Annotated in this window: 52 protein-coding genes (2 of these 52 only partly in view); 35 read left to right on the top strand and 17 right to left on the bottom strand. The window is 68.1% G+C overall.

What is annotated here, in order from left to right; all coding sequences use genetic code 11:
• On the top strand, nt 1–109 hold the 3' end of the coding sequence (locus P0Y60_17485) for an FCD domain-containing protein (GenBank protein WEK61072.1). 575 nt of this gene lie to the left of the window's left edge; the window shows 109 of its 684 coding nt (coding positions 576–684); the start codon falls outside the window, past its left edge; the stop codon is at nt 107–109.
• Between the two features lie 99 nt (nt 110–208).
• On the opposite strand, the gene P0Y60_17480 is transcribed toward P0Y60_17485, so the two are convergent.
• From P0Y60_17480 to P0Y60_17460, 5 genes are all read right to left on the bottom strand, one after another.
• The gene (locus tag P0Y60_17480; GenBank protein WEK61071.1) at nt 209–724 is read right to left on the bottom strand and encodes an amino acid-binding ACT protein; all 516 of its coding nucleotides are present in this window, start codon (nt 722–724) and stop codon (nt 209–211) included.
• Nucleotides 725–847: 123 nt separating this feature from the next.
• Nucleotides 848–1,906 (bottom strand): PLP-dependent cysteine synthase family protein, encoded by a 1,059-nt coding sequence (locus tag P0Y60_17475; GenBank protein WEK61070.1) that lies wholly within the window; start codon nt 1,904–1,906, stop codon nt 848–850.
• Between the two features lie 49 nt (nt 1,907–1,955).
• Nucleotides 1,956–2,807: a GntR family transcriptional regulator gene (locus P0Y60_17470; protein WEK61069.1), complete on the bottom strand. Its 852-nt coding sequence runs from the start codon at nt 2,805–2,807 to the stop codon at nt 1,956–1,958.
• Nucleotide 2,808: 1 nt separating this feature from the next.
• A complete protein-coding gene (rbsD, locus tag P0Y60_17465) occupies nt 2,809–3,213 on the bottom strand; it encodes a D-ribose pyranase (protein ID WEK61068.1) in 405 nt (134 codons plus the stop codon).
• 31 nt (nt 3,214–3,244) lie between these two features.
• A complete protein-coding gene (locus tag P0Y60_17460) occupies nt 3,245–4,207 on the bottom strand; it encodes a ribokinase (protein ID WEK61067.1) in 963 nt (320 codons plus the stop codon).
• A gap of 123 nt (nt 4,208–4,330) precedes the next feature.
• On the opposite strand from P0Y60_17460, the gene P0Y60_17455 reads away from it, so the two are divergent.
• A complete protein-coding gene (locus P0Y60_17455; protein ID WEK61066.1) occupies nt 4,331–4,993 on the top strand; it encodes a transaldolase family protein in 663 nt (220 codons plus the stop codon).
• Nucleotides 4,994–5,141: 148 nt separating this feature from the next.
• Here P0Y60_17455 and P0Y60_17450 read toward each other — a convergent pair whose 3' ends face one another.
• Entirely contained in the window at nt 5,142–5,819 is a 678-nt protein-coding gene (locus P0Y60_17450; protein ID WEK61065.1) for a FadR/GntR family transcriptional regulator, read from the bottom strand.
• Nucleotides 5,820–5,865: 46 nt separating this feature from the next.
• On the opposite strand from P0Y60_17450, the gene P0Y60_17445 reads away from it, so the two are divergent.
• Nucleotides 5,866–6,834 (top strand): amidohydrolase family protein, encoded by a 969-nt coding sequence (locus P0Y60_17445; GenBank protein WEK61064.1) that lies wholly within the window; start codon nt 5,866–5,868, stop codon nt 6,832–6,834.
• Between the two features lie 147 nt (nt 6,835–6,981).
• On the opposite strand, the gene P0Y60_17440 is transcribed toward P0Y60_17445, so the two are convergent.
• Both P0Y60_17440 and P0Y60_17435 read right to left on the bottom strand, forming a co-directional pair.
• On the bottom strand, nt 6,982–7,734 hold the full coding sequence (locus P0Y60_17440) for an SDR family NAD(P)-dependent oxidoreductase (protein WEK61063.1): 753 nt from the start codon (nt 7,732–7,734) through the stop codon (nt 6,982–6,984).
• Nucleotides 7,731–8,591, bottom strand: coding sequence for a fumarylacetoacetate hydrolase family protein (locus P0Y60_17435; GenBank protein WEK61062.1), 861 nt, complete (start codon nt 8,589–8,591; stop codon nt 7,731–7,733). Before P0Y60_17435 ends, P0Y60_17440 begins: the two co-directional genes overlap by 4 nt.
• Nucleotides 8,592–8,712: 121 nt before the next feature.
• Between P0Y60_17435 and P0Y60_17430 the strand changes: the two genes are divergently transcribed.
• The 3 genes from P0Y60_17430 to P0Y60_17420 are packed head-to-tail and all read left to right on the top strand — an operon-like array spanning nt 8,713 to nt 11,429.
• The gene (locus P0Y60_17430) at nt 8,713–10,008 is read left to right on the top strand and encodes an L-fuconate dehydratase (protein ID WEK61061.1); all 1,296 of its coding nucleotides are present in this window, start codon (nt 8,713–8,715) and stop codon (nt 10,006–10,008) included.
• Nucleotides 9,995–10,978 carry an aldo/keto reductase gene (locus tag P0Y60_17425; protein WEK61060.1) on the top strand — a complete coding sequence of 328 codons (984 nt, stop codon included), beginning with the start codon at nt 9,995–9,997 and terminating at the stop codon, nt 10,976–10,978. Before P0Y60_17430 ends, P0Y60_17425 begins: the two co-directional genes overlap by 14 nt.
• Before the next feature lie 31 nt (nt 10,979–11,009).
• Nucleotides 11,010–11,429 carry an RbsD/FucU domain-containing protein gene (locus P0Y60_17420; GenBank protein ID WEK61059.1) on the top strand — a complete coding sequence of 140 codons (420 nt, stop codon included), beginning with the start codon at nt 11,010–11,012 and terminating at the stop codon, nt 11,427–11,429.
• A gap of 149 nt (nt 11,430–11,578) precedes the next feature.
• Here the strand turns inward: P0Y60_17420 and P0Y60_17415 are convergent, their stop codons facing one another.
• On the bottom strand, nt 11,579–12,574 hold the full coding sequence (locus P0Y60_17415; protein WEK61058.1) for a LacI family DNA-binding transcriptional regulator: 996 nt from the start codon (nt 12,572–12,574) through the stop codon (nt 11,579–11,581).
• Between the two features lie 191 nt (nt 12,575–12,765).
• Between P0Y60_17415 and P0Y60_17410 the strand changes: the two genes are divergently transcribed.
• From P0Y60_17410 to P0Y60_17395, 4 genes are all read left to right on the top strand, one after another.
• A complete protein-coding gene (locus tag P0Y60_17410; GenBank protein ID WEK61057.1) occupies nt 12,766–13,635 on the top strand; it encodes a sugar phosphate isomerase/epimerase in 870 nt (289 codons plus the stop codon).
• A gap of 188 nt (nt 13,636–13,823) precedes the next feature.
• The gene (locus P0Y60_17405; GenBank protein WEK61056.1) at nt 13,824–15,326 is read left to right on the top strand and encodes a sugar ABC transporter ATP-binding protein; all 1,503 of its coding nucleotides are present in this window, start codon (nt 13,824–13,826) and stop codon (nt 15,324–15,326) included.
• A complete protein-coding gene (locus P0Y60_17400; GenBank protein WEK61055.1) occupies nt 15,326–16,360 on the top strand; it encodes an ABC transporter permease in 1,035 nt (344 codons plus the stop codon). The genes P0Y60_17405 and P0Y60_17400 overlap by 1 nt, the downstream gene beginning before the upstream one ends.
• 152 nt (nt 16,361–16,512) lie before the next feature.
• Nucleotides 16,513–17,508, top strand: a complete 996-nt coding sequence (locus P0Y60_17395) for an ABC transporter substrate-binding protein (protein ID WEK61054.1) — start codon at nt 16,513–16,515, stop codon at nt 17,506–17,508.
• Between the two features lie 422 nt (nt 17,509–17,930).
• Here the strand turns inward: P0Y60_17395 and P0Y60_17390 are convergent, their stop codons facing one another.
• Genes P0Y60_17390 through P0Y60_17365 form a run of 6 tightly spaced genes read right to left on the bottom strand, consistent with a single transcriptional unit; the run spans nt 17,931 to nt 23,261 of the window.
• On the bottom strand, nt 17,931–18,227 hold the full coding sequence (locus P0Y60_17390; GenBank protein WEK61053.1) for a putative quinol monooxygenase: 297 nt from the start codon (nt 18,225–18,227) through the stop codon (nt 17,931–17,933).
• 42 nt (nt 18,228–18,269) lie between these two features.
• A complete protein-coding gene (locus P0Y60_17385) occupies nt 18,270–19,217 on the bottom strand; it encodes an aryldialkylphosphatase (protein WEK61052.1) in 948 nt (315 codons plus the stop codon).
• Nucleotides 19,214–20,179: a shikimate dehydrogenase gene (locus P0Y60_17380; GenBank protein ID WEK61051.1), complete on the bottom strand. Its 966-nt coding sequence runs from the start codon at nt 20,177–20,179 to the stop codon at nt 19,214–19,216. The genes P0Y60_17385 and P0Y60_17380 overlap by 4 nt, the downstream gene beginning before the upstream one ends.
• 8 nt (nt 20,180–20,187) lie before the next feature.
• On the bottom strand, nt 20,188–21,141 hold the full coding sequence (locus tag P0Y60_17375; GenBank protein WEK61050.1) for a phosphoglycerate dehydrogenase: 954 nt from the start codon (nt 21,139–21,141) through the stop codon (nt 20,188–20,190).
• Nucleotides 21,141–22,661 (bottom strand): xylulokinase, encoded by a 1,521-nt coding sequence (xylB, locus tag P0Y60_17370; protein ID WEK61049.1) that lies wholly within the window; start codon nt 22,659–22,661, stop codon nt 21,141–21,143. The genes P0Y60_17375 and xylB overlap by 1 nt, the downstream gene beginning before the upstream one ends.
• A 9-nt stretch (nt 22,662–22,670) precedes the next feature.
• Nucleotides 22,671–23,261 carry a glucose-6-phosphate isomerase family protein gene (locus tag P0Y60_17365; protein ID WEK61048.1) on the bottom strand — a complete coding sequence of 197 codons (591 nt, stop codon included), beginning with the start codon at nt 23,259–23,261 and terminating at the stop codon, nt 22,671–22,673.
• 216 nt (nt 23,262–23,477) lie between these two features.
• Here P0Y60_17365 and P0Y60_17360 point away from each other — a divergent pair, with 216 nt between their 5' ends.
• Nucleotides 23,478–23,843, top strand: a complete 366-nt coding sequence (locus P0Y60_17360; GenBank protein WEK61047.1) for a VOC family protein — start codon at nt 23,478–23,480, stop codon at nt 23,841–23,843.
• Between the two features lie 8 nt (nt 23,844–23,851).
• On the opposite strand, the gene P0Y60_17355 is transcribed toward P0Y60_17360, so the two are convergent.
• Entirely contained in the window at nt 23,852–24,388 is a 537-nt protein-coding gene (locus P0Y60_17355) for a CGNR zinc finger domain-containing protein (GenBank protein ID WEK61046.1), read from the bottom strand.
• A 39-nt stretch (nt 24,389–24,427) separates the two neighbouring features.
• Here P0Y60_17355 and P0Y60_17350 point away from each other — a divergent pair, with 39 nt between their 5' ends.
• From P0Y60_17350 to P0Y60_17320, 7 genes are all read left to right on the top strand, one after another.
• Nucleotides 24,428–25,405 (top strand): EamA family transporter, encoded by a 978-nt coding sequence (locus P0Y60_17350; protein ID WEK61045.1) that lies wholly within the window; start codon nt 24,428–24,430, stop codon nt 25,403–25,405.
• Between the two features lie 68 nt (nt 25,406–25,473).
• Complete coding sequence (locus tag P0Y60_17345) at nt 25,474–26,145, top strand: GntR family transcriptional regulator (GenBank protein ID WEK61044.1); 672 nt, start codon at nt 25,474–25,476, stop codon at nt 26,143–26,145.
• Entirely contained in the window at nt 26,142–27,668 is a 1,527-nt protein-coding gene (locus tag P0Y60_17340; protein ID WEK61043.1) for an MmgE/PrpD family protein, read from the top strand. Before P0Y60_17345 ends, P0Y60_17340 begins: the two co-directional genes overlap by 4 nt.
• Before the next feature lie 157 nt (nt 27,669–27,825).
• Nucleotides 27,826–28,728, top strand: a complete 903-nt coding sequence (gene prpB, locus P0Y60_17335) for a methylisocitrate lyase (protein ID WEK61042.1) — start codon at nt 27,826–27,828, stop codon at nt 28,726–28,728.
• Between the two features lie 2 nt (nt 28,729–28,730).
• Nucleotides 28,731–29,921: a bifunctional 2-methylcitrate synthase/citrate synthase gene (locus P0Y60_17330; protein WEK61041.1), complete on the top strand. Its 1,191-nt coding sequence runs from the start codon at nt 28,731–28,733 to the stop codon at nt 29,919–29,921.
• A gap of 287 nt (nt 29,922–30,208) precedes the next feature.
• Nucleotides 30,209–32,926 carry an alpha/beta hydrolase-fold protein gene (locus tag P0Y60_17325; protein ID WEK61040.1) on the top strand — a complete coding sequence of 906 codons (2,718 nt, stop codon included), beginning with the start codon at nt 30,209–30,211 and terminating at the stop codon, nt 32,924–32,926.
• A 66-nt stretch (nt 32,927–32,992) separates the two neighbouring features.
• Nucleotides 32,993–34,132 carry a hypothetical protein gene (locus P0Y60_17320; GenBank protein ID WEK61039.1) on the top strand — a complete coding sequence of 380 codons (1,140 nt, stop codon included), beginning with the start codon at nt 32,993–32,995 and terminating at the stop codon, nt 34,130–34,132.
• Nucleotides 34,133–34,188: 56 nt separating this feature from the next.
• On the opposite strand, the gene P0Y60_17315 is transcribed toward P0Y60_17320, so the two are convergent.
• Nucleotides 34,189–35,259, bottom strand: coding sequence for a LacI family DNA-binding transcriptional regulator (locus P0Y60_17315; protein WEK61038.1), 1,071 nt, complete (start codon nt 35,257–35,259; stop codon nt 34,189–34,191).
• Nucleotides 35,260–35,347: 88 nt separating this feature from the next.
• Between P0Y60_17315 and P0Y60_17310 the strand changes: the two genes are divergently transcribed.
• From P0Y60_17310 to P0Y60_17230, 17 genes are all read left to right on the top strand, one after another.
• A complete protein-coding gene (locus P0Y60_17310; GenBank protein ID WEK61037.1) occupies nt 35,348–36,043 on the top strand; it encodes a GntR family transcriptional regulator in 696 nt (231 codons plus the stop codon).
• A gap of 194 nt (nt 36,044–36,237) precedes the next feature.
• Nucleotides 36,238–37,218: a sugar phosphate isomerase/epimerase gene (locus P0Y60_17305; GenBank protein ID WEK62939.1), complete on the top strand. Its 981-nt coding sequence runs from the start codon at nt 36,238–36,240 to the stop codon at nt 37,216–37,218.
• Nucleotides 37,215–38,966 carry a dihydroxyacetone kinase family protein gene (locus tag P0Y60_17300; protein WEK61036.1) on the top strand — a complete coding sequence of 584 codons (1,752 nt, stop codon included), beginning with the start codon at nt 37,215–37,217 and terminating at the stop codon, nt 38,964–38,966. Before P0Y60_17305 ends, P0Y60_17300 begins: the two co-directional genes overlap by 4 nt.
• Complete coding sequence (locus tag P0Y60_17295; protein WEK61035.1) at nt 38,963–39,430, top strand: ribose-5-phosphate isomerase; 468 nt, start codon at nt 38,963–38,965, stop codon at nt 39,428–39,430. Before P0Y60_17300 ends, P0Y60_17295 begins: the two co-directional genes overlap by 4 nt.
• Nucleotides 39,427–40,380, top strand: coding sequence for a 3-hydroxyacyl-CoA dehydrogenase family protein (locus tag P0Y60_17290; protein WEK61034.1), 954 nt, complete (start codon nt 39,427–39,429; stop codon nt 40,378–40,380). Before P0Y60_17295 ends, P0Y60_17290 begins: the two co-directional genes overlap by 4 nt.
• Before the next feature lie 161 nt (nt 40,381–40,541).
• Nucleotides 40,542–41,894 (top strand): extracellular solute-binding protein, encoded by a 1,353-nt coding sequence (locus tag P0Y60_17285; protein ID WEK61033.1) that lies wholly within the window; start codon nt 40,542–40,544, stop codon nt 41,892–41,894.
• A 77-nt stretch (nt 41,895–41,971) separates the two neighbouring features.
• Nucleotides 41,972–42,913 (top strand): sugar ABC transporter permease, encoded by a 942-nt coding sequence (locus P0Y60_17280; GenBank protein ID WEK61032.1) that lies wholly within the window; start codon nt 41,972–41,974, stop codon nt 42,911–42,913.
• Nucleotides 42,910–43,788, top strand: coding sequence for a carbohydrate ABC transporter permease (locus P0Y60_17275; GenBank protein WEK61031.1), 879 nt, complete (start codon nt 42,910–42,912; stop codon nt 43,786–43,788). The genes P0Y60_17280 and P0Y60_17275 overlap by 4 nt, the downstream gene beginning before the upstream one ends.
• 58 nt (nt 43,789–43,846) lie before the next feature.
• The gene (locus P0Y60_17270) at nt 43,847–45,358 is read left to right on the top strand and encodes an alpha-N-arabinofuranosidase (GenBank protein ID WEK61030.1); all 1,512 of its coding nucleotides are present in this window, start codon (nt 43,847–43,849) and stop codon (nt 45,356–45,358) included.
• A 20-nt stretch (nt 45,359–45,378) separates the two neighbouring features.
• Nucleotides 45,379–46,755, top strand: coding sequence for a cellulase family glycosylhydrolase (locus tag P0Y60_17265; GenBank protein ID WEK61029.1), 1,377 nt, complete (start codon nt 45,379–45,381; stop codon nt 46,753–46,755).
• Between the two features lie 53 nt (nt 46,756–46,808).
• The gene (locus tag P0Y60_17260; protein WEK61028.1) at nt 46,809–48,065 is read left to right on the top strand and encodes an FAD-binding protein; all 1,257 of its coding nucleotides are present in this window, start codon (nt 46,809–46,811) and stop codon (nt 48,063–48,065) included.
• A gap of 687 nt (nt 48,066–48,752) precedes the next feature.
• Nucleotides 48,753–51,854 (top strand): carbohydrate binding domain-containing protein, encoded by a 3,102-nt coding sequence (locus P0Y60_17255; protein ID WEK61027.1) that lies wholly within the window; start codon nt 48,753–48,755, stop codon nt 51,852–51,854.
• Between the two features lie 191 nt (nt 51,855–52,045).
• The gene (locus P0Y60_17250; protein ID WEK61026.1) at nt 52,046–53,089 is read left to right on the top strand and encodes a LacI family DNA-binding transcriptional regulator; all 1,044 of its coding nucleotides are present in this window, start codon (nt 52,046–52,048) and stop codon (nt 53,087–53,089) included.
• Nucleotides 53,090–53,156: 67 nt separating this feature from the next.
• Entirely contained in the window at nt 53,157–54,176 is a 1,020-nt protein-coding gene (locus P0Y60_17245) for a LacI family DNA-binding transcriptional regulator (protein ID WEK61025.1), read from the top strand.
• A complete protein-coding gene (locus P0Y60_17240; GenBank protein WEK61024.1) occupies nt 54,176–55,717 on the top strand; it encodes a sugar ABC transporter ATP-binding protein in 1,542 nt (513 codons plus the stop codon). The genes P0Y60_17245 and P0Y60_17240 overlap by 1 nt, the downstream gene beginning before the upstream one ends.
• Before the next feature lie 182 nt (nt 55,718–55,899).
• Complete coding sequence (locus P0Y60_17235) at nt 55,900–56,901, top strand: substrate-binding domain-containing protein (protein WEK61023.1); 1,002 nt, start codon at nt 55,900–55,902, stop codon at nt 56,899–56,901.
• A 72-nt stretch (nt 56,902–56,973) separates the two neighbouring features.
• Nucleotides 56,974–57,671: the beginning of a sugar ABC transporter ATP-binding protein gene (locus P0Y60_17230; GenBank protein WEK61022.1), read on the top strand. Its footprint extends 937 nt past the window's final position; 698 of the gene's 1,635 nt are visible here — the first part of the coding sequence; its start codon is at nt 56,974–56,976; the stop codon falls past the right edge of the window.

Below are 57,671 nucleotides of genomic sequence, written 5' to 3'. Positions count from 1 at the left end.
CCTGCGCGGACTCGCCGCGGCCGATCCGGTCGCGGCATCCGCTGCCGCCTCGTCGCACGTCGCCTACACCGAGTACTGGGTGCGGCAGTACACCGACGTCGAGGACTGAGTCGGGCGAAAAACCAGACGAGCTGCGATGTGTGCGGCGCGTCATCGGTCGGCGCGCCGGGCGGACGGCGAACTGTCTCCGTTTTGCGCCCGGGAAGCGTCAGCCGAGGGTGATGTCGACCTGGATCTCGGCGGCCAGGCGCTCGAGGTCGTCGCGCAGGGCGTCGAGGTCGACGGATGTCGGCACGCGAGCGGTGACGGATGCCTCGAACAGGCGGCCTCCGGCCATCGCGGCATCGCGGGTCTCGGTCGCCAGCTCCTCGATGCTGAGGGCATGGGCGCTCAGCACGCCGGAGATCTCGCGCACGATGCCGGGGCGGTCGTTGCCCAATACCTGGATGCCGAGCAGCTGCTCGTCGTCGGTCGCGGCGTCGGCGGTGCCGGTGAGCACCGCGAGGGTCAGGAGGCCCTGTCCCTGCAGTCCCCGCAGCGCGGATTGCAGCTCGTCGGCGCGCTCGGCCGGAACCGAAACCTCGATCACTCCGGCGAACGTGCCCGCGAGTTCGGCCAGCGAGCTGTTCTCCCAGTTTCCGCCGTGCGCATCGACGACATCGGCGACCGCGGCGACCAGGCCGGGTCGGTCTGCACCCGCGACAGTGAGGATCAGAGTAGTCATGCGGCCAGCGTAGCCCGGCGTCTCGGTTCACAACTCCTCAAGAAGCGAGGTGCGGACACCGCATCGGCTCTGATTCGGCGGGATCTGCTGGGTTTTTGAGGAGTTGTGAACGACGGTCGCGGGTCACTCGGCCCAGACGCCGGACTCCAGGAACGCATCGAGGCGCGCGCGGTGCGGGGCGAGGTCCCAGCCCTGGCCCGCGACCCACTCGTCGTTGAAGTAGGTGCCGGCGTAGCGGATGCCGCTGTCGCAGATGAGCGTCACGACGCTGCCCGTCTCGTCGGCCGCCCGCATGCGCGCGATCAGCTGGAACGCGCCGTAGAGGTTGGTGCCGGTCGAGCCCCCGGCCCAGTGCAGCGTGCGCTCGCGCAGCATCCGGATCGCCGCGATGGATCCGGCATCGGGCACCTGGATCATCTCGTCGATCACACTCGGCACGAACGAGGCCTCGACGCGCGGGCGGCCGATGCCCTCGATGCGGCTCGGGCGTCCGGGCGGGGCGTCGGGCGTGCCCGCCCACCCGTCGTAGAACGCGGAGCCCTCGGGGTCGACCACGGCGATCTGCGTCTCATGCCGTCGGTACTTCACATACCGGCCGAAGGTCGCGCTCGTGCCGCCGGTGCCGGCGCCCACGACGATCCAGCGGGGGATCGGATGCCGCTCCTGCGCCAGCTGGCTGAACACGCTCTCGGCGATGTTGTTGTTGCCGCGCCAGTCGGTCGCGCGCTCGGCGAACGTGAACTGGTCGAGGTAGTGTCCGTGACAGTCGGATGCCAGGCGCTGGGCCTCCGGCGACATGTCCTCTGCGCGGTCGACGAAGTGGCAGCGACCACCGTAGAACTCGATGAGGTCGATCTTCTCCTGGCTCGTCGAACGCGGCACGACCGTCACGAACGGCAGGCCCAGCATCCGCGCGAAGTACGCCTCGGACACCGCGGTGGAACCGCTCGACGACTCCACCAGCGTCGTGTCCTCGCGGATGCGCCCGTTCACCAGGCCGTAGAGCAGCAGCGAGCGGGCGAGCCGGTGCTTGAGGGAACCGGTCGGGTGCACCGACTCATCCTTCAGGTACAGGTCGATGCCCCACTCAGGCGGCAACGGGAACAGGTGCAGGTGCGTGTCGGCGCTGCGGTTGGCGTCGGCCTCCAGCAGGGCGATCGCGGTGCTGGTCCAGGAGGTCATGAATTCGAGGGTACCCGGCGGCACACGCTCGCGCCGGGCTGACAGCCGCTCAGCTCACGGTGCCGGCGCGGGAGGCGCCGCCGTCGCCGTCGATGTGCAGGAGAGAGGCCTGCGACTGCTCCTGCTGCAGCTGGAACTCGAAGCGCGAGCGATCGCCGCGGTGGTACGCCACGAAGTACTCGATCGGTGCACCGTCCTCGCCGCGGCTGACGCTGCGCAGGCGCAGCAGGGCCGAGCCGGCACTGACGCCGAGGTGCTGCGCCTGTTCGTGCGTCGCCACCGTTGCCTCCGCAGAACGGACGCCGCTCGTGGCGACGATGCCGTTGTCGGCGAGCAACCGGTACAGCGACGCCTCGGACAGGTCGGCATCCAGTGTCACGGCACCGACGGCCTCCGGCATCCAGGTCGTGGAGAGCGACCACGGCTCGCCGTCGACGTGACGCAGACGCTCCAGCACGACCACGGGGGACCCGACCGGCACGTCGAGCGCCAGGGCGATCTCCTCGTCGGCGCTCGTGCGCTCGTGCTGCAGCACATCACTGTGCACATGGCCGCCGCGACGTTCGACGTCGTCGTAGAGTCCGACCAGCGTGTGCACCAGGCTCTCGCTCGTGCGCGGGCGGGACACGAAGGTGCCCTTGCCCTTGACGCGCTCGACGAGTCCTTCGTGCTCGAGCTGGGCGAGGGCCTGACGCACGACCGTACGCGAGATGCCATAGCGCTCGCACAGGCGGTGCTCGCCGGGCAGCGGATCTCCCGGCTGCAGGCCATCGCGGGAGATGCCGTCGATGATCAGCTGTCGCAGCTGGTCGTACATCGGAGCCGCCGAGTGGCGGTCGATCTGGTCGGCGCCCGCCGAGTCGGAGGCGGTGCCGGTGGCGTCGAGCACGGTGTCGGTCATCTCAGTAGGCCACACCGGCGTGGAGGATCACATTCGCGTACGGCGTGAACTCGCCCGAACGCACGAACGCGCGGGCGCCGTGGGTGAGCTTCTTGAACTCGACGTGCGGGATCAGCTCGATCTCGAACCCCATGCCGTCGAAGCGCTCGCGCAGCGCTTCGAGCACCTCGGGGCTCTTCTCTGCGACCTCGGCCGACACCGTCGCGCCCTCGACCACGAGTTCGGCGAGCACGGTGTCGAGCACGTCGAGGAAGGCGGGCGCGCCCGGACGGTAGGCGAGGTCGATCCGCTCCGATCCCGGGGGGATGGGGAGTCCGGCATCCGTCACGACCAGCAGATCGGTGTGTCCGGTCTCGCTGATCACCCGGGAGAGTGCAGGGTTGATCGTGGTTGCTGTCTTGCGCATCGGATGCTCCTCGGTTCGGTGCGGGTGCGTGTCAGTTCGCCACGGGCGCGGTCTCGCGCTCCGCGAGGAAGGCGTCGACCTCGGCCCGCAGCGGCAGGCTGGGTGAGGCGCCCTGTTTGGTCACGGTCAGGGCGCCGGCGGCGGTCGCGAGGCGCACGGCGTCGGTGAGCGTGCTGCCGTTCGCCAGCGCCGCGCCGAGATAGCCCGCATAGGCATCGCCGGCGGCGGTCGTGTCGACGGCCTCCACCGGGAACGGCGCAACGACGGTCGCTCCCTCGGCCGTGACGACGCAGGAGCCCTGCCCGGCGAGGGTGATGACCGCGGCGCCGACGCCCTGTGCGAGGAACCAGCGGCCTGCGCGCTCGGCGGACGCGGCATCCGTCACCTCGATCCCACTGATGAGTGTGGCCTCGGTCTCGTTCGGTGTGACGATGTCGATGCTGGCCCACACCTCGGCGGGGAGGGTCGCTGCCGGAGCGGGGTCGAGGATCACGGTCATGCCGTGCTCGCGTCCGCGGGCGGTGATGTGGGCGGTCAGCGCCGACGGGGTCTCGAGCTGGGTGAGCAGCACCGAGGTGGTCGAGGCGAGGGCGGCGAGGGCCGCGTCGATCTGCTCGGTGCTCAGTGCGGCGTTCGCGAGCGGCACCATCACGATGTCGTTCTGCGCGGAGGAGTCGACGCGGATGTGGGCGATGCCGGTCGGGCCGGTCACGGTGCGCAGGTGCGCGAGGTCGACTCCGGCATCCGCGAGTCCGTTCACGACGAGGTCATGGAACAGGTCGTCTCCCACGCAGCCGACGAAGCTCGTGCGGGCACCGGAGCGCCCGGCGGCGACGGCCTGATTCGCGCCCTTTCCGCCGAGCATCAGGGTGAACTCATCGCCCAGGATGGTCTCTCCGCGGGCCGGGAGCCGCTGCGAGAACGTGGTCACATCAGCGGTGACGCTTCCGACGATGACGACGCCGGAACGGTCAGCGGGGTGTGCGAGGGACATGTCGCTCCTGATCTTCTTCGACAGCATGCGTGCGCGCCATCGGTGTCTTTGACATCGTCGGCGGCTGTCATTACATTAGCCGAAGCCGAACCTGTAACGACAGGTTGCCTGCAAGGAGACCCGATGCCTGCGATCGCACCCCGCCTCTACGTCGACAGCGCCGACCTGGATCGCGTCTCGCGACTGCTCGCCGCCGGCGTGGTGCACGGCGTGACCACGAACCCCACGATCCTCGAACGGGGAGGTCGCACGGCGGCCGAGATCCCCGACCTCTATGCGCGGTGGGAAGCGGAAGGCGCGGAGGAGATCTTCTTCCAGACCTGGGGAGGAGGCACGGCATCCTTCCTGCGCAACGCCGAGGGCATCCGCGCGCTCGGCGACCGGGTGGCGGTGAAGGTGCCGGCGACGGCCGACGGCTTCGCGGCGGCATCCGCTCTGGTCCGCGACGGCGCGACCGTGCTCGTCACCGCCGTGTACTCGATCGCGCAGGCGCTGGCGTGCGCCTCGATCGGTGCCCAGTACATCGCGCCGTACCTCGGACGGATGCGGGATGCGGGGATCGACGGCGACCACGTGATCGCGCGCATGCAGGAGGTGTGCGCCGGCAGCGGATCGAACGTGCTTGCGGCATCGCTGCGCTCTGCGGATGACATCACCGGGCTGCGCCTGGCCGGAGTTCCGTACTTCACCGCAGCGCCCGACGTGATCGAGCAGGTGCTGTTCCACGACGTCAGCGACAGCTCGGCGGCCGAGTTCGACGCCGCGATGGTGCGCCTCGGGGCCTGAGCGCTGCGACTCTCGCGTCGCGTGCGTTCATAACTCCTCAACGGTCGCGCACGCCTCCGGGAGAGGTGGCGTGATTCCGCGGCTCTGTGCGGCCGGGGTGAGCCCCGGGGCAAACTCTTGAGGAGTTATGAACCGCGGACGCGCCTGCCTAGGCGGACGCCGCCTGCCGCAGCCACCGCTCGACCCCGGCGATGTGCGCCGTGGCGAGCGAGGTCGCGAGCGCCGAGTCGTGCTGGGCGATCGCATCGGCGATGGCGTGATGCTCCGAGAGGGTGCGCTCGACCGCGCCGCCCTCGGTGAGTCCGCGCCACACACGGGCGCGGACGGTCTGACTGCTGAGGTTCTCGATCAGGCTCGCGAGGTATGCGTTGCCCGCCATGCGCACGATCTCGCGGTGGAAGCGGATGTCGTGATCGACCAGTTCGTCGAGGCTCACCGCGGCGTCGATGCCGGCGACCTCTCCGACGAGTTCCGCGATCTCGTCGTCGGTGCCGAGCGTCGCAGCGAGTCCGGTCGCCTGCGACTCCAGCATCCGGCGAACCGCGAAGATCTCGAGCAGCGAGTCGTCGTCGTGCATGTCGACCACGAAGGAGATCGCCTCGAGCAGCAGGTGCGGCTCCAGGCTGGTGACATAGGTGCCGTCGCCCCGTCGCACGTCGAGCACGCGGATGACCTCGAGCGCCTTCACGGCCTCGCGCATGGAGTTGCGGGAGAGCCCGAGACGCTCGGAGAGTTCCTTCTCGGGCGGGAGTCGATCGCCGGGTGCGAGCTCGCCCGACACGATCATCGCCTTGATCTTCTCGATCGCCTCGTCAGTCACAGCCATGGCGTCATCCTAGCCATTGATCGGATGTCTGAGGCAGGATGGTCGCATGCGCGTTCTCGATTCACACCTGCATCTCTGGGATCCGGAGGTCCTCCGGTACACGTGGCTCGAGGGTGCCCTCGCCTGGCGCTTCGCCGACACCGAGCTGGCGCACGCCCGTGTGGAGCGCGCCTCGGTCGAGAAGTGCGTGTTCGTGCAGGCGGAGACGGTCGAGGACGACTTCCTCGATGAGGTGCGATGGGTGGCCGGAATGGCCGAACAGCTGGGCGTCGTGGGCATCGTCGCCGGCGTGCGCCTCGACCGCGGCACCGACACGACCGCCCACCTGGAGGGGCTCGCCGCCGAGCCGCTCGTCACCGGAGTGCGGCACAACCTGCAAGGCGAACCCGACGGGACGGCGGTGTCGGCCGCGTTCGTCACCGGGGCGCGTGAGGTCGCGGCGCACGGCTGGACCTTCGACGCGTGCGTGCGGGCGGAGCAGTTGCCCGAGCTCGCGCGTCTGGCCGGAGCGATCCCGGAGCTGCGGATCGTGCTCGACCACCTCGGCAAACCCGAGGTCGGCACGGCGGATGCTCCGGTGGCGCCCGCGACGGCGTGGCTGCGTGATCTCGACGAGCTGGCGCGGCATCCCGAGGTCTTCTGCAAGCTCTCGGGGCTTCCGGGTGAGGCCGGTGGCGACTGGACGACCGAGCAGTTCGAGCCGTTCCTGGATGCCGCGGCCGACGCGTTCGGCGCGGAGCGGCTCCTGTGGGGCAGCGACTGGCCGGTGTCGGTGATCGGTCCCGCGGAGGACGGCGACCCGCACGCTCCGGCCGACGGATCTGCCACGTACCAGCCGAACGGGCGCACGCGGTGGGCGGATGCCGTGATCGGCTGGGCGCAGTCTCGCGACCTCGACGTCGATGCGATCCTGTGGGGCAACGCTGAGAGCTTCTACCGGACCGACGCGCGCCCGTCGGTGTTCACCGATCCGGCGCCGCGCCGCCGCGGCATCCTGGGGTGGTTGCGCGGCTGAGGCGTGTGGCGACAACAGGCGCCAACTGCGTCGGGTGAGTGCAGGTGGATGTGACACCTGTTGTCGTTGTGGCGTGCTCAGAGCGACAACAGGTGCCAAATCCGTCGGGTCGGGCGAAGCCGCGGGCGTGCGACGGGGCGTCGCGGGCTACTCGGGACGCAGGCGCAGACGGGCCATGCCGCCGTCGACCTCGAGGAAGGTGCCGGTGGTCGAGCCGGATGCCGGCGACACCAGGTAGGCGACGGCGCCGGCGACCTCGTCCGGGCTGACCAGACGGCCATGCGGCTGACGGGCGGCCAGCGCGGCACGTTCGGCGGCGGGGTCGGATGCCGTGTCCAGCAGTCGTCCGACCCACGGGGTGTCGGCGGTGCCGGGGTTCACGGCGTTGACGCGGATGCCCTCGCGCAGGTGATCGGTGGCCATCGCGCGGGTGAGCGCCGACACGGCCCCCTTCGACGCACTGTAGAGCGCGCGCAGCGGCAGCCCGGTGGTGGAGGCGATGGATGCCGTGTTGCAGATCGCCGCGGAGGGCGACTCGCGCAGCCACGGCAGTGCCGCCGCGGTCACGCGGGCGATGCCGGTGACGTTGATCGACAGCACACGCGCCCACTCGTCGTCGTCGTTCGCGGCGATGTCGCCCTGCGCGCCGATGCCCGCATTGTTCACGACGATGTCGATGCGGCCGAACCTCTCGGCTACGGCGGCGACGGCGGCATCCACACTCGCGCGGTCCGAGACGTCGGCCGTGAATGCGGCGAACTTCTCGTCGGCGTGGGTGGTGTCGCGGTCGAGCACGGCGATCTGCGCGCCGTCGGCATGCAGCCTCTGGGCGATCGCGGCGCCGAGCCCGGAGGCTCCGCCCGTGACGATCGCGACGAGTCCGTCCAGTGCTGCGGTCATCGCTGTGCCTCCCACGCCACGAAGTCCTGGCGCTGACGGCCGAGGCCGTCGATCTCGATCTCGACCACATCGCCGGCGGCGAGGTAGGGGTACTTGCCCGACAGTGCGACACCCTGCGGCGTGCCGGTGAGGATGAGGTCACCCGGCTCCAGGGTCACGTACTGCGACAGGTGATGCACGATGTGCTCGACCGTGAAGATCATGTCGCTCGTGTTCGAGTCCTGACGCGGCTCGCCGTTGACGAAACTGCGCAGGCCGAGTGCCTGATGCTCGACCTCGTCGGGGGTGACCAGCCAGGGACCTGTCGGGTTGAAGCCGGGGGCGATCTTGCCCTTCGACCACTGGCCGCCCGACACCTCCATCTGGAAGGCGCGCTCGGAGACGTCGTTCGCGGCGACGAAACCGGCGACGTGGGCGAGCGACTCCTCGGGGGAGTCGAGGTACGCAGCGCGGGCGCCGATGACGATGCCGAGCTCGACCTCCCAGTCGGTCTTCTCGCTGCCGCGGGGGATCGTGACCGCGTCATTCGGGCCGACCACGGTATTCGGGGTCTTGAGGAAGATGATCGGGATGGTCGGCGGCTCGGAGCCGGACTCGGCGGCGTGTGCGGCGTAGTTCATGCCGATGCAGATCACGGCGCTCGGCCGGGAGATCGGTGCGCCGATGCGGAGGGATGCGGCATCCTCGAGCTCGGGAAGCTCGTCGGCGGCCAGCGCTGCGGCGACGCGAGCACGGAAGTCGCCGGCCAGGAAATCGCCGTTCACATCGGATGTCAGGGAGCGGAGGTCGAGGTAGCGGTCGCCCTCGAGGAGGACGGGGATCTCGGTCCCTGGGTCGCCAAGCCGCGCGAACTTCATGTTTCTCCTGATTCGTCGGGGGACCGCTCGGAGGCGGCCTGTCTCGTTGACAGTATAGACATCGGATGTTTACACTCCAAGAGATCTGCGTGAGATTTCGATCGCGCAGGAGAGGACCCCCGTGAGCCGTATCGTCGCACTCGACACCACCGACATCCGCTTCCCCACGTCGCTCAGTCTCGACGGCTCGGATGCGATGAACCCCGACCCCGACTACTCCGCGGCCTACGTGATCGTGCGCACCGATGCGGATGACGGTATCGAGGGCCACGCGTTCGTGTTCACGATCGGCCGCGGCAACGACGTGCAGGTCGCCGCGATCGACGCGCTCGCCGGACACCTGGTCGGGCGCGAGATCGAACCGCTGCTGGACGACATGGGCGGCACGTTCCGCGACATCATCGGCGACTCGCAGCTGCGCTGGCTGGGGCCCGAGAAGGGCGTCATGCACATGGCGATCGGCGCGGTCATCAACGCGCTGTGGGACATCAAGGCCAAGCGTGCCGGGCTGCCGCTGTGGCAGCTGCTCGCCCGCATGACGCCGGAGGAGCTGGTCGGCCTGGTCGACTTCCGCTACCTCACCAACGCGCTGACCCCGGAGGAGGCGCTGGAGATCCTGCGCTCCGCCGAGCCTGGCCGCGCCGAGCGCGAGCGCGAACTGATCGCCACCGGCTACCCCGGCTACACCACCAGCCCCGGGTGGCTGGGCTACTCCGACGAGAAGCTCGAACGCCTCGCCCGCGAGGCCATGGCCGACGGCTTCACACAGATCAAGCTCAAGGTCGGCGCCGACCTCGACGACGACATCCGCCGCTTCCGCAAGGCGCGCGAGGTGTGCGGTCCCGACTTCCCGATCGCGATCGACGCGAACCAGCGCTGGGAGGTGTCGGAGGCGATCGAGTGGGTCAACGCGCTCGCCGAGTTCCACCCCGCCTGGATCGAGGAGCCCACGAGCCCCGACGATGTGCTCGGCCACGCCGAGATCGCCCGCGGCATCGCGCCCATCCGTGTCGCCACCGGTGAGCACGCCCAGAACCGCGTCATCTTCAAGCAGCTGCTGCAGGCCGAGGCCATCTCGGTCATGCAGATCGACGCCGTGCGCGTGGCCGGGGTGAACGAGAACATCGCCAACCTGCTGCTCGCCGCCAAGTTCGGTGTGCCGGTCTGCCCGCACGCCGGCGGCGTCGGACTGTGTGAGGCCGTGCAGCACCTGTCGATGTTCGACTTCGTCGCGGTCACCGGCACGCGTGAAGGTCGCATGATCGAGTTCGTCGACCACCTGCATGAGCACTTCGTCGGGCCCACCGACATTCAGGGCGGCTCGTACATGGCGCCGACCGCGCCGGGCACGAGCATGGAGATGAAGGCCGACAGCATCGCCGCATACACGTGGACGGGCGCGCATGTCGTCGCCTGAACCCCGCGCGCCCCGCCTCGACGTGCCTACGCTCGGATACGGGGCCGCGAACGTCGGCAACCTGTTCCGGCCGCTCAGTGACGACGAGGCCTGGGCCGTGCTGGACGCGGCGTGGGAGAGCGGCATCCGCTTCTACGACACCGCCCCGCACTATGGCCTCGGGCTGTCGGAGCGCCGGCTCGGCGCCTTCCTGCAGACCAAGCCCCGTGACGAGTTCGTGCTGTCGACCAAGGCCGGCCGACTTCTGCGGCCGAACCCGGACCACGAGGGCGGCCTCGACACCGCGAACGACTTCCACGTTCCCGACGACCTGCAGCGCATGTGGGACTTCTCGGCCGACGGCATCCGTCGCAGCGTCGAGGAATCGCGCGAGCGGCTGGGCATCGAGCGCATCGACCTGCTCTACCTGCACGACCCCGAGCGGCACGACCTCGACCTCGCGCTCGCCGAGGCCCTGCCCGCGATGCAGCAACTCCGCGACGAGGGGGGCGTGACCGCGATCGGCATCGGCTCGATGGTGTCGGAGGCGCTCGCCGCTTCCGTGCGTTCGGCGGATCTCGACCTGATCATGGTCGCCGGTCGGTACACCCTGCTCGAACAGCCGGCCGCGGTCGACGTGCTGCCCGCGTGCCGGGAGACCGGGACCGGGATCGTCGCCGCATCCGTGTTCAACTCCGGACTGCTGGCCTCCAACGAGCCGCGACGTGACGGACGCTACGAGTATGGGCAGTTGCCGGACGACCTGTGGGAGCGACTCGTGCGGATCGCCGCGGTGTGCGCCGATCACGACGTGCCGCTGCCCGCCGCGGCGATCCAGTTCCCGCTGCAGGCCGCCGAAGTGCGGTCGGTCGTGGTCGGCGGCAGCCGCCCGGCACAGCTTGTGCAGAACGCGGAGTACGCGGCGCTCGAGATCCCCGCGGCACTGTGGCAGAACCTGGCCGCCGAAGGGCTCATCCCCGCGGGCGCGTGACCGCCCGCACGCTGAAACGAGAGGAGCCGTCGTGCTCGAAGGAATCAACCCGCTGCTCACCGGCGAGCTGCTGCTGCACCTCGACCGGATGGGGCACTCCGACTCGGTCGTGATCGCCGACGCGCACTTCCCCGCCTGGGGCCTGGGCGCGCGGGTGGTCGATCTGCCCGGTACGTCGACCCCGGACGTCGTGGCCGCGATCCGCAGCGTACTTCCGCTGGATGACGCGCCGGGAATCGACCTGATGACCTCGGCCGACGGGGACGTGCTCGACGTGCAGCACGAGCTCATGGCGGCCGCCGGGACCACGGTCGACACCACCCGTTTCGTCGAGCGCTTCGCCTATTACGAGGTCGCGAAGAGTGCGTACCTCCTGGTGCGCACGGGCGAGACCCGCAAATACGGCAACGCGCTGCTGCGGAAGGGCGTCGTGGGGCACGCTTCGGCATAGGTGCGGGCGGCGGGCTGTTCACAACTCCTCAAAACTCGGGACCGCCCGGGCGAGGTGACGCGAGATTCCGCGGTGACGGCGAGGTTCCCTGCCACTGTCGAGCGTTCGTTGAGGAGTTGTGAACGCGCGGCGGGAGAGACCCGGCCCGGTCAGCGCCCGACGGTCGACTCGCGTACGACAAGCTCGGCCGAGAACGGCGTCGGTGCGGGCGGCGGCGCACCCGGGTCGGCGAGCTGTTGCAGCAGTGCGGCACCGGCGGCCCGGCCGATCGCGTACCCCGGTTGACGCACGCTCGTCAGCGGAACGACGCTCTGATGGGCTTGGTCGACATCATCGAATCCGACCAGCGCGATGTCTTCGGGCACGCGGATGCCGTGGCGCAACAGCGCGGTGAGCACGCCGAGTGCCACCATGTCGTTCGCCGCGAAGACGGCATCGGGGCGCTCCTCCGGCGTCATCGCGAGGATCTGCTCCCCGGCGCGCAGCCCGTCCTCGGTGACGAGGTTCTGCACGTCGAGCACCGAGACGGATGCCGCCGAGCCGGCGGCGCGCAGCCCGCGCAGTCGGTCGTTCGACTGACTCACGGTGGGGCTGCCGATGAACAGGATCCGTCGGCGTCCGATCGACAGCAGGTGTTCGCCCGCCAGGCGACCGCCGCCGACGTCGTCGAACAGAACCGACGCCACCTTCGTCGAGGGGGCGATCGGGCCGACCACCACCGAGCGGATGCCGCGATCGGCGAGTCGTTCGAGCTGCGGCACCACGTCGTCGAGCGGATAGATCACGATGCCCTGCACGCGGTGCGCTTCGAACATCTCGATGTTGCGGCGCTCCTGTTCGCCGTCGCGGTTGCTGTTGCTGAAGAAGAGCGACCACCCGCCCTCGCGCGTGACGTCTTCGACCCCGCGCGAGAGATCGTGGAAGTACGGCAGCCAGGCGTCGAGCAGGATGAGCGCAAGCGCCTTGCTGGAGCCGGCGCGCAGCTGTCGCGCCGACTCGTTGGGCACGTAGCCCAGCTCGTCGATGGCGGCGCGCACGCGCTCCCGGCTGGCCTCGCCGAGCACGTGCGGGTGGTTCAGGTAGTTCGAGACGGTCGAGGAGGAGACCCCGGCGAGCGCGGCGACGTCTTTCACGCTGGCGGGCATCCTTACTCCTTCTGCTCAGTTGCGCGCAGGTGGACGCGCGACCGAGCATCAGAGTATCCCACCGATTGGCACGTGCCAAGAAAGTTCTTGACAAGCTCGGGAGGGCCGACGTAGCGTGTCCCGCAGATCAACTTGGCACGTGCCAATTCGGTCGAGGCGACGGTGCCGCACACCCGCCTCCGAGGGATCGCATGAACATCGGATGCCATGGGCTCGTCTGGACCGGGAACTTCGATGCCGACGGCATCCGCCTCTCGGTGGAGAAGACCAAGGAGGCCGGCTTCGACCTCATCGAGTTCCCGCTGATGGATCCGTTCGCCTTCGACGTCGAGGCTGCGAAGAGCGCGCTGGAAGAACACGGTCTCGCCGTGAGCGCCTCGCTCGGACTCTCCGAGGCGACCGATGTCACCAGCTCCGACCCGGCCGTCGTGGCCGCGGGCGAGGCGCTGCTGTTGCGCGCGGTCGACGTGCTCGCGGACCTCGGCGGACAGCACTTCTGCGGCGTGATCTACAGCGCCATGAAGAAGTACATGGAGCCGGTCACGCCCCAGGGGCTCGAGAGCAGCCGCCGTGCGATCGCCAAGGTCGCCGACCACGCCGCCGAGCGCGGGGTGTCCGTGGCGCTCGAGGTCGTGAACCGCTACGAGACCAATGTGCTCAACACGGCGCGGCAGGCGATCGAGTTCCTGGCGGAGGTCGATCGTCCGAACCTCGGCATCCACCTCGACACGTACCACATGAACATCGAGGAGTCGGATATGTTCGCGCCGGTCCTGGATGCCGAGCCCAGCCTGCAGTACGTGCACATCGGCGAGAGCCACCGCGGTTACCTCGGCACCGGAACGGTCGACTTCGACACCTTCTTCAAGGCGCTCGGCCGTATCGGCTACGACGGCCCGATCGTCTTCGAGTCGTTCTCGTCGCAGGTCGTCGCCCCCGACCTGAGCCGCATGCTCGGGATCTGGCGCAACCTCTGGACAGACAACACCGAACTCGGCGCGCACGCGAACGCGTTCATCCGCGACAAGCTCGTCGCGGTGGACTCGATCCGTCTGCACTGACGTCATCCGATGGGCCGGATCGGAACCTGTGGCCAAGATGTTATTACAGGTCTTCCTATCCGGCCCAACGTTAGATACATTTAGATACAACTTGCGCAGGACGCGGCGTGAGTACAGAATTGATCCGATGTTTGCGGCCCGAACCGCAGGCGCAGGAAAACGGGACCTCCAAGGAAGCAGGTGAGCACATGAGCGATCCCATTCTCAGAGTCGAGGGAATCAGCAAGGGTTTCCCCGGTGTGCAGGCGCTGAAGGATGTGCACCTCGAGGTGCGCGCCGGTGAGGTGCTCGTACTCGTGGGGGAGAACGGCGCCGGCAAGTCGACGCTCATGAAGATCCTTTCCGGGATCTACACCAAGGACGAGGGCACGATCACGTTCGAGGGCCAGGAGGTCGAGCTCACCAGCCCGCTCCAGGCTCAGGAGCTCGGCGTCACGATCATCCACCAGGAACTCAACCTGATGCCGGATCTCACCGTGGCGCAGAACATCTTCGTAGGCCGCGAGCCGAAGACGGGCCCGTTCCTGTCGGAGCGCAAGCTCAACGCGCAGACCGCGGAACTGCTCACGCGACTCGACATCCACCTGAACCCCCGCCAGCCGGTCGGGGAGCTCACGGTCGCCGAGCAGCAGATGGTCGAGATCGCCAAGGCCCTGTCGTTCAACGCCAAGGTCCTGATCATGGACGAGCCGACCTCCGCCCTCACCGACTCCGAGGTCGAGACGCTGTTCGTGCTGATCGAACAGCTCAAGGCGCGGGGCACCGGCATCGTCTACATCTCGCACCGCATGGACGAGCTGCGTCGCCTCGCCGACCGGGTCACCGTGCTGCGCGACGGCACATACATCGGATCACTCGACAAGTCCGAGGTCAGCATCCCCAAGATCATCGAGATGATGGTCGGCCGTCCGATCGACGAGGGAACGCGTCCGCAGGCTCGTGAGCACGCGAACGACCCGATCGTGCTGAAGGTCGAAGGGCTCTCGACCAAGACGCTCCTCAAGGACGTCTCCTTCGAGCTGCACCAGGGCGAGATCCTCGGCTTCGCCGGACTCATGGGAGCCGGCCGCACCGAGACCGCCCGGGCCGTGATCGGCGCCGACCCCAGTGACGGCGGCACCGTCACGATCGGCGGGCGTCAGATCAAGATCGGACAGCCCGCGGATGCCGTCAAGCACGGCGTCGGCTACCTCTCCGAGGACCGCAAGCTGCTCGGGCTCATGCTCGAGCAGGACGTGACGTTCAACACGGTGCTCGCCTCGCTCGGCTCCTACGCCAACGCCATCGGCTGGATGGGCGACAGCAAGGCCAAGAACCGCACCAAGGAGTACGTCCAGCAGCTGCGGGTCAAGACGCCCTCGGTCAACCAGGTCGTCAAGCTGCTCTCGGGTGGCAACCAGCAGAAGGTCGTCATCGCCCGCTGGCTGATGCGCGACTGCGACGTGCTCATCTTCGACGAGCCGACCCGAGGAATCGACGTCGGCGCCAAGGAAGAGATCTACCGCCTCATGCAGCTGCTCGCCGAGCAGGGCAAATCCATCATCGTCATCTCGTCGGAGCTGCCGGAGATCCTTCGGGTGGCGAACCGCATCGCGGTGTTCGCCAACGGCCGGATCACCGGAACCCTCCGCAACGAGGAAGCAAGCCAGGAGAAGATCATGCAACTCGCAGCCCACGGGGAGGAAGACTGATGAGCGCTCCACAGCAGCCCGGATCGTCGACGACGACGATCATCCAGACGGCGGTGTCGGAGAACACCGACAAGCGCGACATCGTCGGGTTCCTCAAGAAGCAGGCGCAGCAGTCGCTCGCCTTCGGCACGCTCGTCGTGCTGGTGGTGTTCTTCGCGATCGCCAGCCCCAGCTTCTTCACGGTCAGCAACATCACCACCGTGCTGCTGTCGACCGCGGTGATCGCGATCCTCGCGCTCGGCACGACCTTCGTGATCATCACCGGCGGCATCGACCTCTCGCTCGGCACCGGTATGGCGCTGGCCGCCGTGATGACCGGTGTGTTCGTCACCAAGCTCGGGCTTCCCGTGTGGGTCGGCGTGATCGGCGGCATCCTCACCGGTGTGCTCATGGGCCTGATCAACGGCGTCAACATCACGTTCCTCCGGCTTCCCCCGTTCATCGCGACACTCGCGATGATGATGATCGCCGGTGGACTCGCCCTCGTGATCTCCGGCGTGGCGCCGATCTACTTCGACGCGGCCAACGGATTCCAGCAGGCCTTCGCGATCGGCACGCTGATCCCCGGTCTCCCGAACGCCGTGCTCATCACCGGCATCCTGGCGGTCATCGCCTGGCTCGTGCTGTCGAAGACGCTGCTCGGCCGCTACACCTTCGCGATCGGCTCCAACGAAGAGGCGACCCGTCTCTCCGGTGTGAACACGCGCCGCTGGACGATCCTCGTCTACATGTTCGCCGGTGCCTTCACGGGCATCGCCGGCGTCGTGATCGCCGCCCGCCTCGGATCGGCCCAGCCGCAGATCGGCACCGGCTACGAGCTGCAGGCGATCGCGGCCGTCATCATCGGCGGCACCTCGTTGCTCGGCGGGCGTGGATCGATCCTCGGCACCGTGATCGGTGCGCTGATCATGAGCGTGCTCGTCAACGGCCTGCGCATCCTGTCGATCCAGCCGGAATGGCAGAACATCGTGATCGGTGTCGTCGTGCTGATCGCCGTCTTCTTCGACTCGCTGCGCAACCGCTCCCGCACCTGACGCACTGACGCAGACCACGGAGAGCGGCACTCGTGCCCGCTGCTCTCCGATCGGCTCAAGCCGACCCCGCGGAACCCTCCGCACGGCACACAGCACCAGGAATGTCCACATCCCCGGCTCCGGCCGGAACCCACATAAACAATGGAGTTTCCATGAAGTTCGGCAAGAAGACCGCATTTGCGGCACTCGTCGCCTCGGCGGCACTCGTCATGGCCGGATGCGCGGGCGACACAGGCGGCGGCGACGCCGGCAGTGGCGACGGCGGCAGCGGCGACAAGATGTACATCGCGATGGTCTCGAAGGGCTTCCAGCACCAGTTCTGGCAGGCCGTCAAGAAGGGTGCCGAAGAGCGCGCCGCCGAGCTCGGCGTCGACATCACCTTCGAAGGCCCCGCTGCCGAGACCGAGATCGACGCCCAGCTGCAGATGCTGCAGACCGCGATCGACAAGGGACCGGATGCGATCGCCTACGCCGCCCTCGACCCCGAGGCATGCGTGACCCCGCTGCAGCAGGCCAAGGACAAGGACATCCCCGTGGTGTACTTCGACGCACCCTGCGACGGCGACGTGGGCCTGAGCCTCTCCGCCACCGACAGCAAGGTCGCCGGCGCACTGGCCGCAGAGCACATGGCCGACCTGATCGGCGGCGAGGGCGAGGTCGCCATCGTCGGCCACTCGCAGATCAACTCGACCGGTGTCGAGCGTCGTGACGGCTTCGTCGAGAAGATCGAGTCGGACTACCCCGACATCGATATCGTCGACATCCAGTACGGCGACGGAGACCACCTGAAGTCGGCTGACATCGCCAAGGCCATGATCGCGGCGCACCCCGACCTCAAGGGCATCTACGGCACCAACGAGGGCTCCGCCATCGGCGTCGTGAACGCGGTCAACGAGCTCGGCCTCGAGAAGGGCAAGCTCACGATCGTCGGCTTCGACTCCGGAGCAGCGCAGATCAACGCCATCAAGGACGGCACGATGGCCGGCGCCATCACGCAGGACCCGATCGGCATCGGCGCACAGGTCGTTCAGGCCGCATACGACGCGGCCAACGGCAAGGACGTCGACGAGTTCTACGACACCGGTTCGTACTGGTACGACAAGACCAACATCGAGGACCCGAAGATCGCTGCGGTTCTCTACGAGTGATCTGAGTTCGTGAAGAGGCCCCTCGCCTTCAGGTGGGGGGCCTTCTTTTGTGTGGGTGTGGGGTCTTGCGGGGTGCGGCGCGCTGATTGCAGGGTGATGTGTGGGATGCAGGGCGGATGCTGGTGATGCTCCCTGCATCCTGCTTTTCTCCCTGCAACGCGTGCGGGTCTGTGCGTGGAGAGTGCGCGGCGGCCTGACCGGGCGAACTCATTGGCGCCAGGTGTCGGAATAGCCGCGAGATGGCGACAAGAGGTGTCAACTTCGTGCGCAGGCGCCCCGTGTTGTTGGCGCCTAGTGTCGGAATGGGCGCGCGATTACGACAAAAGGTGTCAACTTCGGGCGACGGCGGGCCGGGGAGACAGGACTCCGCGCGGGGAGACAGGACTTCGCGCGGCGGACAGGATGCCGCGGGGCGCGGGGGCTCAGATGCGGCGGAGGAAGGTGAGCTGCGACGAGGGCTCCGCGATCAGCTCCTGCAGTGCGGCGTTGAAGGGCACACCCGCGGGCGACGCGAGGTGCGCCTGGAAGGCCTCGTCGTCGCGATAGACCTCGTACACGAAGAAGCGGTCGGAGTCGTCGGCGAGGCGTGTGGCGTCGAAGACGACGTTCCCCTCCTCGGCACGTACGCCCTCGGCGAAGTCGCGCAGCAACGCGGCGACGGCGTCACCGGACCCCGGACGTGCCGTGAACGTGGCGTGCAGGATGGTCGGCTCGGACATGCGTTCTCCTCGTTGCGTGATGGGTCTCGGAAGGATGCAGGGTCAGGACAGAGCAAGAAGCCGCGCGGGAGTGGCGACGAGCATCCGCTCCACGGCTGCATCGCCGATCAGCGCACGCAACCGCGGGACGTACCGCTCGCCGAGGTAGGCGAGGCCGGGCATGCCGCCGTAAGCGCTGTACCGGCTGCGTCGGGCGACGTCGCCGCCGAGCACGATCCGATCACCGCCGCCGGCAGCGACCACGGCGGCCGTGAGAGCGAGCAGCTCCGCATCCGACCGGGTGCGCGGGCGAGCGAACCCGTCGTAGCCGAGGAAGGCACCGCGCTCGGCCAGCGACACGTGCAGACCCGGGTCGGGGTCGCGGTCGGCGTGGGCGAGCACGACACGCTCGGATGCCACACCCTCGGCGGCGAGCAGGTCGAGCACCTCGTGGGCGGCCGTACAGAACTCCAGGTGCACCATGATCGCGGCGCCGGTCGCCCGGTGCGCGGCGGCGAGGGCGTCGAGCGTGGTGCGCTCGAAGTCGCTGATGTGCCAGTAGTCGATGCCGCCCTTGAGGATCCCCGCGCGCACAGGCGAGCCGTCGGGAGCCTGGGCGCGGGGGCCGTCGGGTGCGGCATCCGCCTGCGGCATCCCCTCGGTGATCTCGGTGATGAACCGGGCTGCGAGCCGGCCGGCATCCCACGTCCGCGTCGGGTCGGTGGGGAGATAGTGCGCCTCGCGGTGGCGTCCGGTCGTCGCGACCACGTGCAGGCCGGTCGCGACGCTGATGCGCGCGACCGCCTCCGGGTCGCGGCCGAGACCGATCGGGGTCGCATCGACCATCGCGGCGAATCCACTGTCGCGCAGCAGCCCCGCCTCGGCGGTCGACCTCGGCTCGTCGTCGAGCTCGTCGCCCGGCAGCAGCGGCGTGATCTGGAACAGGTGCTCGTGATAGTTCGTCGCCCCGAGCAGCGCCGGGTCGATGTCGCCGAGGACCGTGCGGATCATCGGCGTGCGAACTCCGCGGCCTCGGCGAGCTGTTCGACGATCTCAGGGGTGAGCTCGAGCTCGAACACGTCGGCGACCACCTGCGACCAGCCGTGGATGAAGTAGCGCCAGCCGTCGACGACTTGCAGGGAACGGGCGGCCTCCTGCGCGCGCGCCTGATGCAGGAACTCGAGTGAGCCGCGGTAGTTGAACTCCCACACGACCGCGTTCTCGGGGAACACGACGTCATCCGGCAGCGGCGAGCCGGGGCGGTCCTTGCCGAGTCCTGTGGCGTTGACGATCAGCGAGCCGGCCGGAGTGCCAGCGATGAGTGCCGCTGCCTCCTCCGGGGTGTCAGTGCGGACATATGTGATCAGACCGTCGGGCGTGCCGTGCTGCGCATGCACGGCCCGCAGATGGGCGAGCTTCTCGTCGTCGCGGGCCGTGACGGTGACCTTCGACGGCGCATCCGCCCGCTCCGCGAGAGCCCAGCTCAGCGCGGTGCCCGAGCCACCGGCGCCGAGGATCACGACCTCCGCGCCGGTGCGGGCGAAGTGGTCGGACGGCAGGAAGTCGTTGAGGGCAAGGTCGACAGTGAGCGGGTCCTTGGCACGGCCGATCAGGCGGTCGCCGCGCTTGGAGATGCTGGAGATCTCGCTGCACGACACGGCGAACGGGTCGAGCTCGGCGAACAGGTCGGAGGCTGCGGCGTACACGTTCATCTTGTGCGTGGTGACGAGGGCGCCACGGTGATTCGGGTCGTCGCGGATCTGCTCGACCATCGCGATGTACTGCGCGGGCGTGGCATCCATCGGCAGATCGTGTCCCACGAGTTCACGGGTGGGGAGCCCCAGCACGTCGGCCCAGCGGGGGAACACCTGCATGATCGACGAGGATGCCGTGCTGACGCCGACGAAGCCCATGTATCCGGCGGTCGCGGCAGCCTGTGCCGGGGCGGCAGCGGTGGTGAGGGAAGAGGACATCGGTTCTCCTAGCGAGCGATCACGGGGTGGGCGGGCTCTGCGCCCTTGAGCACGGCGATGACGTCGTCGAGCGAGAGGGAGCCCATGTTGTCGACCGCCTGGGTCGTCTGGGCGCCGAGATGAGGGGTCACGATCACGCGGTCTGCGAGGTCGGTGGCCAGCAACGGGCTCGCGCTCGCCGCCGTGTCGCCGTACAGGGTGTCGGCGGCGAAACCGGCAAGGGTCCCGGCTCGAAGTGCGTCGGCGAGTGCGGCTTCGTCGACCAGGTCGCCGCGAGCGGTGTTCACCAGCACACTGCCGCGGCGCATGCCGGCCAGCCGCGCGGCGTCGACGAGCAGCTGACCACCGGGGGCGTGCAGCGTGATGAGGTCGGCCTCGCGGAACAGTTCGTCGAGCTCGACCGGCTCGGCGCCGTTCGCACGCACGAGATCGGCGGGCAGGTACGGGTCGGCCGCGACGATGCGCGAGCCGAAGCCGCTCAGCCGCTTCGCGACGCCCTGGCCGATGCGGCCGAAACCGACGATGCCGACCGTCGCGGCACCCAGCTCCCGTCCACGCCGCACACCCCAGTCGCCATCGCGCACCCGGCGGTCACCGTCGGGGATGAAGCGCAGCATCGCGAGCATCAGGCCCACGGCGTGGTCGGCGACGGCATCCGCGTTCGCGCCGGGGGTGTTGGTGACCGGGATGCCGCGGCGTCCGGCGGCGTCGAGGTCGACCGCCTCGGTGCCCACGCCGTAGCGCGCGATCACCTTGAGCTTCGGAGCTGCGGCGAGGTGCGCCTCGGTCACCTCTCCCGTGCCGGCGATCCAGGCGTCGGCGCCGTGGAGCAGGGAGCGGAGCTCGTCGAGGTCGTGGTGGGCGGGCCCGCGCAGGATGCGATGGCCGGCGCGGCTCGCACGCTCGACCAGGTCGAGGTCGCCGTCGGAGAACGAGCGGCTGGTGACGAGGATGACGCCCATCAGCGCGACCCTCCGACGAGGGGTTCTCCGGCGAACGGCTTCCCCGCGAACCAGGGAGCCAGCGCCGTGTACGCGTCGCTGAAGCGGGCGTGACGTTCGGCGTAGACCGCGTGGCGCCCGGCATCCGGGGTGAACTCGTCGGTGACCTCGCTGAGTGCGCGGGCCGCCGAGAACTCGGCGAGACCCAACCCGACGGCTCCCGTCACGGCCGCGCCGAGGCTGTTGGCCTCTTCGACGATCGTGCGGCGGCGAACGGGAACTCCCCAGACATCGGCGAGCACCGACAGGTACACGTCGCTCTGTGCGCCGCCGCCGACGGCATCGATGCGGTCGATCGTCGCACCGGACGCGCGGAACGCCTGGATGCAGGTGAGCAGGTTGAACGCCGTGCCCTCGAGCACCGCACGCACGAGGTGCTCCCTGCGGTGGTGGCGCGCGAGGCCCACGAAGGCGCCGCGGGCATCGGGATCCCACAGCGGTGAGCGCTCGCCGAGCAGGTAGGGGAGGAAGTACAGGCCCTCGGTGTCGACGTCGGCCGAGGCCTCGGCGGTGAGGCGACCCGTCTCGGGGTGGGCGGGATCGAGGGACAGGGCCTCGGCGATCCACTGCACGGATGCTCCGCCGGCCTGCATCGTGGCGGTCGGCACGAACGACCCCGGCACCACGTTGTCGAACGTGAAGGTGCGCATCGCGGGGTCGTGCAGCGGCTGGTCGGCCGCGAACGAGATCCATGACGAGGTGCCCAGGCACACGTAGGCGCCGTCCTCGGGGGCGACCACACCAGAGCCCACCGCGGCGATCGGACCGTCGCCGCCGCCCATCACCACGCGCACACCCGTGTGCAGGCCCAGGGCGGCAGCCGCGGCATCCGTCAGCGTCCCGGCGACCGTGGTCGACTCCAGCACCTCGGGGAACAGTGCGGGGTCGAGGCGTGCGGCCTGCAGCACCTTGTCCGACCAGGTGCCGGTGCGCTGGTCGTAGGCGTTGGTGCCGGAGGCGTCGGAGCGATCGGTCGCCAGGCGCCCGGTGAGCCGCAGCACGATGAAGTCCTTCGCGACGCAGACGCGACGCACGCGCGACCAGATTTCGGGCTCGTTGTCGCGCACCCACATGATCTTCTCGACCGAGTAGGTGGGGTTCAGTCGGTGGCCGAGGATGCCGTACGCATGCTCGGCGCCGAGGGCGGCCTCGAGCTCGCGCTGCTGGGCGCCCGCGCGGGTGTCGGCCCAGATGATCGCCGGCCGCGCGGGCTCGCCGTCGGCGTCGAGCAGCACGGCGCCCATCATCTGTCCGCTCACGACGAGTCCGGCGACCGCGCTCGGCGCCGTCTCGGTGCGGGCGAGCAGGTCGCGGGTGGCGGTGACCACAGCCTCCCACCAGTCGGTCGGGTTCTGCTCGGCGATGCCCCCGGCCGCGAAATGCGCGGGGTAGGGAACCGTGACCGAGGCGATCAGACGGCCGTCGTCGTGGTGCAGCGAAGCCTTGTTCCCGGTGGTGCCGAGGTCGTGCGCGATGATCATGCTCGGAGACTATTCCGTGGGCGCAGAGGCGTAGGGGCGCAGGTCGACGGCGCCGTCGGCGCCGCGATAGGCGCGCGATCCCATGCCGTGCTCCAGCACCCAGCCGTAGTCGTGACCCGCGCCGCCCGGGTAGACCGCGAGGAAGGCGTAGGGCTCGACGCCGGTGTTGACCGAGCGGTGCGCCCAGCCCGGCGGGATGTAGCCGATGGTGCCCGGCAGCATGTCGAGCCATTCGGTGCGCTCGCCGTCGAACATGAGCAGCCCGCCGCGTCCCTGCAGTGCGAGATAGATCTCACCCTGGTGGTTCGGGTGCTGGTGTCCCTTGGTCATCCACAGCTCGCCGGACGTGTCGCCCGGCATGATCGTGGTGATCGACTGCGGCAGCTCGCGGTCGATCTCGGGCACGGGAGAGCTGACGACCGTGTAGACGACGGGGTTGTCGTCGGCGGATGCGGCGGCCCAGGCATCGGCGTCGAGGAAGAGCCCTTCGAGATCCGACATGCGGCGCGTGAGCGTAGGGCCCGCGGGGGAGAGCGTCAGGTTCTCAGCATCGAAGGCGATCGCCATCGGAGAGATCGGCGGGGTGTGGAACTCGGGCATTCGGGGCTCCTCGTGAGCGTGGGCGTCATTGCTCGGCTGCGTGCGACAACCTGTAATAACAAGTGAGCATACCTGTTATGACAGGTGCAGTCCAGGCCGGGATGCGCATTCGCGGGGGTCGTGTGCGCGAGTGCGCGGGAATCGTGAGGACGTCGGGGTTCCGCGTGTCGGAGGGGCGGCGCATACTGGCTGCGTCCACTCGGCGAAAGGGAGATCATGGCGCACGGAGACATCACCCATATCGACATTCCGGTCGGAGACCTGGATGCGGCGAAGGCGTTCTACGCCGGGCTGTTCGGCTGGAGCATCTCCGAGCCGCCGGGGTTCGAGGGGTACCCGATGTGGCGGGGGCCGAACCAGTTGTCGGGTGGCGGACTCGCGCCGCGCAGTGACGGCTTCACCCAGCCGCGGTCGTACGTCGAGGTCGACTCGATCGATGACACGATCGTGAAGGCGCTCGCCGCAGGAGGCTCGGTGGCGATGGAGAAGCAGCCCATCACCGAGACCAGCGCCTGGGCCGTGATCGTCGATCCCGACGGCAACCACATCGGCCTGTTCGACGGCGTGGTGGAGATGGACTGAGCTGCGGGCTACGCCTCCGCGCGACGGGCGCGGTAGGCGGCGACCGCGTTGCGGTTCGCGCACACGGTCGAGCAGTAGCGCTTGGAGCGATTGCGTGAGAGGTCGAGGGCGAGCGACTCGCAGGTGTCGTCGTCGCAGACCGAGATGCGGGATCCCTCGTCGACACGGATCACGTCGATCAGCGCCATCGAGGTCTCGATCAGCACGCGTTCGGCGAGAGGGCGATCGTCGGCGATGGAGTGCAGGTGCCAGTCCATGTCCCCATGGCGCACCAGGCGCGGCGCGACGCGGGATGCGGCGAGGGCGGCGTTCACGTGCTCGGCCATCTCGTCGCGCGGCGCGAGCAGCATGGTGCGCAGGGGCGCCCGCAGTGCGCGGAGGGATGCGACCTCCGCCTCGTCGCGGTCGAGGCGTCCCGTGTAGGGGAACTCGTCGAAGAACGCGCGTTCCTCGGCGACATCCGTGAGCGTGTCGGGATCCTCTGCGGAGTTCACGAGCCAGACGGCTGCGCGCAGAGCATCCTCCGTGTCATCGGTGAAGATCATGTTGACACCTTACATCCGTGCCGAGTAGCGTCACATCTCATGAGCACCGTGAACAATGACACTGTCGTGTCGCAGGGAGTGCGCCTCGGGCTCCCGCTCGCGATCGGCGCCGCCTTCGCCTTCGGGATGTCGGGCGGATGGGCGCGCGGACTCATCGATGCGGGATGGACGCCGGGCGCCGCGGTCACGGCGCGCATCTGGGTCGCGGCGCTGGTGCTGCTGATCCCTGCGATCCTGTCGCTGCGCGGGCGCTGGGGTGTGTTGCGCCGCAATGTCGGGATGATCGCCGCCTACGGGCTGCTCGCGGTAGCGGCCACACAGCTCTGCTACTTCCAGGCGGTCGCGGTGATGGACGTCGGCATCGCGCTGCTGATCGAGTACACGGCCCCGATCGCCGTCGTGCTGTGGCTGTGGGTGCGCCGAGGCGAACGGCCGAGTCGGCGCAGCATCCTCGGAGCGGTCGTCGCGTTCGTCGGCCTCGTGTTGATGCTCGACATCCTCACCGGTGCGACAGTGAACGGCGCGGGCATACTGTGGGCCCTCGGCGCGATGGTCGGGGCGGCGACCTACTTCATCCTCTCCGCGAAGGCCGACACCGGTCTGCCGCCGATCGCTCTCGCCGGCGGCGGACTGCTGCTCGGCGCGATCGGCCTCGCCGTCGCGGGGCTCATCGGTGTGCTGCCGATCGCATGGACCACGAACGACATCGAGTATCGCTTCGGCAGTGTGCCGTGGTTCGTGCCGGTGCTCGCCATCGGCCTCATCGCCACCGCGCTCGCGTACATGCTGGGGATCGTCTCGACTCGGATGCTCGGCTCGCGTCTCGCCTCCTTCATCGCTCTGGCGGAGGTCGTCGCTGCGCTGCTGTTCGGCTGGCTGCTGCTCGGTCAGCTGCCCGATCTGCTGCAGATGTTCGGTGGGGTGCTCGTGCTCGCCGGGGTCGTGGTCGTCAAGCTCGGCGAGCCCGCCCCGGCGGCCGCGGAGTTCGTCGAGCCGCTGCCGACGAAGACGACCTAATGTATACGAATTATGGCTGACGGCGAGATTCACGTCACCGGCCGCCCCTTTGTGTATACACTGAGGGCATGACCCTGCCTGCGGAGCGCACCACGGCGGGCGACCGCGCGTATGCGGCACTGCTCGACGGCATCCAGTCCGGAGCGCTCGCCGCCGGCGTCGTGCTGGGCGAGGTCGAGCAGGCCGATCGGCTCGGCGTCAGCCGCACGCCGATGCGCGAGGCGCTGCGCCGGCTCGCCGCCGACGGACTGGTCGTGCAGCAGTCCCCGCGGGTCACCGTCGTGGCGGATCTGGATGCCGACGACATCCGCGCGCTGTTCGAGATCCGCCGCGCGCTGGAGGAGACGTCCGCCCGCCTCGCCGCCACCCGTGGGGACGCCACGCACTTCGCCGCGCTCGCCGCCGAGTTCGCCCACGTCGACCTCACAGCTGCCGAGGGACGCGACGCCTATTACGCGCTGATCGCCCGGTTCGACGTCGCACTCGACGCCGCGGTGGCCAACGACTACATCGCCTCTGCCCTGCGCACCGTGCGCACGCACCTCGTCCGCGTCCGGCGCATGGCGCGAGACAAGCCCGATCGGCTGGCGGCATCCGCCTCAGAGCACCGCACGATCGCCCAGGCCCTCGCCGCCCGCGACGGCGACCTCGCCGCCCACGCCACGCACGTGCACCTGCACAACGCGCTGACCGGCATCCTCGACTCCCTCCCCGATTCCGCGACCGAAGGAAGACCATGACCGTCACCCACCACGTCCGCGTGCACCGCAGCGACGAGAACCTCGCACGCGAAGACCAGCTCGCCTGGAAGATCGCCGAGGTCGCCGCCGACCAGGTCGAGGTCGAGCAGCCCGTCGTCGACATGATCATCAACCGCATCATCGACAACGCGTCGGTCGCCGCGGCATCCCTCACCCGTGCGCCGATCAACGCCGCCCGCGCGCAGGCGTTCAGCCACCCGGTCTCGACCGGCGGCGCGGGCTCGAACCTGTTCGGCGCGGCGCTCGATCACCGCACCAGCCCGGAGTGGGCGGCCTGGGCGAACGGCGTGGCCGTGCGCGAACTCGACTACCACGACACGTTCCTGGCCGCGGAGTACTCGCACCCGGGTGACAACATCCCGCCGATCCTCGCGGTCGCCCAGCACGCCGGCAAGGACGGACGCGCGCTCGTGCGCGGCATCGCGACCGGGTACGAGATCCAGATGGACCTGGTGCGTGCGATCTGCCTGCACAAGCACAAGATCGACCACGTCGCGCACCTCGGGCCGTCGGCCGCGGCCGGTATCGGAACCCTGCTCGGACTCGACGTCGAGACGATCTACCAGGCGGTCGGCCAGGGCCTGCACACCACGACAGCCACACGCCAGAGCCGCAAGGGCGAGATCTCGACCTGGAAGGCGCACGCTCCGGCCTTCGCCGGGAAGATGGCCGTCGAGGCGGTCGACCGGGCGATGCGCGGACAGACCAGCCCGGCGCCCATCTACGAGGGCGAAGACGGTGTGATCGCCTGGATGCTCGACGGCAAGGATGCCGCCTACGAGGTGCCGCTGCCTGCTGCCGGAGAGCCGAAGCGCGCGATCCTCGACTCGTACACGAAGGAGCACTCGGCCGAGTACCAGGCGCAGGCGTGGATCGACCTCGCCCGCAAGCTCGGCACCGAGAACCCGGCGCTGCGCGACCCCGCGAACATCGCCTCGATCGTGCTGCACACCAGCCACCACACGCACTACGTGATCGGTTCGGGAGCGAACGACCCCCAGAAGTATGACCCGACGGCATCCCGCGAGACGCTCGACCACTCCATCCCGTACATCTTCGCGGTCGCGCTGCAGGACGGCGGATGGCACCACGTCGACTCCTACGCCCCGTCGCGGGCCGGTCGCGAGGACACGGTCGCGCTGTGGCGCAAGATCACCACGGCCGAGGATGCCGAGTGGACGCGCCGCTACCACTCCGAGGATCCCGATGTGAAGGCGTTCGGCGGTCGGGTGGAGTTCCTCCTCACCGACGGCTCGACCGTGGTCGATGAGATCTCGGTCGCCGACGCGCATCCGCTCGGCGCCCGGCCGTTCGCCCGCGACGACTACATCGCGAAGTTCCGTCTGCTCGCGGAGCCCGTGTTGGAGCCGGCCGAGATCGAGCGCTTCCTCGCCCTGGTGCAGCGGCTTCCCGAGCTCACGGCCGCAGAGGTCACAGAGCTGTCGATCGTCGCGAAGCCGGGCCTGCTCGAGGCCGCCCCCGCCCCGGCCGGACTGTTCTGATGCTGGGTCAGCACGCGGCGTCGTTCACAACTCCTCAAGAATCTGGCGCCGCGACCGGTATGTCGACGGGAGCGCCGCGGAATCACGGCGTGGCGGGCCGCAGGGCTCGGAGTATTTGCGGAGTTGTGAACGCTGACCGCATGAGAGGAAGCATCTGATGCTGTACTCCACCACCACCCCGGCCGAGAAGCGCCGCCTGTTCCGCGAACGGCTCGCGAGCGGCGAGCTGCTGCGGTTCCCCGGGGCGTTCAACCCACTGAGCGCACGGCTCATCGCCGAGAAGGGGTTCGACGGCGTCTACATCTCGGGCGCCGTGCTCGCCGCTGACCTCGGGCTGCCCGACATCGGCCTCACCACGCTCACCGAGGTCGCGGGGCGCGCGAAGCAGATCGCCCGCATGACCGACCTGCCCGCGATCGTCGATGCCGACACCGGCTTCGGCGAGCCGATGAACGTCGCCCGCACGATCCAGGAGCTCGAGGATGCGGGACTCGCCGGCGCGCACATCGAGGATCAGGTCAACCCCAAGCGCTGCGGCCACCTCGACGGCAAGAGCGTGGTCGATGAGAACACGGCGATCAAGCGCATCCGTGCCGCCGCCGACGCGCGCCGCGATGAGAACTTCCTGATCATGGCGCGCACCGACATCCGCGCCGTGGAGGGACTGGATGCCGCGATCGACCGCGCCAAGGCGCTGGTGGATGCCGGGGCGGATGCGATCTTCCCCGAGGCGATGCGCACGCTGGCCGAGTTCGAGGCCATGGCGAGTGCGCTGGACGTGCCGATCCTGGCGAACATGACCGAGTTCGGCAAGAGCGAGCTGTTCTCCGCCGCGCAGCTGCAGAGCGCCGGGGTGAGCATCGTCATCTGGCCGGTGTCGCTGTTGCGCATCGCGATGGGCGCGGCGGGCCGTGCGCTCGATACTCTGAACGACGAGGGGCATCTGACCTCGAAGCTCGGCGAGATGCAGCACCGCGCCGATCTCTACGACCTCATCGACTACGAGTCGTACAACCACTTCGACTCCGGGGTCTTCAACTTCACCATCACGAAGGAGTGACCATGACCGAGCCGGACATCAAGAAGGGCCTCGCGGGCGTCGTCGTCGACACGACGGCGATCTCGAAGGTCAACCCCGAGACGAACAGCCTGCTCTACCGCGGGTACCCCGTGCAGGAACTGGCGGCGACGCAGCCGTTCGAGGCCGTCGCCTATCTGCTGTGGAACGGCGAGCTGCCCACGCCGGAGGAGCTCGCGGCCTTCCGCGCGACCGAGCGCAGGCACCGCGCGCTCTCGCCGGCAGTCAAGGACGCGATCGATCGCCTGCCGCTCGACGCGCATCCGATGGACGAGGTGCGCACCGCGGTGAGCGTCATCGGCGCGATCGAGACCGCGGGCATCAGCAATGTGCTGGATGCCGTCGGCACTCCCGAGGAGAACCTCGAGCGCAGCCTCACCCTGTTCGCCGCACTCCCCGCGATCGTGTCGTACGGGCAGCGCCGGCGTCGGGGGCTCGACCTGATCGAGTCGCGTGACGACCTCGACTACGCTGCGAACTTCCTCTGGCTGACGTTCGGCGAAGAGCCCGACGATGTGGTGGTCGACGCGTTCAATCGCTCGATGATCCTGTACGCCGAGCACTCGTTCAACGCGTCGACCTTCACGGCGCGCGTGATCACCTCGACCCTGAGCGATTTGTACTCCGCGGTCGTCGGGGCGATCGGCGCCCTCAAGGGGCCGCTGCACGGCGGGGCGAACGAGGCCGTCATGCACATCTTCGACGAGATCGGCACGGCCGACCAGGTCGAGGGCTGGCTCGACGCCGCGCTCGCCGAGAAGCGCAAGATCATGGGCTTCGGGCATCGTGTCTACAAGCGCGGGGACTCGCGGGTGCCGACGATGAAGGCAGCGCTCGACACGCTCGTCGCGCACTACGACAAGCCCGCCGTCGGCGAGCTGTACGACACGCTCGAGAGCGAGTTCGTCGCCCGCAAGGGCATCTACCCGAACCTCGACTATCCCTCGGGCCCGGCGTACAACCTCATCGGGTTCGACACGCTCACGTTCACGCCGCTCTTCGTCGCCGCGCGCATCACCGGGTGGACCGCGCACATCATCGAGCAGCAGTCGGCGAACGCGCTGATCCGTCCGCTGTCGCTGTACAACGGGCCCGACGAGCGGCACATCGACGCCTACGTGCCCGATACGGCCGCGGTCGACGTGCAGGAGCGCCCGGAGGAAGCCGCCGGCTGAGCATCCTCGCCAGCGTCACCTCCTGCTCCGGTCGCGATATGCCAGCCTAATTCGCTGATTCGGCTGACATATCGCGACCGGAATTCTCTGTGCCAGATTTACAACGTCGTAATTGTGCCTTGACACCAGAATATTGGCGCGACATGCTGTCAGGCAGCGGTATTACGACGTTGTAAATCTGCTCTATCCACGCGCCGGCGTGATCCCGCTGAGGACTCTGCTCGAAAGAGCGTGCTCCGAGCCGCGTGCGGTCTTGTGCGCGGATGACACGAGAGGAATCAAAGGTGATGAGAACTCGAACAAGTGCTTCTTCCCGCGGCAGTCGCAGCCGCTGGGTCGCACTACTGGCGGCGACCGCTGTGGGGGCCGGCTCGCTGCTGGCCGTCGCACCCGCGGCAGCAGCCGAGGCCACCCCCGCGGACCCCTGGATATCCCAGCCCGCAGACGGGCTCTACCGGTTCACGGTGCCGGACTCGGTCGTGCGCAGCCAGGTCGGTAGCGCACCGGCCTCGCTCGCGGTCGAGGGCAACTTCGGTCCGGGCAACAGCTGGTCCCAGCTCAACCTCGGCCTCAGCGGAGGCTCGTGGACCGCCACGATCGGACCGCTCGAGCCCGGTCAGTACTACTTCCAGTACAAGGCCACGGTCGCCGGCACTGAGAAGCTGATCACGTTCCGCAACCCGGCGGCGGAACAGGCCGTCACTGCCAAGCCCTCGTACAGCACGTTCTTCATAGGCGGGGCTTCGGCTGCCTGGCAGGCGGATGTCCCTGCGGGAGGAGAGTTGCACACGCTGAGCTACGACAGCGCCACCGCCGGGGAGGAGCGCTCCGCGCAGGTGTGGACACCGCCCAGCTACGACGCCAACCGCGCCGAAGAGTACCCGGTGCTCTACCTCCTGCAGGATGCCGGTCAGGCGCACAGCGAGTGGACCGAACTCGGTCGCGCGGCGCAGATCCTCGACAACCTCGCGGTCGAGGGGAAGATCGAGCCCATGGTCGTCGTGATGGGCGACGGCAACTCGACGGATGTCCGCTCCGAGGTCCTCGACAATCTGCTCCCCGCAGCGCGTGGCGAGTTCCACATCTCGGATGACGCGGCCGACCAAGCCATCGCCGGTATCGGTCGGGGTGCCTCCCAGGCGCTGAACCTCATGGTCACGGATCCGGGAGAGTTCTCGAAGGTGGGCTCGTTCTCGGGCAGTCTCGTGAGCAGCATCAACGCGGCAAAGGCGACGCAGATCAACGACGGCACCGACCTCATCCGGCTCTACGTCGGCAACACCACGGACCGGTCGTACAACCAGAACGTCGCACTGACCGCGAAGCTCGACGCCGCCGGTGTCGAGTACGAGTTCGATGGCGTGAACCCGAGCTACGGCGGAATCTGGGAGACCTGGCAGGACTCGCTCCATGATTTCGCTTCGCGGCTGTTCCAGGATGTCGACGACCACGGGATGAGTGCAGGGCACCGAGCTCTGAACGGTGCGCACTCTGTTCCCGCGACCGGTACCACTCCGACGCCGTGGGTCGATGAACACGGTGTCGTGACCTTCGAGACCGGAACCGAGTTCAGTTCCGCGAAGAACGTCACGATCTGGGCGAACTGGGCGCCAGCCGGTAGCTGGCTGCGGATCCCGATGGAGAAGGTCGGCGACCGCTGGCGTCTCACGCTCGGACCGCTCGAGGGTGGCTCGTACTACTACAAGTTCGTCGTGGATCGGGTCGATCACAAGGATGCCGGCAACCCGACGACCGTGACCTCCGAGGCCAACTGGAGTACGTTCTTCGTGGCCGGCGACGGCATCCGCGGTGCGTTCACCGCAGATGTGGCGCCGGAGCAGCGCGGCGCGGTCGAGACCATGAACTACCCGACGCTCGCCGGCGCGCAGGACCGCTCCGCGTACGTCTGGACGCCGCCGGGGTACGACTCCGACCGTGAAGAGCCGTACCCGGTCTTCTTCCTCCAGCATGGAGGCGGACAGACGTGGAGCGACTGGATCCAGGTCGGTCGTGCCGCGCAGATCCTCGACAACCACTATGCGAACGGAACGATCCGTCCCATGGTCGTGGTGATGGCGAACGGCAACGGAGTGGATTATCCGAAGGAGATCATGCAGAAGCTGATCCCGACGACCGAGGCCGCGTACAACGTCAGCTCCGATCCCTCGCAACGCGCGTTGGCCGGACTGTCGATGGGGTCGGGTCATGCATTGAGCACGCTCTACGCCAATCCGGGCGAGTTCGCCTACATCGGTGCGTTCTCCGCGTTCACGGCTCCGCCGGCGAACGCGAACGTCGAGGCGATCAACGCGGGAACGAAGCTCCTTGCCGTCTACACCGGTGACATCCAGGACTTCACCTATCAGAACACGATGTCGCTGATCACGGCGTTGGAGAGCCGGGGCATCGCGCACGAGTTCCACCCGCCGATCCCCGGTCCGCACAGCTGGGACGTGTGGCAGAAGGCGCTGATCGACTTCGCGCCGAAGCTGTTCGCGGCCGAGACGGCATCGGGCATCCCCGTGACTGCGGCGATCGCAGAAGGGGAGAACGGTGTGCTCGCGATGACCGTCGCCGATTTCGGAGCGGGGATCGCCCTGTCGGCACCGCAGAACGTCGGTGACCGCCTGCGGTTCACCGGCGAACTGCCCGAGGTCGCTGTGACCGACTCCCGCACCGCGCAGCAAGCGGGGCTGGGTGGATGGACCGTCGCCGCGCAGGCGCAGCCGTTCACCTCGCTCGGTCAGACGATCCAGGCCGATCATCTGGGCTGGGCGCCCAAGGTGCTCACGCCGCGGGCCGGTCTGTCCGCGGGGGAGTCACTGACCACTGCGCTGGACGGCGGCCTGGGACTCTCGGCTTCGGGCGAGCTGGCAAGTGCGTCATCGGACGGTCGCTTCGGCTCCGCGAAGCTCGGAGCCGGTCTGCAGCTGGAGGTGCCCGTAGATACACAGCCGGGGTCTTACTCCAGCATCCTGTCCATCTCGCTGTTCCCGGTCGACTGACCGCGGAACCCGGAACCGTGCGGCCGGTCGATTCATCGTCCGGCCGCACGACGGTTTGGAGCACCCATGAACCTGCACCCGCTTCCCGCTCTCGGCGCGACCGGACTCGCGCTCGCACTCATCTTCGGGCAGCCGATGGTCCCGATCGCATTCGGCGGGGTCACCGCCGACCCGTCGCCGGCTATCAACGGACCGTCAGCGCCGACGGAGGCCGCCGACCCCGCAGACGATCCCACCGCGGGTACCACCTGGGCGCTGCAACCGGCGCAGGGCGGTGCGCCCGACGGTCGCGTCTCGTTGCGGCACCGGGTCGAACCGGGGGCGTTCGTGGCGGAGAGTCTTGCGCTGTCCAACTTCGGCGCCGAGCCCGCGACGTTCGCCGTCTATGCGAGTGACGGCGTCGTCGGACGCGACGGCAGCTTCGACCTGATCCCTGCAGGGCAGGATTCGGTCGACGGGGGAGCATGGGTGGCGCTGGGCGCGGTCGATGGAGCCACGCCCCGAGAGGATGGCGGCTTCGCGGTCAGTGTCCCCGCGGGAGAGACGGTGGCTGTTTCCGTGCGCATCGAGATCCCCGCGGATGCATCGCCTGGTGACCATCCCGCAGGAATCGTCGCCGAGCTGCTCCCCGACGCCGCTTCGGAGGTCCAGCTCGCCTCGCGTGTCGGTGTGCGCGTGCATCTGCGAGTGTCCGGCGACATCATGACCGGTGTGCGACCGCAGGCATTGCAGGCGTCGTACGAGCCGTCGTGGAATCCGTTTGCTCCGGGCATCCTGACCGTGCGCTACGACCTGACCAACACCGGCAACGTGCGGGTGGGGGCGCAGACGGTCGTCGATGCCGCCGGCCCGTTCGGCCTGGTCGCCAGCGACCAGGCCGCTGATCCGCAACGGGAGATCCTGCCGGGGCAGTCCGTCGCCGCGCAGGTCGAGATGCCGATGTGGCCGGTGTTCTTCGTGGACGGACGAGCGGTCGCGACGCCGGATGCGGTCGGTGATGACGAGATCGAGGGGACGATGGAGGCAGGCGTCGAGTCGTTCACGGCGTGGACCGTGCCGTGGTCGCAGCTCGTGCACATCGTGCTCGCGGTATCAGGGGTGCTTCTGTTCCATCGACTGCGCACGCGCTCGGCTGCACGCGTGCAGGCACGCATCGATGCGGCCGTCGCCGCAGCGCAGGGGGCGAGATCCGGCGATCCCTCCTGACTGCCCGTGAGGCGGTCCGAGGCGGGAAGCGTGCCCCGTTCCGATGCGGGCGCAGGTCAGTGGCGTGTGCCGGGGAAGCCCGTCGACTCGCGCCGTACGATCCGGAAGTCGGGAGTGACGGTGCGCGGTGGGCGCCGGTCGCCCTTCTCCTCGATGCGCTCGATCAGCAGGTCGACGGCAGACGCGGCGATCTGCTCGCGGCCGACATCGACGCTCGTCAGTGACGGCACCGAGAAGTGCGCCTCGTCGGTGTTGTCGAAGCCGATCACGGCCACATCCTCCGGAACCCGCATCCCGCTCTCACCCAGCGCGCGCAGGGCGCCGAGCCCCATGGAGTCGTTGAGCGCGAAGACCGCATCGAAGGCGATGCCCTCGTCGATGAGCTGTCGGGTCGTCTCGGCTCCGGCGGCATGGTTCCAATGGATGCTGGGACGGATCAGACGCTGATCGACGGGGATACCCGCCTGATCGAGTGCTTCGAGGTAGCCGTCCAGACGCAGACTCGCCGAGCTCACTTCGATGCCGCGCTGCTCTTCGGCGCCGATGATGGCGATGCGTCGGCGGCCCGTGTCGATGAGGTGCTCGACGGCGGCTCGCGCAGACGTGGTGTTGTGCATCGCCACGTGATCGGTGGGCCCGTTGAAGATGCGTTCGCCGAGCAGCACCAGGGGGAAATCGGTGTCGAGCGCGCTCGCATCGCTCTGCCCGAGGGCGGAAGGGCTGAACACGAGGCCATCTGTCAGTCGCAGCCGTCCGCCGCTCACAGCCTGGAGTTCACGAGAGCGCTCGCCGCTCGTCTGTTCCACGACGACTCCGAGACCGCGCACATCCGCGGCGCGGATGACCGCATCGGCGAGCTCGGCGAAGTAGTTCTCCCGAAGCGCAGGCACCGCCAGACCGATGACGCCGGTCTTGCCTGACCGGAGGCCGCGGGCGGACAAATTGGGGCGGTAGTCGAGCTCGTCGATCGCGGCCTGCACGCGGTCGCGTGTGTCAGGTCGCACGTGCGGGAAGTCGTTGATGACGTTCGAGACGGTCTTGATCGACACGCCGGCGAGGCGCGCGACGTCGTGCATCGTCGAACCCATGACCCACCCATCGCGCACCGTGCCGCCGCTGCGGCACATTCCCCATACTCTAGCTTCCGCCCCGCGCGGTGCTGTGGACCGCGCGGCAGGACACTGCCGGGCATGCGGTGCCCCGTAGGATGGCGCAATGCCGACCGAGTCACGCCGACCTGCCCGCCCTGAGCGGATCAGTCCACGCCTGGTGGTCGACGATGTCCACGACCAGCTGCTCCGCCTGATCATCGATGGTCACCTGCCGGCGGATTCCCCTCTGAGCATCGATGCGCTCGCGCGGGAGTTCGGCGTATCGAGCAGCCCGGTCCGCGAGGCGCTCACACGTCTGGAGGGCACGGGATTGGTGCAGCGGCTGGCGCTGAGGGGCTACCGGGTGGCGCCGGCGCTCACCGCCGCGGAGCTCGCGGATCTGATCGACGCGCGGTTGCTGCTCGAGCCGGCTGTGGCGGCCACCGCCGCGCGGCGGGCGGCGCGGGACGAGCTCATCGATGAGCTCGACGCGAGCGTCATCGCATTGGAGACGGCACCGCTCGGCGAGGAGTTCGACTCATTCCGCGCGTACTACGAGGCGGATCGTGAGTTCCATCGCGCGATCGTCGCCGGCACCCAGAACCGTTTCCTGCTGCACGCCTATGATGCGCTGGGCAGTCATGTGCAGAGGTTCCGTCTGTTCTCCGGTCGTGGGGTCACGGATGCCGCCGACACGGTCGCCGAGCACCGCGCGATCGCCCTCGCCATCGCGTCGGGCGATGCGGATGCGGCAGAAGACGCGATGCACGCTCACCTTTCCGGAGTGCGGGAGCGCGCGCTCGCGGAGCTCGACATCTGACCTCTTCGCTCTTCTCGTCCGCTACTGAACACGGTGCGCTCGGGTGATCCGCTCTGCCCTGAGCGGCGCCGAATCGCGCGCGGAGGCGGCTGCTTCGTCGCGCCCTCGGAGCCGGATCTGTGCGAAGGATGGGTGACGAGACAATCATGACCGTGTATCGTGCATGATATCCGATTCGATGGAGTTGATGGATGATGGCGCTCACCGCCGACGATTGGCCGATCGCGGCCGCCATGCTGCCGTTCACGGCCCAGCTGCCGCTGAGTGCGGACGACGACGCACTCCGGCAGGAGTGGAGCGCCACCCTGCAGGAGGTGGCGGACGCCGAGTTCACCCATGTCGACCTGACCGACTCCTGGCTTCGATACGGCGATCTCGACGCGCACGGTCGCGAGGCGTTCCGGGCCGCGCTCGATGCGACCGGCCTGCGGGCGGCCTCCGTCTCGGCCATCCGGCGGAGTGTCATCGATCGTGAGTCCGGCGAGGAGAACCTCGCTTACAGCCACCGCACGCTCGACTTCGCCGCGGAACTCGGGATCGGGATCGTATCGGTCGGGCTTCACCAGGCGCTGACGAGTCGCCAGCGGGAGCAGCTGTGGTTCTGGACGGTCGAGGGGCACCGCGACCTCCCTGATGACGCCGAGGCCTGGAACCTGGCGGTGCGGCGGTTCCGTGAACTCGGTGCGCACGCGGCCGACCTCGGCATCCTCCTCTCGCTCGAGATGTACGAGCACACCTATCTGGGGACTGCGGACTCGGCGGTGCGCCTGGTCGAGGACATCGGGATGGCGGAGGTCGGGCTCAACCCCGATGTCGGGAACCTGATCCGGCTGCATGAGCCGATCGAGGACTGGCGCGAGGTCCTGGCGAAGACGTTGCCGTTCACCAATTTCTGGCACGTCAAGAACTACACGCGCGATGAGCATCCGGCCTCGGGCGCGGTCACCACGATGCCGGCCTACCTCGAGAGCGGCCTCATCGACTACCGCTCCGCGTTCCGGCTGGCGATCGAGAACGGGTTCCAGGGAGTCATCTGCACCGAGCACTACGGTGGCGACGGACTGAGCATGAGCGCCGCCAACCGCGACTATCTGCGAGGACGCATCCTCCCTCGCCGTGACTACGCGCCCGGCACCAGCCGTGTCGCCCAGCAGCTGCCGGAGTTCGCGTCATGACCCGCATCCTCTCCGATCCTGACACCTTCGTCGCTGAGGCGCTGGACGGTCTGGTGCTCGCGCATGCGGACGTACTGCGCCGGGTCGAGGGCGGCATCGCCCGACGCTCTGCGCTCGAACCCGGCAAGGTCGCGGTCATCGTCGGCGGCGGGTCCGGCCACTACCCCGCTTTCGCGGGGATCGTGGGAGTCGGGATGCCCGCGGCTGCGGTGTGCGGCAACATCTTCTCCTCACCGTCGGCGGGCCAGGCCGTGCAGGTCGCCCGCGCGGTGGAGGTGGGCGGTGGTGTGCTCTTCAGCTACGGCAACTACGCCGGAGATGTGATCCACTTCGGGGAGGCCGAGCGCCGGCTCCGTGACGAAGGCCTCGACGTACGCACGGTGCTGGTGACCGACGACATCGCCAGCGCGCCGGTGGACGAGGCCGAGAAGCGCCGCGGTATCGCCGGAGACCTCTGCGTCTTCCGCATCGCCGGTGCCGCCGCAGAGCGGGGCGACTCCTTCGACGAGGTGGAGCGGCTCGCGCGCCATGCGAACGACCGCACCCGCACGATCGGTGTGGCGTTCTCGGGCTGCACGGTCCCCGGGACGATCGAGCCCCTGTTCGAAGTTCCCGAGGGGATGATGTCGATCGGGCTCGGCATCCACGGCGAACCCGGCATCCGCGATGTGCCGGTGCAGGGAGCGGAGGAACTCGCGCGCACCCTGCTCGAGCCGCTGCTGGAGGAGCGACCGACCGGTGCGGGCTCCCGCGTCTCGCTCATCGTGAACGGTCTCGGGACGGTGAAGTACGAAGAGCTCTTCGTCCTGTTCGGATACCTGCATCGCGCGCTCGAGAGCGCGGGGATCACGGTCGCCAGCCCACTGTGCGGCGAGCTTGTGACCAGCCTCGACATGGGGGGCGTCTCGGTCACCCTGCTCTGGTTGGACGAGGAGTTGGAGACGCTGTGGGATGCCCCCGCCGCGTCACCGGCGTTCCGTCGCGGCGCGGTCGCGTCATCTGCGACCGCAGAAGCGAAGGCGTTGAATCGCGAGCGATCCGTCGAGGCGGACGTGGTGGATCGGCAGCCGGCATCCGCGGCGTCTCAGCGGGCCGCCGCCCTGGCGCGTGAGCTGCTGTCGGCCGCGCGCGACGCCGTGATCGCGGAGTCCGAGAACCTGGGGGCGCTCGATGCCATCGCCGGCGACGGTGACCACGGCATCGGTATGAGCCGGGGGCTCGAGGCGGCGGTGGCCGCGGCATCCGCTGCGTCTGCGGAGCACGGGCTCGCCGCCCTGATGGCGGCGGCGGGCGAGTCGTGGTCGGAGGTCGCCGGGGGCACGTCGGGGGCGCTGTGGGGAGCAGCGCTGTCCACGTTCGGTCGCATCGCCGAGGCCGCGGGTGCGGAGAGTGCGCCCGCACTGGCGGATGCGGTGACCGCGGCGCGGGAGCGGATCGTCGCGCTCGGGGGCGCAGAGGCCGGAGACAAGACCATGCTCGATGCGCTCCTGCCCTATGAAGCAGAGCTGCGGCGATCCATCGCGGAGGGGTCCTCGGTGGAGGAAGCACTCCGTGCCGCTGGCACCGCGGCGACTGTGGCAGCGGAGGCGACCGCGGCACTGCGTCCCCGCAAGGGGCGCGCGCGTCCCCTGGCGGAGCGCAGCATCGGGCATCCTGATCCGGGGGCGGTGTCCTTCGCGTTGGTCGTCGAGGTCGTCGCGTCCCGCGTCGATACAGGAACGGAAGAGCGAGAAGGAGAGCGATCGTGAGCGGCTGGAACATCGTCATCGGCGCGGATGACGCGGGGTACGCGTACAAGGAGGTCCTGCGAGATCTGCTGGAGACCGACTCCCGCGTGGAGAGTGTGGTCGACGTCGGGGTGGATGTGGACGGCCACACGCCCTACCCGCGGGTCGCCTCCGAGGCGGCGAGGATGGTCGCGGAAGGGCGAGCCGACCGGGCCCTGCTGGTGTGCGGCACGGGCTTGGGGATGGCGATCGCCGCGAACAAGGTGCGCGGCGTGCGCGCGGTGACGGCGCACGACGGCTACTCGGTCGCCCGTTCGGTGCTCAGCAACAATGCGCAGGTACTCGCGCTGGGTGCGCGGGTCATCGGACCGGAGCTGGCGAAGACGTTGGTGGACGAATGGCTGGGACTGACGTTCGACCCGCAGTCGGCATCTTCGGCCAAGGTGGAGCTGATCGATCAGCTGGAGAAGGAGGAGTCGGCATGAGCGAACGCGTCGCCGTGGTGGGGTCCGGCTACATGGGGGGAGGAATCGCCCAGGTGATCGCCCTTTCCGGTCGGGAGGTCATGCTGGCCGATGTGACGGCGGAGCGCGCGGCGGAGAGTCGCGCGCGCATCGTCCGTGAAGCCGAGCAGTTCGAGAAGCAGGGGCTGTTCCCTGCGGGAGCGACCGCGCGCATCGACGATGCCGTGCGGGCAGCCGCCAGCATCGAGGATGCCGTGACGGACGCCGACATCATCGAAGAGGCCGTGCCCGAGATCCTGTCCGTGAAGCACGACACCCTGCGCCGGATCAGCGCTGCGGCGCCGGCTGCGGCCGTGATCGGCAGCAACACCTCGACCATCTCGATCGCCTCGCTCGCCGAGGCCGTGGAGCGACCGGAGCGCTTTCTCGGGGTGCACTTCAGCAACCCGGCGACGTTCATCCCCGGCGTGGAGGTGATCCCGCACGCGGGGACGGACGCACCCGTGGTGACGCGCATGATCGCGTTGCTCGCGGAGTGCGGCAAGCAGGGGGTCGAGGTTCCCGACGTCACCGGCTTCATCTTGAACCGGCTTCAGTATGCGCTGTTCACTGAGGCGGCGCGTCTGGTCGAGGAGGGCGTGGCTTCCGCTGAATCCGTGGACGCGATCGCGCGCACGACGTTCGGCTTCCGGCTGCCCTTCTTCGGGCCGTTCGCGATCGCCGACATCGCAGGCCTCGACGTGTACGAGTTCTGCTACGGCTCGCTGGGCGAGGCGTACCCCGACCGGTTCGCCGAACCGTCGGTCCTGCGCGAGCGGGTGGCGCGGGGAGACCTGGGCGTCAAGAGCGGAAGCGGATTCCTCGCCACTCCTCCGCAGCGCAGCGCGGAGCTGGTCGCCTACCGGGACCGCGCCTACGCCGCCATGGCGAAGCTGCTGGACGAACTCGGCCCCGCGCCTGTTGATTACTAGACGTATGCCGGTATACCGGCCTCGTCTCCGTTGACACCGCAGGCACCGCCTGCGGTAGGATTACAACGTTAGAAATACAACGTTGTAATCCTAACCACTTCGCGTCCCGATGACCGGGTGGGGCATTGAACAATGAAGTCCAGTATCCGAAGGGAAACACAGTGAAGACGAAACATGCTCTCGCTGCGGCACTCACTCTCGTCCTCGCGGGCGGGCTCGTCTCGTGCGCCGACGGCGGTGACGAAGCGGGCGGCGGCAACGAGGCCACGAACTGCACCAACACGATCGAGAAGAAGGATCTTCCGGTCGTCACGATGTGGGCGTGGTATCCGAACATGGAGCTCGTCGTCGACAACTTCAACAAGGCGAGCGACGACGTCCAGGTGTGCTGGACGAACGTCGGCCAGGGCGGCGATGAATACGACAAGTTCCAGACCGCCATCACCGCCGGTACGGGCGCACCGGACGTCGTCATGATCGAGGCCGACCGCATCCCCACCTTCCAGGTGCAGAATGCGATCGTCGACATCGCCTCCTTCGGCTACGAAGACGTGAAGGCCGACTACAGCGAAGGTGCCTGGAAGGACGTGTCCGTCGGAGAAGGGGTCTACGGCGTCCCGGTCGACGGCGGCCCCATGGGCATGATCTACCGCAAGGACATCTTCGATACCTACGGCATCACTCCTCCCACCACCTGGGCCGAGTACGAGGCCGCGGCGCAGAAGGTCAAGGACGCCGGCGGTCCGCTCTTCGGCGACTTGGGCGCCAACGTTCCTGCCGTCATGATGGCGCTGCAGTACCAGAACGGTGCTGAGCCCTTCACCTATGACGCCGCCGACCCCGAGAAGATCGCGATCAACCTCAACGACAGCGCGTCGAAGGAGGTGCTCGACTACTGGGACGGGCTGGTGGAGAAGGGTCTGGTCGGAACGCAGGACCAGTTCACTCCCGAGTACATCGCCGGTGTCATCGGCGGCGACTATGCCACCTACATCTCGGCGGCCTGGGCTCCCGGGTACCTGACGGGTGCCGGTGTCGGCGAGGGTGAGGACGCCGGTGTCTGGGCTACTGCTCCGCTGCCGCAATGGGACTCTGCCGACCCGACCTATGTCAACTGGGGCGGTTCCGCGTTCTCCGTCACGAGCCAGGCGAAGAACCCCGAGCTCGCGGCCAAGGTCGCATTCGGTGTTTACGCCGACGAGGCCTCGCTCACGGACGGATGGCAGAACCAGGTCATCTTCCCGCTGAACCTCGCCGCGCTCAACTCACCCGACTTCGAGAACTACGCTGTGCCGTTCTTCGACGGGCAACTGGCGAACAAGGACGTCTACGTCCCGGCGGCCAACGGCTACACGGGTATGACGTACACGCCGTTCGGTGCGTACTATTTCGACGCCTTCAACGAGCAGCTCGCGTCGATCAACGAGGGGTCCGTCTCCGGCGCGGAAGCTGCTGACGCGCTCCAGGAATCGGTTGTCAAGTACGCCGAAGAGCAGGGCTTCACGGTCAAGTGATCCTGCGCGCGGCGGGTCGTCCGTACACTCGGGCGGCCCGCCGCGTCCTCCCCTCCCTCTAGATCCAGGAGTCATCCATGACCGTCGATATCGCGGTTCGCCCGAAGACATCGAAGAAGAGCAGCAGTCCGCGTCGACGCGGCGGCTCCGCCCGCGGCGGAGTGGGCTGGGCGTTCGTCGCACCATTCGCGATCGTCTTCCTCGCGCTGCTCGTCACTCCGCTGCTCTACGCGCTCTATCTGAGCCTGTTCCAGACGAAGCTGATCGGCGGGACGACCTTCGTCCTGTTCGACAACTACGTCAAGGCCTTCACCGATCAGAACTTCCTCGACGGCATCCGCTTCGTGATCGGGTTCTCGGCGATCCTGATCCCGCTGCAGATGGCTGTGTCGCTCGGGGTCGCGCTGATCCTCGACGCCGTGGTGAGCCGTTTCGCGCGCTTCTCGCGCCTCATGATCTTCCTGCCCTACGCCATCCCCGCCGTCATCGGCGCGCTGATGTGGGGTTTCCTGTACAGCAAGAGCTTCGGGCCGATGGCCGAGATCTTCGGGATCTTCGGCATGGCCGGCCCGGACCTGCTCAGCCGCGACCTCATCTTCTTCGGGCTCCTCAACATCGTGACCTGGCAGTGGGCCGGGTACTACATGATCATCATCTACGCGGCACTGCAGGGCATCGATCCGACGCTCTACGAAGCCGCGCGCATCGACGGTGCGAGCGGATGGCAGATCACCCTGCGCATCAAGATCCCGCTGATCGCGCCCGCTCTGCTGCTGATCCTGGTGTTCGCGCTGATCGGCACGCTGCAATTCTTCAACGAACCGCAGATCCTGCGATATCTGGCTTCCGGAGCCATACCGTCCGACCTCACGCCGAACATGTACGCCTATCAACAGGCCTTCGCGCTGGCCAACTACAACTACGGTTCGGCGATCTCCTTCGCCCTCGGTGCCGTCGTGTTCGTCTGCGTCTACCTCTTCATGTTCATCACCCGAAAGCGCGGGAGCTTCCTGTCATGACGACCCTCACCGACTCCGGTCGCGCCGCGCGCCGCCGGCACCTGCCTCTTCAGGTCCTCCTCGGGTTCCTGGTCGTGTACTTCCTGATCCCGTTCTGGTGGGTCATCGTCAACAGTTCGAAGGACGCCGCCGGGCTCTTCGGCGGGGGCAGCTCGCTGTGGTTCTCAGGTGACATCGACTACTGGGGGAACCTGGTCGAGCTGTTCAGCTTCCAGAACGGCATCTACGCCCGCTGGATGTTGAACTCCGCACTGTACGCCTTCGTCGGCGGCATCGGTGCCACGGTGCTCGCGGTGATGGCGGGCTACGGATTCGCGAAGTTCCGCTTCCGGGGGCGCAGCTTCAGCTTCGCCGTGCTGCTGGGCTCCGTCATGGTTCCCACCACCGCGTTGGTCATCCCGACCTTCATCCTGTTCTCGCAGCTGGGGCTGACGAACACGATCTGGGCCGTGATCCTCCCGACGCTGCTGAACCCGTTCGGGGTGTACCTCATGAACATCTACACCCGCGAGGCCGTGCCGGACGAGTTGCTGGACGCGGCGCGCGTGGACGGCGCGGGGGAGATGCGGACGTTCCTGCAGGTGTCCCTCCCGCTCATGCGCCCCGCGATCGTCACAGTCCTGCTGCTCTCGGTCGTGGCCTCCTGGAACAACTACTTCCTGCCGCTGGCGATGCTGTCCGACAACCGCCTCTTCCCCGTCACGGTCGGAATCGGCATGTGGCAGGGCATCGCTTCCGCCAACAACGCCGGCGGCACCTCGCTGTGGAGCATCATCATCCTCGGCTCTCTCGTCTCGGTGATCCCCCTGGTCATCGCGTTCCTCACCTTGCAGAAGTACTGGCAGGGTGGGCTCTCCATCGGAAGTCTCAAGTAGCCCCTGCTGCGGCGACCTCCGCTCTGTCCACGCAGATTCTCTCCACGTAAAGGTGAAAATGATCAACGCACGACTCGCCATCGACCCGCACTTCACTGTCGGCGACATCAACAGACGACTCTTCGGATCGTTCGTCGAGCACCTGGGACGGTGCGTCTACGGGGGGATCTACGAGCCGGGTCATGCGACGGCCGATGCCGACGGCTTCCGGGGCGACGTCAAGGAGTTGGTCAAAGAGCTGGGGGTCTCCACGATCCGCTATCCCGGGGGGAACTTCATCTCGGGCTACCGCTGGGAGGATGGCGTCGGGCCGCGCACCGAGCGGCCCCGCCGACTGGATCTGGCCTGGCACTCGATCGAGACCAACGAGATCGGTCTCGACGAGTTCGCCGGCTGGGCCGACGGCATCGGCAGCGAGCTGATGTACGCCGTGAACCTCGGTACTCGCGGCATCGAGTCGGCACTCGATGTGCTCGAGTACACGAACGTCGCCTCCGGGACGTTCTGGTCGGAGAAGCGCATCGCGAACGGCAAGAAGGACCCGTACAACGTGCGCATGTGGTGCCTGGGCAACGAGATGGACGGCCCCTGGCAGGTCGGCCACTCCACCGCGCACGAATACGGCCGGCTGGCGGTCAAGACGGCGCGGGCGATGCGCATGATCGACCCGGATCTCGAGCTCGTGGCCTGCGGCAGCTCGAGTGCGTCGATGCCCACGTTTGGCGAGTGGGAGCGGGTGGTGCTGGAGGAGACCTACGACGAGGTCGACTTCATCTCCTGCCACGCGTACTACGAGCCCAAGGGGGGCGATTACGAGAGCTTCCTGGCATCCGCGGTCGACATGGACCGGTTCATCGAGGCTGTCGTGGCTACGGCAGATCACGTGAAGGCGCTGCGGCGCAGCGACAAGACGCTCAACATCTCGTTCGACGAGTGGAATGTCTGGTACCAGTCGCGCTTCAACGACGTCGAGAAGATCACCGACGCGAACGACTGGCCGATCGCTCCGCGCCTGCTCGAGGACTCGTATTCCGTGATCGATGCGGTCGTGTTCGGCAACCTGCTGATCTCTCTGCTGCGTCATGCCGACCGGGTGACGGCCGCGAGCCTCGCGCAGCTGGTGAACGTCATCGCCCCGATCATGACCGAGCCGAACGGCAAGTCCTGGCGTCAGACGACCTTCTTCCCCTTCGCGATCACCTCCCGTCTCGCACGGGGACGTGCACTGGAAGTGCGTCTCGAGGCACCGACCTACGAGACCTCGGCCTACGGCGACGTGTCTCTCGTGGACGCGGTCGCCACGCACGATGAGGAGAGCGGTGACACGGCGATCTTCCTCGTGAACCGCAGCCTGACCGAAGAGGTCACTGTGCAGGTGGACGTGAGCCGGCTCGGCGCCGTGTCGGTGACCTCGGCTCAGACCCTGCAGGACGACGACATCCATGCGCGCAATACGATCGATGACCCGGAGCGCGTGGGCATGCAGGAGAACACGTCGGCGCAGGTCGACGGCGGTGTGATCTCGATCACCCTGCCCGCCGTCTCGTGGACGGCGGTAACGGTGCGATGACACTTCAGGATGCGGGTGAGGTGACAGCTGCGGTCCTTCGTGTCGACGGCACACGCATCCTGAACGGGGATCGCCCGACGCTGCTGCGGGGGTTCGGGCTCGGCGGGTGGATGAACATGGAGAACTTCATCACCGGGTACGCGGGCACCGAGACGCAGCATCGCAAAGCGCTGGGCCGGGTGCTGGGTGACGAGGCGTACGAGAGGTACTTCTCTCGGTTCCTCTCGGTGTTCTTCACCGATGCCGACGCTGCGCACGTGCGCAGCCTGGGCATGAACTCCGTGCGCATCCCCTTCAACTACCGACACTTCGAAGACGACGCCGAGCCGTTCGTCATGAAGGAGGAGGGCTTCGTGCTGCTGGATCGCGCGGTCGAGACGTGCGCTCGGCACGGGATCTACGCGATCCTCGACCTGCACGCCGTGCCGGGCGCGCAGAACCAGCACTGGCACAGCGACAACCCGACCCAGTGGGCGCATTTCTGGGCGCAGCGGCAGTTCCAGGACCGGGTCGTGCACCTGTGGGAGCGCATCGCCGAGCGCTACCGCGGTAATCCGTGGGTGGCGGGATACAACCCGATCAACGAGCCGGGGGATGCCGAGGGGACGACGATCGGACCGTTCTATCGACGACTCGAGGCGGCGATCCGCGCGATCGATCCCGACCACATCCTGTTCCTGGACGGCAACCGCTACTCCACGCAGTTCGACCAGCTCGGTGACCCGCTGCCGAACTGCGTCTACACGGCGCACGACTACGCCCTTCCTGGGTTCGCGGACGGTGGTCCGTATCCCGGGGTGAGCAGAGGGCAGTACATCGACCGCGACAAGGTCGAACAGACGTTCCTGCAGCGCACTGCCTACATGCGCGAGACGGGGACCCCGATCTGGGTCGGGGAGTTCGGGCCGGTGTACACGGGGGAGCCAGCACGGGATGAGCAGCGCTATCAGCTGCTGGAGGATCAGCTCGAGATCTATGCGCGTCACGATGCCAGCTGGGCGTTGTGGACCTACAAGGACATCGGACTGCAGGGAGGGGTCAGCACCGATCCGGACTCGGACTACATGCGTCGCATCGCACCCGTGCTGGAGAAGAAGAGCCGGCTCGGCGTCGACTCATGGGGCTCGACCGACGCCAGCGTGCGTGACGTGCTCGAGCCGTTGGAGCGGCTGTTCGAGACCGAGTTCCCCGACTTCGCGCCGTTCCCCTGGGGTGCGCGGCGGTGGATCCACGGGCACGTGCGTCACGTGATGCTCGCGGAGGCGATGGTGGGGGATTACGCGCGCGCATTCACCGGAGTGAGCGCGGACGAGGCGGAATCGCTCGCGGATGCCTTCGCATTCGAGAACTGCGTGCGTCGCGAACGGCTGGAGCGGATCATCTCGAGCCCTCGGTGAGAGCCGCGCATAGACTGCGACAGGACCACGGCGGGTGGAGAAGGAGTCTCGACATGAATGAACGCAACTGGGCGGGCAACCTCACGTATCGAGCAGCGACGCTCGCGCATCCGACATCGGTGGAGGAGGTGCGCGCGCTCCTGGCGCAGGGCGGCCCGGTGCGCGTGCTCGGATCGCGCCACTGCTTCAACGACATCGCCGACACCGATGGCACGCTGATCGCGCTGGACCGCCTGCCCGCGGTGTTCGAGGTGAACGGGCAGCGTGATGCCGTGCGCGTCTCGGGCGCCCTGCGCTACGGCGACATCGCGCCGCTGCTGGAGGCCGAGGGGCTCGCGCTCGCGAACCTCGCCTCGCTGCCGCACATCTCGATCGCCGGAGCAGTGGCCACCGGAACCCACGGCTCGGGAGACGCGATCGGGTCACTGGCGAGCGCTGTCCGCGCGCTCACGATCTTCACGGCGTCCGGTGAGATCCGCACGCTGCGTCGGGGCGACGACGACTTCGACGGCGCCGTCGTGAGCCTCGGCGCGCTCGGCGTGGTGCTCGATGTCACGCTCGACGTGGAACCGACGTACCTGGTCTCGCAGTTCGTGTTCGAGCACCCCAGCTGGGATGCCGTGCTCGCAGACTTCGACGAGGTCACGTCGATCGGCACCAGCGTCAGCCTTTTCTCGACCTGGGAGCGCACCGACTTCGTGGACCAGATCTGGGTCAAGCAACGTCAGCCCGAGGCGCGCGAGGCCGCGCGGGAGTCTCTGTTCGAGCGTCTGGGCGCGGAGCCGGCGGCGGCGAAGCGGCATCCGATCCTCGGCGTCGACCCCATCGCCTGCACCGAGCAGCTCGGGGTCGCGGGGCCGTGGTTCGAGCGCCTCACCCACTTCAAGCTGGAGTACACGCCGTCGGCTGGCGCCGAGCTGCAGAGCGAGTACCTCGTGCCGCGCGCGGATGCCGTCGCGGCGATCCAGGCGGTGCGGATGCTGGCCGGCCAGATCGCACCGCTGCTGCTCGTCAACGAGATCCGCACCGTGCGCGCGGACGACCTGTGGCTGAGCTCGTCGTACGGCACCGATGCCGTCGGCATCCACTTCACCTGGAAGCCCGAGCAAGAGGCGGTCCGGGCGCTGCTCCCCACGATCGAGGCCGCACTGCCCGAGACCGCGCGCCCGCACTGGGGCAAGGTGTTCACGCTCGACGGTGCCGAGGTGCGCTCGCGCTACCCGCGCTTCGACGACTTCGCCGCGCTCGCGGCCACGTACGACCCCGAGCGTCGGTTCGTGAACCCCTACCTGGAGCGGTTGGGGCTGTAGGCCGCGAGGCCCACCTCGGGGTGGTCGCATAACGTCGCCTCGCGGCGAACGATGGGGCACCCCGCGACACCTTCAGGTCGAGAAGGGGCGCGATGTGTCACCTTCACGGGGCGGATGCGGCATCTCGAGACGCCTTCGGATGCACGGGGTCGCTTGACGTGGCTGACTCGGTCCGCGGAGTCTTCACCCGCCCATCGAGGAGTCCGTTGCGCCGCATCCTTGCTTTCTGAAATCTGTTACCGGTAACATCATGTGAGCAGTGATCATCACACGGCCCGCCCGGGCCGCCCGGACCCGCGCTGCGTGAGGCTCCGGTATCTCAAGGAGGAGAGTGCATGAAGAGCATCACCGGAGTCCATCTCCGTCGGCACGGTGACCGTGCCGTAAGCCGTCGTCCGGTACGCGGATACCAGCAGCGGCATCCTCGACAGGCACGCTGAGCGCACCCGCACGGTGGAGGCATCCCTCGCCGCGGACATCACGCGGCGTGACCCACCTGCGCGCACTCCCATCGACCCCATAAGGGGACCGGAGCCGCCCCGCGGCGATCCACCGCGACGGGATCTCTCGGTCGCTTCCCACCTTCGCCTGAGGGCACCCCTCGACGGCCTCCTCCCGCGAGGGAAAGGCCGCCATCGGTGCGCGCCCGCGCGCCTTCGAGCGAATCGATCCACAAGGAGAACAGCAGTGAAATCACATCTCAGATCCACCGATCGGCACCGTCGCCGGTCCGCATCGCGCCCCGCTGCGTTGCTGGGGGTCGCCGCCCTCATCGCCTCATCGGTGACAGCCGTCGGGCTGCCGGGGGCGGCATTCGCCGCGCCGTCGGACATCATCGAGAACGGCACCTTCGAGAGCGGGCTCTCGGGGTGGACCGCGCCCCTGGGCGGGACGCTGAGTGCGAGCACGGATGCGCGCACCGGCGCGAAGTCTCTCGCGATCAGCGATCGTTCCAGCTTCCAGTCCGGCCCCACGGCCACGGTGACCGGTCTGCTGAAGACCGATCAGTCCTACGATCTCTCGCTCTCGCTCAAGTTCGATGCCGGACGCGCCACCCAGAGCTTCAACGTGGTGCTGTGCACTTCGACGCGCAGCCGTTGTGACGTCGTGGGGTCCACGACGGCGACGGCAGGCGAGTGGTCCACCGTCGAGAAGACCTTCACGCCGCTGACGGCCGACTACGACATCATGTTCGTCGAGACCCCCTGGAACACCGACGTGCAGTCATTCGTGATCGACGACGTCTCCCTGACCACCGACGGCGGGGCCCCTGCGGTCGCCGAGCCGCCGGCGGTGCCGGGCAACCTGCTTCCGGACGGTCGGTTCGTCTCCGACCTGACGGGCTGGACGAACGCCCGCGGCGGCACGCTGAGCCTCAGCGACGATGCGGCGAGCGGAGCTCACTCGCTGAAGGTGGCGGGCCGTGAGAACACCCAGTCAGGCCCTTTCGCGAGCGTCGCGGACAAGATCGAACTCGGTGCCTCCTACCGGCTCACCGGCAAGCTCAAGTACGACGAGGGCAACGCCACCCAGCAGTTCAACTTCACGTTCTGCCCCACGAACTTCAACGGTTGCGCCGACTACGGGCACACCTTCACGAAGGGCGAATGGGGCACGTTCTCGCAGGAGTTCACGGCCGAGGCCAAGCACGTCGCCGCGGGCTGGCTGTTCGTGGAGACTCCGTGGGGTTCTGCCGCACTGCAGGACTTCTTGATCGACGAGCTCTCGCTCGTCAAGATCGCGGATGCGCCGGAGGGACCCGCTTTCACGAGTCTGGAGAAGGTGCAGACCAAGCCGATCGGGGACCACAACCCGCTCGTCGGGCACAAGTTCGGCGCCGACCCGCACCACCTCGTCTACAACGGTCGTCTCTACGTCTACTCGACCGATGACACCCAGCAGTACGACCTGAACAGTAAGGATGAGAACGGCCTGCCGACGCAGTCGAACGGCTATGGCGGCATCACCCGGCTCAACGTGATGTCGACGACCGACATGGTCAACTGGGTCGACCATGGCACGGTGCCGGTGGCTCGCGAGGGCGGTGCCGCCCCGTGGGCCCGCAACTCCTGGGCTCCGGCTGCGATCGAGAAGGACGGCAAGGTCTATCTCTACTTCTGCGACAGCGGAACCGGCACGGCGGTCGTCGTCGGCGGATCGCCGCTCGGCCCGTGGGAAGACCCGCTGGGCAAGAAGATCATCCCCGACACGGTCTCGCGCGAATACATCGCCGAAGGCGGCTTCCCCGCAGGAATGTGGCTCTTCGACCCCGAAGTGTTCATCGATGACGACGGACAGGGCTACCTGTACTTCGGCGGCAACTCGCAGATCGGAACCTCGCCGAACGTGCAGGGGCCGCAGAACCCGAAGTCGACCCGCGTCGCGAAGCTGATGGACGACATGGTCACCCTCGACGGCGACCCGGTCGAGATCGACGCCCCCGGCATGTTCGAGGCCTCGAGCATGTTCAAGCGCGACGGCAAGTACTACTACTCGTACTCGTCGAACTTCCAGGTCAACGAGGCGCCGGGGCTGTACCCGTCGCGTGGTGCGATCGCCTACATGATGACCGATGATCCGATGAAGCTCGGCTCCTCGGAGTACGCGGGTGTGGCGTTCCAGAACCAGGGCACGTTCTTCGGAGCGGGCAACGGTGGCAACAACCACTCCGACATGTTCACCTACAAGGGTGAGACCTACTTCACGTACCACGCGCAGACGCGCGGGGCGGCGTGGGCAGCTGCGCTCGGAACCCCCGGTGCCACGCAGGGCTACCGCTCGGTGCACATCGACAAACTCGAGTTCAACCAGGACGGCACGATCAAGCCGATCGTCGGAACCAAGGCGGGCGTCGCGCAGGTCGAGAGCTTCGACCCGTACCGCACCTTCGAGGCGGAGACCCTTGCCTGGCAGCTCGGCATCACCACGACCAAGACGGATGCCGCCTCGGTCGAGTTCCCCGAGCACAACGGTTCGGGCAACATGGTGCTCTCGGGCGTCGATGACGGGGACTTCTCCGGCATCTCCGGCGTCGACTTCGGTTCCGGCGCCCAGAAGGTGTCTGCGAAGGTGAAGCCGCTGGTTGCCGGGAGTAGCATCCAGGTGCGTCTGGATGACGTCGACGGACCCGTCGTGGCGGAGATCCCCGTCGGCGGCACGGTCGGAGAGTGGACCACGGTCGAGGCCGAGGTCACGGGGGCGACGGGCGAGCACGATGTGTTCTTCGTCTTCGCCGGTGCCGAGGGCACGGATGCCGGGACCGACCTGTTCGAGGTCGACAACTGGGCGTTCACCGCGATCGACGACAGCCCCGGCGCCGAATTGAGCGCGCAGCTGTCGGTCTCTACGGTCGCGGCGGGCGGCTCGGTCACCGTGACCGCCACCGGCGTGACGGCTGCCGAGGTCGAGATCGGTATCGAGAGCACCTACCGTGCGCTCGCGAGCGCGACGACGGCGGACGGTCGGATCGAGGCGACCGTGACGGTCCCCGCCGACATGACGGCGGGAGCGCACCACATCGTGTTGCGTGACGGTGAGACGGAGCTCGCGCGGCTGCCGATCACGGTCACCAGGGCGAGCACCGGCGGCGGTACCGGTGGCGGTACCGACGGTGGTCCCTCTGCCGGCGGTGGAACCGGCGGTACCGACGGCTCCCTCGCGAACACCGGAGGTGATGCGAGTGCGTCACTGACGGCGGCGTGGCTCGGTGTGGTGCTGCTGGCGCTCGGATCCGGATTCTGGGTCCTGCGTCGCCGAGGCCGCTCGGTGATGGAGACCGAGACGGAGTGAGGTGAGGTCGCCGCTTCCTTGCGGTGACCGCCCTCTCCCACCGCCTGCCCCTTCCTGCTGCCCCCACAGCAGGAAGGGGCAGGCTTCCGCCTCGCCGCATCGCTCGGGACATCTCGAGAGATGGCACCGGCCGACACTCCCCTCGCGCACTATCGTTGTACCGTTAGCGGTCATCGTGCGAGGGGGGTTCCATGACCACCGATTCCGCATCTGTCGGCGGTTCACGCAAGCCGAGCATCTACGACGTCGCTGCTCGTGCGGGAGTCTCGCACATGACGGTGTCACGTGTGCTCAACGGGCACCCGAACATCCGCGCGTCCACCAGGGACAAGGTGATGACCGCGATCGACGAGATGCACTTCACTCGCAGCTCGATAGCCCGCGCCCTCGCCACCAACCGGGCCATGCGGATCGGCGTGATCGTCGACAACCCCGGCTTCTACGGACCGAGCAGTGTGCTGCGGGCGATCGAGGATGCCGCCAGGCAGAGCGGTTACGCCGTGAGCAGTTTCTCGGTGGGCGATACAGACGACCGGCGGGTCGACAGCGGTGTCATAGAGCTCGTGACGCAGGGCGTCGATGCTCTGTGCGTGATCGCGCCGCGTGCCTCTTCGCTCGATCTGTTGCGCCAGCAGGCGATCGCTGTGCCCACGCTGGTCGTGAGGGAGGAGCCCGACGGGCAGATGCACACGGCATCCGTCGACCAACGGGCCGGGGCGGAGGCGGCCGTGCGTCATCTGCTCGAGCTCGGGCATCGCACGATTCTGCATATCGCAGGACCACCTGACTGGTTCGATGCGAAGGCCCGTACCGAGGCCTGGCGCGCGGCGCTCGAAGAAGAGGGGCTATCCGTCGTGCCTCCGCTCATCGGTGACTGGTCCTCTGACTCCGGCTACGCTTTCGGCCGCGAACTCGAGCTCGGAGAGGCGACGGCGGTGTTCGTCTCGAACGATCAGATGGCGCTCGGTCTCATGCACGGCCTGGCGGAGCGCGGCATCCGCGTGCCGGAGGACGTGAGCGTTGTCGGGTTCGACGATGTGCCGGACGCACGGCACTATCAGCCCCCGCTCACCACGGTACGTCAGCACTTCGCGCTGCTGGGCGAGGTCGTCATCGGCGAACTGCTCGCGGCGATCGAGGGCGAGGAGACCGGGGAGCGGGAGCTGATCCAACCCGAACTCCGCGTCCGTGCGTCGACAGCGGCGCCTCGGGTCCGGGGTCCCCGGCGCGTCTGAGCCTCCGATTGCACGCCTGAGGCTGTTCTCGGTAACATCACTGCAGGCGGGACCGACGGAGGTGCTCATGCCCAGCCTCGGCTCCGACAAGCCCGGCATCCGCCATGTGGCGGATCGCGCCGGTGTCTCGCACATGACGGTGTCGCGGGTGCTGAACGGTCACCCGAACATCAAGCCCGACACGCGTCGACGCGTGCTCGAGGCGATCGAGGAGCTCGACTACCGCCCGAACATGGTGGCCAGGGCTCTGGCGACCCAGCGCACCCACCGCATCGGCGTGATCATCGAGAGCGCGGTCTCGTTCGGGCCCACCAGCATCCTGCGGGCCGTCGAGATGGCCGCACGCACCTCGGGATACTCGGTCACCGCTGTCGCCCTGCACGAGGGGGAGGCTCTCTCGCCGCAGGACGCGGTCGACAACCTCACCACCCAGGGCGTCGACGCGCTGTGCGTGATCGCCCCTCGCTCGTCGTCGGTGGCAGCGCTCCGGCGCATCTCGTTGAGCGTGCCGATGCTCGTCGTCAAGGCGGATGCCGACCCCACTTTCCTCACCGTCTCGATCGATCAGCACGCGGGCACCTCGCTCGTGGTGGATCATCTCGTCGCTCTCGGGCATCGTGACATCCTCCACATCGCCGGACCGCTCGACTGGCTCGACGCCCGAGCCCGCGAACGTGCGTTCCACACCAGGGCCAAGTCCTGGGGCATCCGGGAGCGCCCCATCGTCGTCGGCGACTGGACCGCCGACTTCACCTACGACTTCGCGAAGGGGCTCACCCGCCTGCCCGACTACACGGCCGTCTTCGTCGCGAACGACGACATGGCGATCGGCCTCATCCACGGATTGCACGACCGTGGTTTCGAGGTTCCCAAGGACCTCAGCGTCGTCGGCTTCGACGATGTGCCGCTCGCCCGCCACTTCCTGCCGCCGCTCACCACGGTCAGGCAGGACTTCGCCGCGCTCGGCGCTGCCGTCGTCGAGATGCTCCGCGCCGCTCTCGAAGAGCGCGAGCTGCCGCAGCTGACGCGTATCCCGACCGAGCTCGTCGCCCGCGGCTCCAGTGCGGCTCCCCGGCAGGTGCGCTGATGGCGACGCGCGCCCCGGTCCCGATCGTCGAACTCACCGGCATCCGCGTCGAGTTCTCCGATGTCGTCGCACTCGACGACATCGACTTCCGGCTGTTCCCCGGCGAGGTGCACGCGCTGATGGGCGAGAACGGCGCCGGCAAGTCGACGCTGATCGGCGTGCTCACCGGAACACGGACCCCGGTCGCCGGCACCGTCGTTGTCGCGGGGGAGGAGCGTCGGTTCTCCGGCGTCGCCGATGCGAGGGCGGCCGGCATCGCGACGGTCTTCCAGGAGACCCAGCTCGGACCGACGCTGAGCGTGGCGGAGAACGTCATGCTCGGACGGGAACGCCGCGCACGCTTCGGCATCGACTGGAAGCGTACGAGAGCGGATGCCGCGGATGCGCTCTCCCGGCTCGGTCTGGACGACATGGATCCGCGGACGCCGATGACGATGCTGTCGCCCGCCCAGAAGCAGCTGGTCGCACTCGCCCGCTCGATGGTCGACGACCCCCGCATCCTCGTCCTCGACGAACCGACGTCGAGCCTGGATCGAGTAGAGGTCGATCTGCTGATGCGCGTGATCAGGGGGCTCCGTGACCGCGGCGTCGCGATTCTGTTCGTCTCGCACTTCCTCGAGCAGGCGTTCGCGATCAGCGACCGCATGACGGTTCTGCGTGGCGGGCGCCTCATCGCCGAGACTCCCACGCGCGAGCTCGAGCGGGCGGACCTCATCTCGCAGATGCTGGGCAAGGATCTCGAGGCGCTGCGCGCGCTCGGCTCGGAGCGCAAGGCGCACCACTACGCCGCCGATGGAGAACCTGCGCTTCGGGCGACGGGCGTCGGTCGCCGCGGGGAGCTGGATCCGACCGACATCGACGTGTACCGGGGAGAGATCGTCGGACTGGCGGGGCTCCGCGGCTCGGGGCGCACCGAACTCGCCTCGCTGCTGGGCGGGTCTCTCCGCGCGGACAGCGGTGAGCTCAGCGTCGACGGTGACCGCGTGCAGTTGAGGAGCCCGTCGGCTGCGCTGAAGAGCCGCATCGCGATGTCGGTCGAGAACAGACGGGTCGACGGCATCATCGCCGACCTCAGTGCGCGCGAGAACATCGTGCTCTCCCTGCAGGCGCTGCGCGGATGGACGAGGCCGTTGTCGCCCTCGGAGATCGCGGCGCTCGCCGACACCTACGTCGAGACTCTCCACCTGGACCCCGCTGATCTGGGGAGGCCGGCGGGTCATCTCTCCGGGGGCACGCAGCAGAAGCTGCTGCTGGCACGTGCGCTGGCGACCAGGCCGCACGTGCTGATCCTCGACGAGCCCACGCGCGGCATCGACATCGCGGCGAAGCTCGACATCCAGCGCCGGGTCAGCCAGCTCGCCGGAGACGGCGTGGGAGTGGTCTTCATCTCGTCTGAGCTCGAAGAGGTCGTGCGCCTCAGCGACCGGATCGTGGTGCTCAAGGACCGCGACAAGATCGGCGAGCTCAGCAACGGCCCCGCGGTGACGGTCGACAGTGTCGTAGAGCTGATCGCGGCTGAACTGGATCGGCTGGACGACTGATGTGTGTCCGGTAACAACGAATTCATCACGAACGGCTCCAGAACCTCTGCGAATGCTTGTGTTCCGAAAATTGTTCCCGGTAACATAATCAACGCGACGCCCCTCCAGGCGTTCTGTCATCACACTCGGACCGGCACGGTCCACCCCGGGAAACGACCCGGAATCTCGAGGAGGAGATCAAAATGTCTGCAATGAAGCGCACTCGTACAGTTCTGGGACTCGTCGCCGTCGGCGCGCTCGCGCTCGGCCTGACCGCATGCTCGAGCGGAGACTCCGGTGGCGCCGGCGATTCCGGCGATTCCGGCGAACTCACCACGGTCGGATTCGTCGCTGTCGGACCCGAAGGCGCATGGCGTCAGGCGAACGAGAGCAACATCCAGGACACGTTCACTGAAGAGGCAGGCTTCAACCTGAAGTACGCGCCCGCCACGAATCTCGACCAGAAGTCGCAGATCGATGCGTTCACGTCGTTCGTCGACGAGGACGTCGATGTGATCCTCCTGTCGGCGACCGAGGCCAGCGGCTGGGAGGATTCCCTCAAGCTCGCGCAGGAGGCTGAGATCCCTGTGATCCTGCTCGACCGCGGTATCGAGCCCGACGACACGAGCCTCTACGTCACCCGCATCGCGCCCGACAACGTCGAGGTCGCCAAGGAGGTCGGGACCTGGGCTGCGGCCGAGTTCCCCGACGGTGGCAACTACGTCGTCCTCGAGGGTCCTGCCGGTGTCGGCGTCGTGAACGAGCGCAACCAGGGCTTCGACGAAGGCCTCGGCGACTCCTCGCTGAACAAGGTCGACGCGCAGACCGCCAACTGGTCGGCCGAAGAGGGCAAGAGCGTCTTCGAGACCATGCTCAAGGCCAACAACAACGACATCCAGTTCGTCTTCGCCCAGAACGACGAGATGGGTCTCGGCGCAGCCCAGGCTGCAGAGGAAGCCGGTCTGGTCATCGGCACCGATGTGAAGATCGCCACGATCGACGGCACCAAGAACGCGATGCAGGCGCTCGCCGACGGTCAGCTCAGCTACGTTCACGAGTACAACCCGCTGTTCGGTGAGACCGCACTCGAGGTCGTCGAGAAGGCTCTCGCCGGCGACTCGGTCGAGTCCTACATCATCGTTCCGAGCGAGGCGTTCGACTCGGCAGAAGCGGCCAAGGCCGTTCTGGCGGACCGCAAGTACTGAGCACCACCCCGTGATCCCGAGGGTGGCGCCCACCCGCGCCGCCCTCGGGACCGGACAGACGGAGAGACAACGATGAACGAAGAACTGCCCATCGTCGAGATGCGCGGGATCACCATCGAATTCCCCGGAGTGAAGGCGCTCGACGGAGTCGACTTCCGCCTCTTCCAGGGTGAGGTGCACGCGCTCATGGGTGAGAACGGCGCCGGTAAGTCGACGCTGATCAAAGCCCTCACCGGTGTTTACCGGATCGACGCCGGATCGATCGTCGTGGCCGGTCGGGAGAAGAGCTTCGGCGGCACGGGCGACGCGCAGGCCTCCGGGATCTCGACCGTCTACCAGGAGGTGAACCTCGCCCCCAACCTCACCATCGGTGAGAACGTCATGCTCGGACACGAGGTGCGCGGAGTCCTCGGCGTCAACTGGCGGGCCACACATCACGCCGCCACCGAGGCGCTCGCCCGTCTCGGGCTGGACCACCTCGACACCCGCCAGCCTCTCTCGACTCTCTCGATCGCGATGCAGCAGCTCGTCGCCATCAGCCGCGCCATGGCGATCAAGGCCAAGGTCCTCATCCTCGATGAGCCGACGTCCAGCCTCGACGCCGCAGAGGTCGAGGGCCTCTTCGCCGTGATGCGCACCCTGCGCGACCAGGGCGTCGCGATCCTCTTCGTCTCGCACTTCCTCGACCAGATCTACGCGATCAGCGACCGTCTCACGGTCCTGCGCAACGGGCAGTACGAGGGCGAGTACCTCACCCGCGACCTCGACAG

The sequence above is a fragment of the Candidatus Microbacterium colombiense genome (assembly GCA_029203165.1).
Taxonomy (GTDB): Bacteria; Actinomycetota; Actinomycetes; order Actinomycetales; family Microbacteriaceae; genus Microbacterium; species Microbacterium colombiense.
The sequence above is the reverse complement of the archived record's forward strand: the minus strand, read 5'-3'. Positions and strand labels throughout refer to the sequence as shown.

Coding starts and splice junctions, on each gene's coding strand:
- P0Y60_17480 (WEK61071.1), bottom strand. CDS start 724: ATGACTACTCTGATCCTCACTGTCGCGGGTGCAGACCGACCCGGCCTG.
- P0Y60_17475 (WEK61070.1), bottom strand. CDS start 1,906: ATGACCTCCTGGACCAGCACCGCGATCGCCCTGCTGGAGGCCGACGCC.
- P0Y60_17470 (WEK61069.1), bottom strand. CDS start 2,807: ATGACCGACACCGTGCTCGACGCCACCGGCACCGCCTCCGACTCGGCG.
- rbsD (WEK61068.1), bottom strand. CDS start 3,213: ATGCGCAAGACAGCAACCACGATCAACCCTGCACTCTCCCGGGTGATC.
- P0Y60_17460 (WEK61067.1), bottom strand. CDS start 4,207: ATGTCCCTCGCACACCCCGCTGACCGTTCCGGCGTCGTCATCGTCGGA.
- P0Y60_17455 (WEK61066.1), top strand. CDS start 4,331: ATGCCTGCGATCGCACCCCGCCTCTACGTCGACAGCGCCGACCTGGAT.
- P0Y60_17450 (WEK61065.1), bottom strand. CDS start 5,819: ATGGCTGTGACTGACGAGGCGATCGAGAAGATCAAGGCGATGATCGTG.
- P0Y60_17445 (WEK61064.1), top strand. CDS start 5,866: ATGCGCGTTCTCGATTCACACCTGCATCTCTGGGATCCGGAGGTCCTC.
- P0Y60_17440 (WEK61063.1), bottom strand. CDS start 7,734: ATGACCGCAGCACTGGACGGACTCGTCGCGATCGTCACGGGCGGAGCC.
- P0Y60_17435 (WEK61062.1), bottom strand. CDS start 8,591: ATGAAGTTCGCGCGGCTTGGCGACCCAGGGACCGAGATCCCCGTCCTC.
- P0Y60_17425 (WEK61060.1), top strand. CDS start 9,995: ATGTCGTCGCCTGAACCCCGCGCGCCCCGCCTCGACGTGCCTACGCTC.
- P0Y60_17415 (WEK61058.1), bottom strand. CDS start 12,574: ATGCCCGCCAGCGTGAAAGACGTCGCCGCGCTCGCCGGGGTCTCCTCC.
- P0Y60_17410 (WEK61057.1), top strand. CDS start 12,766: ATGAACATCGGATGCCATGGGCTCGTCTGGACCGGGAACTTCGATGCC.
- P0Y60_17405 (WEK61056.1), top strand. CDS start 13,824: ATGAGCGATCCCATTCTCAGAGTCGAGGGAATCAGCAAGGGTTTCCCC.
- P0Y60_17400 (WEK61055.1), top strand. CDS start 15,326: ATGAGCGCTCCACAGCAGCCCGGATCGTCGACGACGACGATCATCCAG.
- P0Y60_17395 (WEK61054.1), top strand. CDS start 16,513: ATGAAGTTCGGCAAGAAGACCGCATTTGCGGCACTCGTCGCCTCGGCG.
- P0Y60_17390 (WEK61053.1), bottom strand. CDS start 18,227: ATGTCCGAGCCGACCATCCTGCACGCCACGTTCACGGCACGTCCGGGG.
- P0Y60_17385 (WEK61052.1), bottom strand. CDS start 19,217: ATGATCCGCACGGTCCTCGGCGACATCGACCCGGCGCTGCTCGGGGCG.
- P0Y60_17380 (WEK61051.1), bottom strand. CDS start 20,179: ATGTCCTCTTCCCTCACCACCGCTGCCGCCCCGGCACAGGCTGCCGCG.
- P0Y60_17375 (WEK61050.1), bottom strand. CDS start 21,141: ATGGGCGTCATCCTCGTCACCAGCCGCTCGTTCTCCGACGGCGACCTC.
- xylB (WEK61049.1), bottom strand. CDS start 22,661: ATGATCATCGCGCACGACCTCGGCACCACCGGGAACAAGGCTTCGCTG.
- P0Y60_17365 (WEK61048.1), bottom strand. CDS start 23,261: ATGCCCGAGTTCCACACCCCGCCGATCTCTCCGATGGCGATCGCCTTC.
- P0Y60_17360 (WEK61047.1), top strand. CDS start 23,478: ATGGCGCACGGAGACATCACCCATATCGACATTCCGGTCGGAGACCTG.
- P0Y60_17355 (WEK61046.1), bottom strand. CDS start 24,388: ATGATCTTCACCGATGACACGGAGGATGCTCTGCGCGCAGCCGTCTGG.
- P0Y60_17350 (WEK61045.1), top strand. CDS start 24,428: ATGAGCACCGTGAACAATGACACTGTCGTGTCGCAGGGAGTGCGCCTC.
- P0Y60_17345 (WEK61044.1), top strand. CDS start 25,474: ATGACCCTGCCTGCGGAGCGCACCACGGCGGGCGACCGCGCGTATGCG.
- P0Y60_17340 (WEK61043.1), top strand. CDS start 26,142: ATGACCGTCACCCACCACGTCCGCGTGCACCGCAGCGACGAGAACCTC.
- prpB (WEK61042.1), top strand. CDS start 27,826: ATGCTGTACTCCACCACCACCCCGGCCGAGAAGCGCCGCCTGTTCCGC.
- P0Y60_17330 (WEK61041.1), top strand. CDS start 28,731: ATGACCGAGCCGGACATCAAGAAGGGCCTCGCGGGCGTCGTCGTCGAC.
- P0Y60_17325 (WEK61040.1), top strand. CDS start 30,209: ATGAGAACTCGAACAAGTGCTTCTTCCCGCGGCAGTCGCAGCCGCTGG.
- P0Y60_17320 (WEK61039.1), top strand. CDS start 32,993: ATGAACCTGCACCCGCTTCCCGCTCTCGGCGCGACCGGACTCGCGCTC.
- P0Y60_17315 (WEK61038.1), bottom strand. CDS start 35,259: ATGTGCCGCAGCGGCGGCACGGTGCGCGATGGGTGGGTCATGGGTTCG.
- P0Y60_17310 (WEK61037.1), top strand. CDS start 35,348: ATGCCGACCGAGTCACGCCGACCTGCCCGCCCTGAGCGGATCAGTCCA.
- P0Y60_17305 (WEK62939.1), top strand. CDS start 36,238: ATGGCGCTCACCGCCGACGATTGGCCGATCGCGGCCGCCATGCTGCCG.
- P0Y60_17300 (WEK61036.1), top strand. CDS start 37,215: ATGACCCGCATCCTCTCCGATCCTGACACCTTCGTCGCTGAGGCGCTG.
- P0Y60_17290 (WEK61034.1), top strand. CDS start 39,427: ATGAGCGAACGCGTCGCCGTGGTGGGGTCCGGCTACATGGGGGGAGGA.
- P0Y60_17280 (WEK61032.1), top strand. CDS start 41,972: ATGACCGTCGATATCGCGGTTCGCCCGAAGACATCGAAGAAGAGCAGC.
- P0Y60_17275 (WEK61031.1), top strand. CDS start 42,910: ATGACGACCCTCACCGACTCCGGTCGCGCCGCGCGCCGCCGGCACCTG.
- P0Y60_17270 (WEK61030.1), top strand. CDS start 43,847: ATGATCAACGCACGACTCGCCATCGACCCGCACTTCACTGTCGGCGAC.
- P0Y60_17260 (WEK61028.1), top strand. CDS start 46,809: ATGAATGAACGCAACTGGGCGGGCAACCTCACGTATCGAGCAGCGACG.
- P0Y60_17250 (WEK61026.1), top strand. CDS start 52,046: ATGACCACCGATTCCGCATCTGTCGGCGGTTCACGCAAGCCGAGCATC.
- P0Y60_17245 (WEK61025.1), top strand. CDS start 53,157: ATGCCCAGCCTCGGCTCCGACAAGCCCGGCATCCGCCATGTGGCGGAT.
- P0Y60_17240 (WEK61024.1), top strand. CDS start 54,176: ATGGCGACGCGCGCCCCGGTCCCGATCGTCGAACTCACCGGCATCCGC.
- P0Y60_17235 (WEK61023.1), top strand. CDS start 55,900: ATGTCTGCAATGAAGCGCACTCGTACAGTTCTGGGACTCGTCGCCGTC.